The sequence below is a fragment of the Ruegeria sp. CDSA236 genome (assembly GCF_059611285.1).
Genome location: NZ_JBXWPG010000006.1, coordinates 1 through 54,980, shown reverse-complemented (window position 1 = coordinate 54,980; position 54,980 = coordinate 1). Strand labels below are relative to the sequence as shown.

Genomic DNA, 54,980 nt, shown 5'->3' with positions numbered 1-54,980 from the left:
CAGCTCGCTTTGTGCAATGATCTCGCGCATGGCCGATTCCGACACGGCGCGGATCGTCTGGCGCGGGTCGCGCAAATTGAACAGATACTTGGCCGGGTCATTGATGTTCCAGACCACCTGATAGTCGATATCGACAACATTTTCGTCGCCTGTCAGCATCAAGCCATCATCGCTACCACGGGCTCCGCCCATGTCTTCGTTCTGCTCGCGGGTCACAGGAATGACCTCGGCAGTTACAAACGGCCAAGGCGCAAAGTTCAGACCGGGATTTCCAACGTTTGAAAATTCACCCAAAAACAGCTCTACCGACTGTTCTTCCGGCTTTACCGTATAAAAGCTGGCCGCCCCCCAAAGGACTGCACCCACCACCAACCCAATGGCAATAGTCCCTTTGGTAAAGATGGGACCACCCCCGCCACCGCCCGAACCATTGCTACCACGGCCGCCACCGCCGCCGCCCATCAGGACGCGCAGCTGTTCCTGGCCTTTTTTCATCAGCTCGTCGATCTCGGGGATCTGCGGGCCCTCGTTTTCAGGGGGCTTGCGCCCGTCCCCGTTATCACCCCGATTTCCTCCGCCGCCAGAAGAGCCTCCGCCCCCCCAGGGGCCGCCGCTGTTGCCCGCCATTTTTATCTATTCCCTTGTGTTGAACCGTGTGATCACGGGTTCCCTTGTAACTTGTGTGCGCGCGGTTGCAAATCAAGCCGTACGCACAGGATGACGCATTGTTACCAGTTCTTCCGCCATGACCGGATGAACTGCAACGGTGCGGTCGAAATCTTCCTTGGTTGCGCCCATTTTGACGGCAATGCCAGCCAGTTGAATCATCTCGCCGGCGCCCGGCGCCACGATGTGACAGCCCAGCACCTTACGCGTGGCCTGAGAGACGATCAGTTTCATCAAAACCCGCTGCGTGCCACCTGCGAATGCCTTTTGCATCGGCTTGAACGAGGTTGCATAGATCTCGACCGGCTCTTGGGCTGCAGCGTCTTCTTCGCTCAACCCCACCGTGCCGAATTCCGGCTGCGTGAAAATCGCAGTTGGAATCAGGTCGTGATCCACAGGTGTCGGGTTGCCTTTGAATACGGTTTCGACAAAAGCCATCCCCTCGCGGATCGCTACCGGAGTCAGGTTTACCCGATCCGTCACGTCGCCAATCGCATAGATCGAGGGCACGCCGGTCTGGCTGTAATCATCCACGATGATCTCACCCTTGCGGCCGCGTTCAACGCCGATGGCCTCAAGCCCCAGATTGTCGGCATTGGGCGCGCGACCAGTGGCATACATGACCACGTCAAACAGCTGTTCCGTGCCATTGGTGGCCTTTACGCGAATCTTGTCGCCGTCCTTGGCCATCTCAAGCACATTGGTGCCCAGATGCAGATCGATGCCGTTCTGGCACATCTCATCACTGATCAATCCGCGCGCTTCTTCGTCAAAGCCGCGCAGGATTTGCGCACCGCGATAGAACTGAGTGGTTTTCACACCCATGCCGTTCATGATTCCGGCAAACTCGCTGGCGATATAGCCGCCGCCGACGATCAGGATGCTTTCGGGCAGTTTTTCCAGATGGAAAATCTCATTCGAGGTGATCGCCAGGTCCGAGCCCGGAAACTCGGGCACAACAGGGCGTCCGCCGGTGGCGACCAGAATATGCTTGGCCGTCTTGCGGGTGCCATCCGCCAGCTCAACCGTATGCGCATCCACCACATGCGCGCGCTGATCAAAGCTTTCGACGCCGTTGTTTTTCAGGATGTTACGATAGATGCCTTCCAGCCGGTCCAGCTCGGCATAGAGCTTGCCACGGAAGAAATCCCAGTCGAACGCACCGGGTTTGACGTCCCAGCCATAGGCCTGCGCATCTTCGACCATGCCAGAGAATTCGCTGGCAAAAACCATCAGCTTTTTGGGGACACATCCGCGGATCACGCAGGTCCCGCCATAGCGATCCTCTTCCGCCAACGCCACTTTGGCCCCGTTTTCGCCAGCCGCCACACGCGCCGCCCGGACCCCGCCCGAGCCGCCTCCGATGACGAAAAGATCATAGTCAAAGCTCATAGTAGGTCCCGTACCCTCTCTGATTGGGATGAATCTCCGCAACCTTCAAATATGGTTTACGTCAAGAGTTGCAATCTCTTGTTTGCGATCGGCAAGCTTCTCCTGCCATTGGCGGTCAATGTCCGGCCAGAAACGACGTAGCGATTTCACAAACGCCTCGAGATCGGACCGCCTCAAACCAGCAATTGGTAGAATAAAGTTCCGAACCCGACCTTTGTCGTCATTGTAGCTGATGTACAATGCGTCTTTGGGGTTCAACTTTCCATCCGAAGGGAAATCGAAATAGCGGATATCCTTCCACGCAACACCGGCCCATGCAGACTCTTGTTGAAAAATCCCGTGAACGACATATCCCAATCTGAAACCAATCGCTTTGTCGTCGAGCGTGATCAGTTTACGATCTGATCTCAGGACAAGAGATATGCTGATGATCGCGCCTATGAAAAAGATCATATAAGTCATCAGCACATAGTTCGACCGTTCATACCGCAGCACGGTAGGAAGCAATAAGATAAAAACGCCAAAGAAAAACCCGGCGAAAACCACTCTGTAAAACAGCCGCTTCTTCCAAGCTGTGGAACTTTCATAGAATTCTATCGCCGACACGCGCTAATCCGCCAAATCCGTGAACAGGTTGTCTTTGCCGCCATCGAACAACTCGTCCAGTTCCACCGTTCCCTCGTTGATGTCGCGCAGTTCGACCCGGCCATCTCCATAACCGATCACGACCTTGTCGCAAATGTCGATGAACAACCCGTTCTCGACCACGCCGGGTACCTGGTTCAGCACCAGCGCCATCTGCCTTGGGTTTCCGATCCGTTGCAAATGCAGGTCCAGCACGTGATTGCCTTCATCCGTGACAAACGGCGCTTCTCCGTTCATGCGAAGCGCCGAGCGGGTACCGAGAACATCCATGGTATCCAGCACCTCTTCGATCAGGGTGCGTGTGGTCTGCCAGCCAAAGGGGATCACCTCGACCGGCAATGGGAAGGCACCCAGAGTCTCGACCTCTTTGCCGGCATCGGCGATGACCACCATCTGGTCGCTGGCCGTGGCTACGATCTTTTCCTGCAGGTGCGCGCCGCCGCCGCCCTTGATCAGATTAAGCTCTCTGTCGAATTCGTCCGCACCGTCGATAGTGATGTCCAGCCATCCCGCCTGATCCAGGGAAACAACCTCAATGCCCAGTTCACGGGCCAGTTGGGCCGTCCGGGTCGATGTCGGAACACCCTTGATCGCCAGACCTTCTTCTCTGACCCGTTCCCCCAACCGACGCACCATCCATGCAGCGGTCGATCCGGTTCCCAGGCCGACTCGCATCCCATTCTGCACCATGTCAGCCGCACGGCGTGCTGCGACGTATTTTGCAGTGTCGATGGGCGACAGATCACCGGCCATTTCAGCATCCCCCTAATTTGCTGCGGAACTTATACGGAATGCCTACGACAACTGCGAGAGAGAATTGTCCGGATCGGTAGACCAACATGTCGCGAAACTACGCGTTTCCTATGGGAAACGTCGCAATCAGGTCTGTTGAAAACATAAGTGAGGTATACATAGTTCGCATGAACACGCCTTACCGCCTGCACTATGCCCCGGACAATGCTTCGCTGGTCATCCGGCTGGCGCTGGAAGAGATGTGCCTGCCCTATGAAACGGTTCTGGTAGACCGCCGCCAAAGCGCACAGGACAGCCCGGAATATCGCGCGCTGAACCCCAATGGGCTGATCCCGGTATTGGAAACACCACAGGGGCCGATCTTCGAAACCGCTGCTATCTTGTTGTGGCTGGCGGATACGCATGGTCGGCTGGCCCCTACTCCCATGGACAGCAACCGCGCAGCGTTTCTGAAGTGGCTGTTCTTTGCCTCCAATACGCTGCACGCTGATCTGCGTATTCTGTTTTATGCCGAAAAATATATAGACGCAGCGCAGGTCAATCCTTTGCGCGCCGGTATCCGCCCTCGTTTGCGCCAGCACTTGCGCCTGCTTGACGAAGTTGCGAAAAGCGCGCCGCCCTGGCTGAGCCCGGACATACCATCGGTCCTGAGCTATTATCTGGCCTGTCAGATGCGCTGGATGGCGCTCTATCCTGCGAAGGCTGATCGCAGCTGGTTTCAGATCGCTGACACGCCGCATCTGCAGCGAATGCTGATGCAATTGGAGACGCGCCCCGCCACACGCGCCGCAATCGCGGCCGAGGGTTTAGGGGTTACACCCTTTACCTCACCAACCTATGCTAACCCACCGGAAGGCTTTGCTACCTGATATGTTTCTGTCTGTCTTCGATATGTTCAAAGTGGGCATTGGCCCGTCCTCGTCCCATACGATGGGGCCAATGGTTGCTGCCGCGCGGTTTCTGGACATGATGCGCGCCTCTCCGTTCGAATTTTCAGGGCTGCGCGGGTCGCTGCACGGGTCGCTGGCCTTTACCGGTGTCGGCCACGCAACCGATCGCGCCACGATCCTGGGCCTGGCCGGATTTGTGCCCGACACATATGATCACGAACGGGCCGAGGCCGCACTGGCTGGCATAAGTGAGACCCACAGCGTGACCCCCGAAGGATTGCCCACGCTGCAGTTCGATCCCAAGGCCGATCTGGTTTTCGACTATGAAAACAATCTGCCGGGCCATGCTAACGGTATGGTCCTGATGGCCACGGACGCACAGGGCGACGTGATCCTGCGGCAGGTCTATTACTCGATCGGTGGCGGCTTTGTTCTGACCGAGGAAGAACTGGCCCAAGGCAAGGCAACAGATGAAGGCGCACCGGTGCCCTTTCCTTTCAAATCGGCGGTCGAGATGTTGGACATGGCCAAAACCAGCGGCAAAAGCATCGCCGAGATGAAGCGCGCCAACGAGATCGCGCGCGGCTGTGCAGACAGTTTTGCCAAAGGCACTGCGCGCCTCTGGCAGGTCATGAACGACTGTATCGAGCGCGGTCTGACCACCGACGGCATTCTGCCAGGCGGTTTGAACGTGCGTCGTCGCGCCAAAGGCATCTATGACGCGTTGATGGCCGAACGTGGCATGAACCTGAACGCGCCCCACACGATCAACGACTGGATGAGCGTTTACGCCATGGCCGTAAACGAAGAAAACGCAGCTGGCGGTCAGGTGGTAACCGCCCCCACCAATGGTGCTGCCGGGGTTCTTCCAGCGGTAATGCGCTATTATCTGGACCATGTACCCGGTGCTTCAGAGAACCACATCGAAGATTTCATGCTGACTGCGGCCGCTATTGGCGGGCTGGTCAAATACAACGCCTCGATCTCGGGCGCCGAGGCCGGGTGTCAGGCCGAAGTCGGCAGCGCCGCAGCCATGGCTGCAGCCGGGCTGTGCGCGGTTATGGGCGGCACGCCGGAACAGGTGGAAAATGCCGCTGAGATCGCGCTCGAGCATCATCTGGGCATGACCTGTGATCCTGTCGCCGGGCTGGTTCAAGTACCCTGTATCGAACGCAACGGGCTGGGTGCGATCAAGGCGGTGTCGGCAGCCTCTTTGGCCCTGCGCGGAGATGGTCACCATTTCGTACCGCTGGACGCTGTCATCGAAACCATGCGGCAGACCGGGCACGACATGCACGAAAAGTATAAGGAAACGTCTTTGGGCGGTTTGGCGGTGAACGTGCCGAATTGCTGAGGCAACGCGGGGAAGCGAAATGGAAGGCCATTGTCTTTGCGGTAAGGTTTCATTTCGGGTGGACTCGCCCGTTCTGTCCTGTGTGATCTGCCACTGCGACAGTTGCCGCAGACAATGCGCGGCCGCGATGACAGCTTATTTCGGGGTCCGCGACGGACAGTTGAAATGGACGGGCCAGGAACCAAAGACATTCGCATCCTCACCCGGCGTAGAACGCAGCTTTTGTCCTGATTGCGGCTCGCCGATCTCATTCCGGTCCGACACGATGTCCGGCGTGATGCATCTGTATGTGGCCCTTCTGGACGACCCTAACCAACTGCAGCCTACGCTGCATGTCGCGCATGAAGAGCAGCTGGGCTGGCTGAAACTGGATGACGGGCTGCCGATCTGCATCGGCCCGGACTACACCAAAGTACAACCGCTGCCCGACCCCTAGCTTTCGCCTTTCCCCGGTTCAATCAAATCGCTAGCGTCTCATCATGACACAGGACCGTCCCGTTTTTGGCATCGTGCTGATGCTTGGCTTTTGCGCGCTTGCACCCTTGGGGGATGCGGTCGCCAAATTACTGGGTGAAACCGTGCCGCTTGGAATGCTGGTCTTTGTCCGGTTTGCCATTCAAGCCATGTTGTTGGTTCCGCTGGTCGCCTGGACTGGCAGGCCCTGGCGCATGCAGGGGCGTATATTTCGCCTGGCTGTCATAAGAACCCTGCTGCACATCGTCGGCATCGCCGCGATGTTCTCTGCCCTGCAATACCTGCCGCTGGCCGACGCTGTGGCCATCGCCTTTGTTATGCCGTTTATCATGTTGCTTCTTGGCAAACTGGTACTAAAGGAAGAAGTCGGCAAGCGACGCCTGATTGCGTGCCTTGTGGGCTTTGGTGGTACATTGCTTGTCATTCAACCCAGCTTTGCCGAGGTCGGATATGCGGCTTTGCTTCCACTTGTCGTCGCGGTGGTGTTTGCCCTGTTCATGCTCGTGACCCGGCAAATTGCAAAAGCTACAGATCCCATTGCGCTTCAGGCCGTGTCAGGCGTCATAGCTTCTGTCATCCTACTGCCTGCCCTGTTGGTGGGAACACCCGCCGGAATCTGGGAGCTGTCCCTGATTGCTCCGAATTTGGGCGATATCTGGCTTTTGCTTGCAATCGGGCTTCTCGGCACAGTCGCACATCTGTTCATGACCTGGTCGCTGCGATATGCACCCTCTGCAACATTGGCCCCGATGCAGTATCTCGAAATCCCGGTCGCCACGGTGTTTGGCTGGCTGATCTTTCACGACCTGCCCGACGGTGTCGCCGCTTTGGGCATCTGCATCACCATCGCTGCCGGCCTCTATGTCATTCTGCGTGAGCGGGCCAGCGCCCGGACGGCACCGACAGAAGCGCCTGCATGACCTGATCCAGCATCGCCCTGGGAAACATTACCAAAAGGCCCGGCCCATCCATACGCAATTCAACCGAGCCCAATGCGCGGTTGGACGTTCCGACAGCGCCGTTCGGCTCCATCACCAAACCGTCGATTGGCCATTCAAGGCCGCGGCTTTGCCCTGATACACGCTGTAATGGAAACAATGAGACGACATCTCGAGGTGCCATAGAAACCGATATTTGGGGGGGTGCGTGAAAGATAATCTCACTTTCGCCAATCAGAATACAGGGCTGATCTTGCCTGCGAACCAAGACATTGAGTGCTGCTAACTGGTGATCCAGACGCCCCCCGAGAAAACCGACCCCAATCACCAACGGCGCCTCGACACTGCGCAGGGCCTTGTCGAAATCCGTGCTGTTTTGTTCGCTAATTGGAAACAGTCGATCCAGCGGAATCTGATCTTTGTGATCCGGATCGAGCGAATCAAAATCACCGATAACAGCGTCTGGAATGCGCCCAATTTCCAACAAACTTGCCGCCCCACCATCCGCGGCGACGGCCAACTTTGTGCGAATCAACGCCAAATCCAAATCTTCAGGGCCAATTTGACCGCTTCCAACCAGCGTGATTGACTCTTTCGAACGTACAATTCGCGTCTTTTTCATGAGATTGATCATTTTTTCCGGGTTTTGACACATTGAGACCACAAAATGATAGGTTCATGGACAAAGTTCTGAGCCAATAGCTCTGCCCACGACCGGGCTGATGGCTCGTGTAGTTTGTAGAGGACGTACGTCTGATGGTACAGAATAACAAGGTTTTGACAGTTTCCTACGGAACCTTCTCGTGCACTTTGGAAGGATTTGACGATTCTTTTGAAACGATGAAGTCGATTGCCGAATACTTCCGCGACCTTGCAGCGGATGACAGGTATTTTGGGTCCGAACCCCCGCAACCAGACGCCGAAATGCTGACCCGCATTGCTCAGCGAGATGCGACGCGTAAAGTCGAAGCCAGCCAGAGCGAAAACGGATTGCTTCTGCGGGCGCAAGACCGTGCCGCTTCACCGTCCCTTTCTACCGCGCCCATGACCCCGCCCAGTACCCCGAGTGCTCCGGCCTATACCGCTGCCCCCTCACAGTCCGCGCCCATCGCAGAGGCCGAGCCGGTAGAGGGTCGACCCGAACCAGCCGCCGATAGTATCGCCGCAAAGCTGCAACGGATCCGGGCGGTAGTCTCTCATAGCGAAGAAAACTCGGTGATCTACGCCGAGGATGAAGATTCCCCCCTGATGAAATCCGAAACCGGCCCAACTGATGCCGTATCGGCTGCCTTTCAGGCTGGAACTCTGACCCCCACAGATCTGGTCGAATCCCCCGCGGCCGATGCAGAGGTTGAAGCAGCTCAGGAATTTGAGCCCGAATCTCAGATTGACATGCCCCCACCCGCCGCGGAAGAGGCAGAGATCGAAGGCCCGGCCCAAGAGACCCCCGCCGTGCCAGAAATTGATGTCGCACCCATCGCCGACGATGTGACCACTGTCGAGGCAGAAGAGGTTTTGTTTTCGGATCTGAGTGCCGAGACGGACGAAGCCGAGAGCGACGAAATCGACAATATCCTGACAGAAGACATTTCGGCGGACGCAGACGAACCTGAAGAGGTTGCCGGCTATTTGACCGAAGAAGACGAGGAAACTCTGCTTGACGAAATTGCCAGCGTCGAAGCCGTGTTGTCCGCCCGTGCATCCGAGCCTCTGCCTGAGGAACCGAACCTGGACGAGGACGTTTCTCGCCTGATGGAAAAGGCGGTCGAACAGATGGATGATCCCGCGACTGCCACTCAGCGCGAGACATATTCCCGTCTGCGCAATGCAGTGGCCGCAACCAATGCTGATCGTGCAGATGCGCTGAACCGTAATCAGGCTCAGCAGATCAGCCCGCGCCGCCCCGAAAGCAATGTTACAACTGCCCGTCCCAAGGTAGAGCCTGCCGCTCCCCTCAAGCTGGTTGCTGAACAGCGCATCGACAATAAAGACGAGGATGAAATGGGGCCGATTTCTCCGCGCCGTGTAAAATCCAAACCGCTGGGTCTTCCGATCGAGGAAAGCGGCTTTGCGCACTATGCGCAGGAACAGGGCGCACAATCTCTGCCGGACCTGCTGGAAGCTGCGGCATCTTATCTGTCGTTCATCGAAGGACAGGAACAGTTCTCGCGCCCGCAACTGATGAACAAGATCCGTTCTCTCAAGCAGGGCGATTTTAATCGCGAGGAAAGCTTGCGCTCATTCGGGCAACTGCTGCGCGATGGCAAGATTGAGAAAGCTGGCGGAGGTCGGTTTGCGGCTTCGGACGAGATAGGGTTCCGCCCTGACGGAGATGAACGCGCCGCAGGCTGAATTCAAACCGAAAAGAAAGAAGGGCCGGAGACCAACTCCGGCCCTTTTTCATTGGGCGATCTTTTGTGGGCAGGCGTATGAACCCGCCGCAGGATGAGCCCGGAATAGGCCGCTCAGTCAGAGGATCCGTTTGGATCTTCTTTTCCGACACCTTTGAAGATGAATTTGAAAGGCAGAGCCCACAAAATGCCGAGCGCTACGTATACCAGAAGTTCCAACCAAATTGGTGGCCGGTCCAACCAGTTTATCACCGTCACCACCGCAACGATATAAGCCGGCAGGCCAATCAGCAGCAGCACCATCGACCAACGACGACGCGCTTTATAGCTCAGGCCATTTTTCTGTTCGCCCGCCATCAGTCAGCAAACGGGTCTGTCACCAAAATGGTGTCATCCCGCTCTGGGCTAGTGGACAGCAATGCAACCGGACATTCGATCAACTCTTCGACCCGACGCACATATTTGATGGCATTTGCAGGCAAGTCCGCCCAACTGCGCGCGCCTTCCGTGGATTCGCTCCAACCAGGCACTTCTTCGTAGATCGGAGTACATCGTGCCTGCTGATCGGCTGCAGTGGGAAGATAATCCAGACGCTTACCGTCAAGGTCATAGGCAACACAGATTTTCAGCGTCTCGAATCCGTCCAGCACGTCCAGCTTGGTCAGCGAAATACCGTTTACGCCGCTAGTGGCACAGGTTTGGCGCACCAGACAGGCATCAAACCAGCCGCAACGCCGCTTGCGCCCGGTGGTGGTACCGAACTCGTGCCCACGCTCACCCAGACGCTGGCCATCCGCATCATCCAATTCGGTTGGAAACGGCCCCTCACCCACACGGGTCGTGTAAGCCTTTACGATGCCAAGGACAAAATCAATCGAGCCGGGCCCGATGCCAACACCGGTCGCCGCCTGACCGGCGATCACGTTGGACGAGGTCACAAACGGATAGGTTCCAAAGTCGATGTCCAGAAGGGCACCCTGCGCGCCTTCAAACAGAATACGTTTACCAGCCTTGCGCTTTTCGTTCAGCACTTTCCAAACGGGTGCTGCGAAAGGCAGAATCTCGGACGCAATTTCCCTCAGCTGAGCAATCAGTGCATCGCGGTCCACGGGTTCGATCCCCAATCCCTTGCGCAGCGGGTCATGGTGCTGCAGCGCGCGATCTACGCGTGCCTCAAGGGTCGCTTCGTCTGCCAGGTCAGCAACCCGCACAGAACGCCGCCCAACCTTATCTTCATATGCGGGGCCGATTCCACGACCGGTGGTGCCGATCTTGGTTCCTTTGCTTGCCGCCTCTTCGCGTGCGCGGTCCAGTTCACCGTGGATGGGCAGGATCAGCGGAGTGTTCTCTGCGATCATCAGCGTTTCGGGCGATATCTCGACTCCCTGCGCCTGGATCGTTGCGATCTCTTTCAGCAGGTGCCAGGGGTCCAGAACAACGCCATTGCCGATGACACTCAGCTTGCCGCCACGTACCACACCGGATGGCAGAGCGTGCAACTTATAGACGGCACCGTCGATTACCAACGTATGACCGGCATTATGCCCGCCTTGAAAACGCGCGATCACATCGGCCCGTTCACTGAGCCAATCGACGATCTTGCCTTTTCCTTCGTCACCCCACTGGGCGCCGACAACAACCACATTGGCCATATCTGGTCCTTTTGCGCTGAGATATCAAACCCGGCTCGTATAGCGATGTGTCAGCGACAGGGAAACCGATAATTCGCCGCAGATCATAACCACGCTGTGCGTGGTGCCTCCGGCGGAGGTATTTTTGGCCAGATGAAGAGAGGATCCCTTGCTTCATCTGGCTCAAAATACCTCGGGGGAGTCGCGGCGGGGGCAGCGCCCCCTTTCTAGCCATTCGACAAATGAACGGGTTCACCATGTGGAGTCGTCAGATAGGCTTTCTCCCAATCCAACGAGACTGCGGCGACATCACTTGGGTTCGCGTCACCCATTTCGGCTAAATAGGCCTCGAGTGTTTCCAGCCAGGCATGGAAATAGTCGTTGCCACCATTCAGCTCTTTGCTCAGACCATGGCGTTTTAGCATCTTCGAAAATCGATCGGCCCATTCCGACCATTCGAATCGTCCCGCTTCATTCAGCGCGACCGTGACCGCAAAGGCCTGTGCATGCCAGGGCTCTGCGAATGCCGGCTCGGGTAATGGCTGTGCGTTACACTCACTCATCGGGCACCAGATAGCTTTGCCACAGATCTAATATGACCTCGTCATTTCGGTTCTCGGGATCGGCCCAAAGCTCCGAGGCCGGGAATGCAACCGCATATAATGGTTCAGGTGCCTCTCCCAGACCATGAGCATTGGAATCCGGCAAAACATGCGTCCCATGCAGGCGCAATATCCGACCGCGAGCGCCGGAAGCGTAAGATGGCAACCTGGTATGACCACCGATTTTCAGGCGGTTGGCAGCCGGTCGTACTGTACGCACCTTTTGGCCGGGATCAAACTGCACCGCGATATTCGAGGGTCGATCAGCCGGACCGCCTTTGGACAGTGTGCCCTCAACCGCCCCAGCTGTCAGCGCGCGGGAAGCCAAAGGATGTGAAGCATCCGTTCCTTGGCCCAGAAGGTCTTCCAAAGTCAGGACCCCCTGCTCTACCAACAGATCTGCAAGTGCTGACACCCATTTTTCGTAGTAAGAGAATCGTGCATAGTCTTTGGGCGACAGTCGTTCGCGTGCATGGCGCGAGATGTCGATATTCCATTGTCCCAGAAACCCGGCAGCCAATGTCAGTGCCAATGCGCGCCCGTGCCATTCTTCTGGGAAAATCGCTGCATCTTGGGATTCGGGGATCACCGGACCGTCGCCGAACCGTCCTCCCATATCGTGAACGCGGGTCATGACGGCACCTTTGGCAGGCCGGTTCCGATCATACTGTCACGGGTCACAAGCGCGGTCAGGTCGTCTTCGGTCATCCTATCGGTGCCATCGGGGCGCATGGGTAGAACAAGATAGCGTATCTCGGCCGTTGAATCCCAAACCCGCACGGCTGTCTCATCCGTCAGAAAAACTCCGAACTCTGACAAAATTTTACGCGGCTCACGCACGGCCCGCGCACGATAGGCATCCGATTTATACCACCCCGGTGGAATCCCCAACAAAGGCCATGGGTAGCAACTGCAAAGCGTGCAAACGACCATGTTGTGGAGATCAGGGGTATTTTCGACAACAACTATGTGCTCGCCTTGCCGACCGTAAAAGCCAAGCTTTGCCACCTCGGGCGTTGCATCCTTAAGCAGTGCTGCCTTAAAGGCCGGATCAGTCCAGGCTTTGGCAACAACCCGGGCACCGTTCTGCGGGCCAATCTTGTTTTGGTAAGTGTCGATGATCTCATCCAAAGCGGCCGGGTCGATCAAACCCTTGCGGGTCAGAATCGTTTCCAGCGCCTTGACGCGAAGGGCGGGTTCAGGCGGCAATATGGCGTGCGGATGGTCGGGATCGTCATGTGGCATGGGTCGCAGCCTGCTTTACCATCCCCTTGCCTGTCCAGTCTCTTTGCTGTGATCCCGAAGATCACTTGGCGTGATGGTAACTCGTGACTTGCCCCCGGAACCAAACTTGCATAAGTACCTCGCGATACACGCCACGCTGTACAGGACCACCATGGAAAACGTCGTTCTCATTATCCATCTTCTTCTGGCTTTGGGCCTGATCGCCGTCGTCCTGATGCAGCGGTCCGAAGGCGGCGGCCTTGGCATGGGTGGCGGCGGAGGCGGTGCCATGGCTGGCCGGTCGGCTGCAACAGCATTGGGCAAGGTGACCTGGATTTTAGCCGCGTGCTTTATCGTCACTTCGATCACGCTGACCATTCTGGCGGCACAAAAATCCTCGGGCAGCTCTGTGCTTGACCGGATTGGGACACAGGCACCGGCCGCGACCGAAGAAAGCACACCGGCAATTCCGTCGGCGGATGACCTGTTGCCTCCGGCACAGGGTGACAACGCGCCTTTGATCCCGCAGGCCAACTGACACACAAAACCTAGAAACCGAAAAGAGAACTGCAACAGCATCTTGCGGTTCTCTTGCGCTATTGGCGCGAATCCTTTATACGTGAAGTCCCGTGATGCAGCGGTTTTTCTTGAACCGCCGGGCAGCTGATATTGACGTCTCACGGGGAGCAGCCGAAAAACATGGCGCGTTTTATTTTCATCACTGGTGGTGTGGTTTCATCCTTGGGCAAAGGATTGGCTTCGGCGGCTTTGGGCGCGCTGTTGCAAGCCCGAGGGTATTCGGTGCGTCTGCGTAAGCTGGACCCCTATCTGAATGTCGATCCGGGCACCATGTCGCCTTTTGAACATGGCGAAGTGTTCGTTACAGATGACGGGGCAGAAACCGATCTGGACCTTGGCCATTACGAACGTTTTACCGGCGTAGCCGCGCGCAAAACCGACTCGGTCAGTTCCGGGCGGATTTATTCCAACGTGTTGGAAAAAGAACGCCGCGGCGATTACCTGGGCAAAACCATTCAGGTGATCCCGCACGTCACCAATGAGATCAAGGATTTCATCGCCATAGGCGAGGATGAAGTCGATTTCATGCTGTGCGAGATCGGCGGCACCGTGGGCGATATCGAAGGCCTGCCCTTCTTTGAGGCCATCCGCCAATTCAGCCAGGACAAACCACGCGGCCAATGCCTGTTCATGCACTTGACCCTGCTGCCCTACATCAAAGCCTCGGGCGAATTGAAAACCAAGCCGACCCAGCACTCGGTAAAAGAGCTGCGTTCGATCGGTCTCGCCCCCGACATTCTGGTCTGCCGGTCCGAAGGCCCGATCCCGACCAAGGAACGTGAAAAACTGGCTTTGTTCTGTAACGTCCGCCCCGATAGCGTGATTGCTGCGCAGGACCTCAGCACCATCTACGATGCTCCGCTCGCCTATCACCGCGAGGGACTGGATCAGGCAGTTCTGGATGCCTTCCAGATCAGCCCTGCCCCCAAGCCCGATCTGACCAAATGGGAAGACGTCAGTGATCGCATCCACAATGCCGAGGGCGAAGTGAAGGTCGCCATCGTCGGTAAGTACACCCAGTTGGAGGACGCCTATAAGTCGATAGCCGAGGCGCTGACCCATGGCGGGATGGCCAACCGTGTCCGCGTCAAGGTCGAATGGGTCGATGCCGAGGTATTCGATACCGAAGAGGCCGCCCCGCATCTGGAAGGCTTCCACGCGATCCTCGTGCCCGGCGGATTCGGTGAGCGCGGTACCGAAGGCAAAATCAAGGCTGCGCAATATGCCCGCGAACATAAGGTGCCCTACCTGGGCATCTGCCTGGGCATGCAGATGGCCGTAATTGAGGCCGCGCGAAATGCCGCTGGCATCAAAGAGGCCGGGTCCGAGGAATTCGACCATGAATCCGGTAAAAAGCGGTTCGAACCGGTGGTCTATCACCTGAAAGAATGGGTGCAGGGCAATCACAAGGTCGAACGCAAAGTCGGTGATGACAAGGGCGGCACCATGCGCCTGGGCGCCTATGACGCGGTTCTGGCCGAAGGGTCAAAAGTGGCCGAAGTCTATGGCGGTACCGCCATCGAGGAGCGCCACCGCCACCGCTATGAAGTGGACATCAAATACCGCGACAAGCTGGAAAATGCCGGTCTCAATTTCTCAGGCATGTCCCCCGACGGGCGGTTGCCAGAAATCGTCGAGTGGTCGGATCATCCGTGGTTCATTGGGGTCCAGTACCACCCCGAGCTGAAATCAAAGCCGTTCGACCCGCATCCTTTGTTCCGCGACTTTGTGCGCGCTGCCAAGGACACCTCGCGTCTGGTCTGACACCAGGCACGAAAGCAGATTGTATCGGTCAGCGCGAAAAGACTGTACGCGCTGACCCTTTGCACGGTTAACTGTCCGCAACTCAGAGATAGGAGACCGGCCATGACCGATCAGATCACCAAAGCACTGACATTCGCGGCTCTGCACAAAAAGGGCGAACCGGTTATCCTGTACAATATCTGGGATGCTGGCAGTGCCGGTGCCGTGCGTGACGCTGGCGCCCAAGCCATTGCCACCGGAAGCGCTCCTGTTGCGATGGCACAAGGGTTCAGCGACGGCCAAAACATCCCGATGCAGGTCGCGCTGGACAATGCTCGCCGGATTGTCGAATCCGTTGATCTACCGGTTACTCTGGATTTCGAAGGTGCGTATGCGGCTGATGCTCAGGGTATCTCTGCCAATATCAGGCTGGCCCTTGAATCCGGCGTTGTCGGCTTCAACTTCGAAGACCAGATCATCGGATCAAATGAGTTGTACGATATTGAAACTCAGGCCGCCCGTGTCAGCGCGATGCGCGAAGGTTGCGATGCGGCGGGCGTTCCTGCGTTTATCAACGCGCGGACCGACATTTTCCTGAAGGCGCAGCCCGAAACCCATGATGATGCGATGCTGGAAGAGGCAATGGTCCGAGCACAAGCCTATTCAGATGCAGGGGCCAGCGGATTCTTTGCCCCCGGCCTACGGGATCAGGCCATGATTGCCCGGTTGGTAGAGTCAATCGACTTGCCGCTAAATATCATAGCATTACCCGGCACACCGGACACCGCCACTTTGGCTGGGCTGGGAGTCGCGCGTATAAGCTATGGCCCTGTACCCTATCGGAAAATGCTGGCCTGGCTGCAAGACGAAGCGCGAAAGGTACTCTGACCCAGCGCGCTATCCGGCTCTAGCAGGCGGTCTTTTGATCATTCTGAGCCTTGCGCGATAGTCCGTGCTTGGCGGGTTATCAAATATGGAATAATCTCTGACCATGTTGAAAAAACTCTTTCAGGCTTTCCGCCCGCCACAACACGACAATCTGCCCGACCCAGACGCTGAACTTGCACTCGGGGCGCTTATGGTGCGCGTTGCACAAGCGGACAGGGATTATAAGCTGGAAGAGATCAGCCTGATCGACCGTATCCTCGCCCGACTTTATCAACATAACGCGATCGAAGCCGCAAAGGTCCGCGCCACCTGCGAGAAACTGCACGCAGCCGCACCGGAAACGGACACGTTCGGTAAGCTGATCCGGGAAACCACGGACCTGCACGAGCGCTTGGCCGCTTTGGATGCCCTCTGGGAGGTGGTTCTGGCCGACGGGAATACAGATGAGGGCGAGATGAAAATCGTCGAAGAAGCCCGCATCGCCATGGGTCTGAGCTTTAACGACAGCAAGACCGCCAGAAAGCGTGTGCAAAGACGCTTGGAAGAGGCGTAAGGCCTCTCTATACCTGTCTCATGTTTAGTGATTTTCTGTCTCGACTGACCCAGCCTCAGCCCGCCCCTTTCACCGATGACGATGCTCGACTGGCCTTGACGGCCCTGCTGGTGCGCGTTGCCCGATCTGACAACGACTATGCCGACAGTGAAATGGCGCGAATCGACCGGATTTCGGTTGAACGCTATGACCTATCCCCGTTCGAAGCCGCCGGCCTGCGCGCCCGCGCCGAAGATCTCGAGGCCGAAGCACCGGACACCGTACGGTTCACTCGCGCAATCAAAGAGGCCGTTGCCTATGACGACCGCCTGGCAGTCGTTCAGGCCTTGTGGTCGGTCGCTCTGGCGGATGGGCACCGCACGGGTGAAGAGGATTCCTTACTGCGACTGGTCGTCAGCCTGCTGGGCATCAGTGATGTCGACTCTGCAATGGCCCGTCAAAAGGCTGCCAAATCTTGATAGCCATGCTGGGCATGTACGACATGCCTGCGCTGCGCCCTGCGAATGATCGGTTTTGGGCATCGATTCGGGATTACCTTGGCTATGGCCCCGCAAACCTAAACCGAGACCGGGATGTCTGGGATGTCTGGTTGGACCCGGATCTGGTTTTTGCCCAGACCTGCGGCATGCCCTTTCGCACCCGGCTGCATGGCAAGGTGCAGTTGGTTGGAACGCCGGATTACGCGTTGCCTGGCTGCCCACCTGGCCATTACCGGTCGGTTTTTGTAGCCCGCCGCCACGACCCCCGCGATCTTGATGAATTGGCCGATGGTGTTTTTGCCTATAATGAACCGCTGTCGCAATCCGGATGGGCCGCCCCAATGGTTCACCTTGAACGATACCACCGAACACCATCGTCGGTTCTGCAATCCGGTGGTCATGCGCTGTCTGCTCAAGCCATTTCCGAGGGCCGTGCCGATTATGCCGCGCTGGATGTGCTGACATGGGAGATACTGAAGGTCCATTCCGACCTTCCAGAAGCTCTGCGTGAGGTCGCCGAAACAACCCCAACCCCCGCGCTACCTTATATCACAGCGAAGGATCAGGACGCCGCTCAGATCGCACGCGCTGCTCGCAACGCGATTCTAACCATGTCACCGCAAGATCGGAACCTTCTGCACCTGCATGACCTGATCTCAATTCCTGCCAAAGATTATCTGCGCGTCCCAAATCCGTCGAAATTGTAAACTGCGATGGATAATTCATGATCAAATTGACCAGAACGCTTCGTCAAATTGACGGATTCACCCGCTTACTCTGTCATTTGCGCATTGCATTGATCTGATTTTTAAGCCCTAGTACCGCACCAACACCAATAACACTTGGACCAACCGTGACAGATTCAACTCCCGTCATTGAGATCAAGAACCTACACAAGAGTTTCGGCAATCTGGAAGTGCTGAAGGGCGTGGATATCACTGCCAGACGGGGCGATGTCGTATCTTTGATTGGGTCCTCGGGGTCTGGGAAATCCACTTTATTGCGGTGCTGCAACCTGTTGGAAGACAGCCAGCAGGGCGAAATCCTTTTCAAGGGTGAACCTGTTCGTTGGTCCGGTAACAGCCACACGCGCCGGCCTGCAGATGCGAAACAGGTTCTGCGCATTCGCACAAACCTGTCGATGGTTTTCCAACAGTTCAACCTGTGGGCTCATTTGACCATCCTGCAGAACGTGATGGAAGCACCTGTAACGGTATTGGGCCGTGACAAAAAAGAAGTTGAAGACAGCGCACGCAAATACCTTGAAAAAGTTGGTATTGGCGACAAGTGCGACGCCTACCCCGCACAGTTGTCTGGTGGCCAGCAACAGCGTGCCGCGATCGCGCGGGGGCTGTGCATGGAGCCCGAGGCGCTTTTGTTTGACGAGCCCACGTCGGCGCTGGACCCCGAATTGGAACAAGAAGTGATCAAGGTGATCAAAGACCTGGCTGCAGAAGGCCGCACCATGATCATTGTGACCCACGACATGAAAATGGCCGCTGATATCTCTAGCCATGTCGTTTTCCTTCACCAGGGCCTCATCGAAGAAGAAGGCCTGCCTGAAGATCTCTTTACTACCCCTGAATCTCCACGGCTTCAGGGCTTTCTTTCCGCCACTCAGGCGGCATAACTTCAGATCAGAACCAAAACTGGGGAGTATCCAATGAAAAAACTGATCCTGACCACTGCGGCCCTTGCGCTGAGCGCAGGCATGGCTATGGCAGACACCATCCGGATGGGGACCGAGGGCGCCTATGCACCTTGGAACTTCGTCAATGACGCAGGTGAGATCGACGGCTTTGAGCGCGAGCTGGGCGACGAGCTGTGCAAACGCGCAGACCTGACCTGCGAGTGGGTCAAGAACGACTGGGATTCGATCATTCCGAACCTGGTCTCGGGCAACTACGACGTGATCATCGCTGGTATGTCGATCACCGACGAGCGTGACGAGGTCATCGACTTTACCCAGAACTACACACCGCCGGATCCCTCCGCCTATGTAGCAATGTCGGATGACGCCGATGTTGCAGGTGGTGTGGTCGCCGCACAGACCGGCACCATTCAGGCTGGCTATATCGCCGAATCCGGCGCGACCCTGGTCGAGTTCGCCAGCCCCGAGGAAACCATCGCTGCCGTACGCAACGGTGAGGCCGATGCGGTTCTGGCCGACAAATCCTTCCTTGCCCCGATCGTCGACGAAGACGCAGATCTGCGCTTTGTGGCCGATGAGGTTCCGCTGGGTGGTGGCGTCGGCATTGGCGTCCGTGAATCCGACGGTGAGCTGAAAGAAAAGCTCAACGCAGCCATCCAATCCATGAAGGATGACGGCAGCCTGAACGAGCTGATCACCAAATGGGAAGTGTCTTCGACCTTCTAATTCTGATCCGGCGGCGTGCCCCAGTCTACGGGCGCGCCGCCCTAGCGCCTTTACCACCTGAAGAGGCCCGCCATTTTTTCGTTCTGCACTGATCCCGACACGCTGGGAACCTTTCGTTGGTTCTCGTGCTATCTGACCAATGGTGTGCATTGGTCCTTTTACCTGTCCTTCCTCAAGGTACTGGCCCTGCTTGCCGTGACGGCGCCCGTAGCGCTGGGTTTCGGGTTCGTCGGGGCCATGGCTGCCCGTTCGCACGTTCTGCCGGTCAGTTGGCTGGGTAAGGGTTATATCGCCATCGTGCGCGGCGTGCCGGATATCGCCTTTTTCATGTTCTTCGTGATTGCTTTGGATCAGGCATTCGAATGGACGCGGCATCAAATTCTCTGCCCGGACTGGACGGATTCGATCCGACAGGGCAACGACTTTATCGTCTGCCAATCTGCCAAACTGCCACTGGGCACCTCGCCGGAATGGGTGCACGAAACCTATGGGTTCTTTCTGGCTGTCATCACTTTCTCTATTGTTTTCGGTGCTTTCGCCGCCAATGTTCTGTTCGGCGGCATGCGGGCCGTACCCTATACACAGCTGGAAACCGCCGAAGCCTATGGGATGTCCCGTCGCCAGACATTCTGGAAAATCCTTGTGCCTCAGATGTGGGTTTATGCCCTGCCCGGTCTCAGCAATCTCTGGATGGTTCTGATCAAGGCCACGCCGTTGCTGTTCCTTCTGGGCATCGAAGATATCGTGTACTGGGCCCGCGAACTGGGCAGCACCAAGACTCCGAAGTTTACGCAATACCCACACGGTGACTGGCGCATGTGGTATTTCCTGTTCCTGCTGGTTTTCTACCTTGGCTTCACCCGTATGTCCGAGATCGGGCTTGAACGCCTGATGCGCCGGCTCTCGCACGGACAGGCCACCGCCGCCGGAGAATTGCTGCGCAAGGAGACCACCGCATGAGCTGCTTGCAGACCATTCAGGACTACGGCCTGCGATCTCTTGGATATGGCGAGCGCCTGCTGCCAAAATCCGACTTTACCTTATGTGAGCACTTTACCCTGATCGGGTCTGGTATGATCTGGAATATCTATTTCGGAATCATGGCGCTTGCGACCGGATTTTTCCTGGCCACAGCACTGGCGCTTGGCAAAGCTTCACCCAGTTTCTGGCTGCGCAAACCTTCGGAATGGTTCATTTTCATCTTTCGAGGTTCGCCGCTGTTCATTCAGTTTTTCTTTGCCTATTTCTTCTTCCTGTCGCTGAAGAAATCCTATCCGATGTTCGATTCTCTGACGTCGGCCTGGATAGGGGCTCTGATCGTTCTGTTTCTGAACACAGCCGCCTATTCAGCCGAAATTTTCTTTGGCGCGCTCCGATCCATTCCCAAGGGCGATACCGAGGCTGCAGATGCTTATGGCATGTCCGGCTGGTCTCGCTTCCGGCGGATCGTCTGGCCCACCATGCTGCGGCTTGCCTGGCCCGCCTACACGAATGAGGCGATCTTTCTGTTCCATGCCACCACGCTGGTGTTCTTCTCGGCCTTCCCCGCCTGGCAGCAACGAGGCGATGCGCTGTATTACGCAAGCTATTTCGCGGACAAGACGTTCAACCCCTTTGTCGCCTATCCAATCCTTGCCTTCTATTTCATCTTACTGACGCTTGTGATCGTTGGGGGGTTCGGCCTGGTGAACAAGCATCTGAACCGTCATTTACCTGCGGAACGGAAAACAAAGATGCGCTTTCGCCTGAATCTGGCACGCTAAGAACCTACCGGGGATGCAGCCGCTGCAATCCCCGGAAAAGACAATTTCTCAAATAATAATCGGTACCGTTTTGAGTGAAGGCAGCCCTTCGATTTGCGCGGCGGCTTAGAGGCCGAACTAGCTTGGGAATTTTCTGGCAATCGGTGAGATGGTACCGCCTCCCTGGCTTGAACAGGGGACCTCTGGATCCACAATCCAGCGCTCTAACCAACTGAGCTAAGGCGGCACTTGTGAAGGGCGATGTACCGAACGCGTTCACGGAATGCAAGAGGATTAAAGCTGAATTTTCCAGCTTTGTTCGACCAGATCAACCCCGAAGGAATGGACCGGTTTGCTATCCATCAACTGCCACCCAGTGGACCCATAAAGCGCACAGGCAGCCTTGTGGCTTTCATGCGTCCACAGCCTCATTTCAGTGTAACCGGCGCCGCGAGCAAAGCCCATGCAGCTCTCCAGCATCCGCTTTCCCAGGCCCATCCCACGCGCTTCGGGCAACAGCAAGAACAAGCGCAGTTTTGCGGTCGTTTCACTCAGGGCAACGCAGAAAATACTGCCCAAAGGTTTACCGTCACATTCGGCTATCCAGCCACGCTCGCGCTTGGCATCATGGTCCGAGATGAAATCGTCGAGGATTTCTTTCACCAACACGGCAAAAGAGTCGTCAAAACCCTCGTCTCGTGAATACAAAAGATCATGCACAGCCACCAACCACGGCGCGTCCAAAGCTTCAAAGGGTCTGATCTGAATAGAGTGCATCCCCTATTTGAACGCAAAGGTAACTTGATTCTCAAGCCTTTGCGCGCTAGCACGAACTCTCATCCCCGGAGGCACACATGAGCATCAATACCGAAAGTGACATTCAGGCGAATTTGCAGATCGGACCAACAGATCAGGGGATGGTGCGCCTATTCATCGAAGCGGAAAACCTTGAAATTCCAATGGATTTCGATCCGGAAGAAGCCGAAGAGATTGCCGATGAACTCCGTGCTGCTGCGCATGCCGCACGGGCGGTAAAAAGCTGAGCTATCAGATTCTGGGATCTCTCAGGGACTGCAAGCGCCGGGCTGCATCTGTGGCAAATTTCTGGATCATCTTCTTCCGCCGGGCCGGAGCTATCTTGTCCTCTGGTGCCATACGCACGATCTCGGCGTCATAAGCATCGGCAATGATCAACCCGGTCTCGGCAGGCAACAGCTCGGTCGGAAACTCCGTATCCACTGCCCAGAAGAATCGATCACACCACTCCAAATAACCATGCCATTTGGAATCCGACTGGAAATCAGCGCGGCTTGATTTACATTCGATCACCCAAAGCTCACCCTTAGGACCCAGCCCCATCACATCAACCCGCAGTCCGCGTATAGGCACGAATTCCTCAACGGATACAAAGCCATGCGCCGTCAGGTGACGGGCGACGCCACGTGCAAGTCTTTGTCCGGGTTGCAGGTCCAATGTCATATCCCAAATGTGAACAATTAGTGAACAAATGTAAAGTGAGCCCATACGACTTGACATAATACCATTTGGTATCGCATTAATGTGAAACCAAATGGTATCTCTTTAGGTTACATATGGAAAATCAAACTCAAAACGCGTTCCGCGCTCTGGCTGACCCTACCCGCAGGGACATTGTGCAGATGCTGGCACTGCAGGACATGACGATTGCTCAGTTGACTGATCGCTTCGACATGACCCGCGCGGCTGTAAAGAAACACCTGACCGTGCTCTCGGATGGTGGCCTGATCGCCGTCGAAGCTCGTGGCCGGGAACGCATAAACCGACTTGAACCAAAAGGTATGGCCCCTGTTCTGGATTGGCTCAGCTACTTTGATCAATTTTGGGATGAACGCCTTAACTCTCTTAAAGAAGCTGTTGAAAGGAAATCAAAATGACTGATGCCGTTCTAAGGAAGTCCATCTTCCTGAGGGCCGAGCCCGAGACCGTCTGGGCCTATCTGACCGAACCCGACCGGTTGGCGGAATGGTTTCACAAACCCGAACGCCCCCTGGCGCAGGGCCAAAAGCTTGAGATGTTCGGAACAACCAGTGGCGACCTGCTGATCTGGGGAGAGGTCCGCGAGGCGCGCCCGCCGTCATATCTGGAGTATTCGTTTACGGTTAAGCCAATGGGCGACGCGGTAAGCATCGTGAAATGGACGCTGGAACCGGTTGCGGGCGGTACACGCCTGGACCTGCTGCACGAAGGTCTGCCGCAAGGTGCCGATGCCCTTGGCCTGATCCTGGCGCTGGACAATGGCTGGGACGAGCATTTTGGCAAGATGCGCGTGGCCTTGCACGAAACTGTTGACGCCTGACCCCTTGTGCGAACCCGCCGGACGCCCTACTTAGGCCCGTGGCGGGTTCTGCCCTTCTTGTGACAGGTAGCATTCTGGTGGCCTTAAGCAATTCCGAGGGGGCTGGCTCTGTTCAGGTCCTGGCCTGATTACCTGGCGCCCACCTGTACATACAGGTCCTCGGGAATCAAACCGCACGGTTGACTGGTGGTCCCGCCACACTCGATCCAAACTCCGGCAGGAAATAGCCGGATTTACGAGCTCTGGGTTCTGACCTGCGGGCCAGATCGCGCTAATCATACCTGGAGCAGACAGGCATCAAGAAATGCTTTTACGGGTTCGGGTTGCCGAATGGCGCGGGGCTGCACAATCACAACATTAAAATACCCGATATCCTGTGCCAGCGGACGCGCGACGACCGCATCGCCTTCTATCGTGCGGCTCGCCTCTGGCGGAAAACCAACCAGCGTGAACCCAAGCCCTTTGCCAACATAGGCATGCACCAACTCTCGTGATTGCGAGGTCAGCGGCACTTCTGGATCAAGCCCGGCGGCCTGCAACAGGTCAAGATAGCTTGGACCCGGACCGGAACGCGACACTGCAATGTAGGGCAAGCCTGTCAGCTGCTCAAGCTGTACGCTGTCGGCATGCGCCATAGGGTGGGAGGCCGGAAGTAAAACCAGAGGCGCCAGTTCTTTAAGTACTTCAACGTGATGACGTTGGGGATCAAACCCTTGATCAAACACCACAAGCGCGTCCAACTCGCCCGCATCCAGCGCAGCAACCAGGTTCGGGAAATCATCCTCAACAACCTCGATGCGGATACCGGGATGGCTTTGGCGAAAAGCCAGAACAGCTGGTAGAATGATCTTCTGCGCAATTGCATAGTGTGTCCCGATCACAATAGACCCTGTTTTACCCTCAGCCATCACAGCGGCCCGATTGCCGAGCGCGCCTGCTTGCATCAGCAACGCTTCGGAATCCGTCAAAAAGGCTGCGCCAACGCGGGTCAACCTCATCCCGCGTGCGGGAAAGCGATCAAACAACGTCAAACCAGTGACATCTTCGAGTTTGTCGATTGCCGATGAAATAGCGGCGGCCGAAACATTCAGGTTCCTGGCTGCCTGCGCGATACCGCCACATCGCGCCGTCTCGGCGAAGAACGACAACTGGCGCAAAGTGAAACGTATCATCAATAAAATCTTCTCTTTACAAATTTTAAATCAGTTTTTTCGACCTTTAGCAATGCGCTACCCTGCGTTTGAAACTCAGGGAGAAAGCAGATGGACATCAGACCACTTACCGGCGGTGTGGGCGCAGAGATCATCGGCGCCGATATCCGAGACGGCAGCCTGTTCGACGCCATTCATACGGCCTTTGCTCAGCACTCTGTCATCGTACTCAGAGCGCAGGATGTCGGCCCGGATGAGCATCTGGCGTTTGCCCAACGCTTTGGCGCGATCAACATCAACCGCTTCTTCAGGCCGGTCGAGGGGCATCCAGAAATCGCTATGGTGCTGAAGGAAAAGGATCAGAAAGAGGCCATCGGAGAGGGCTGGCATACCGATCATTCCTACGACCAAATCCCGGCGATGGGGTCTATCCTGCATGCTTTGGAAACCCCGCCCTTTGGAGGCGACACGCTGTTCGTCTCGATGGGTGCGGCTTATGAGGCGCTGTCACCTACCATGCGGAGCTTTCTGGATGGGCTATGGGCGGTTCATTCCTCTCGGCACGTTTTTGGAACAAGCACACAGGACAGTGAAGCGGCGCAAAGTGGTCGGCTAAGCAATGCACAGGCAGCCACCCAAGACGCGCGACATCCTGTGATCATAAAACACCCCCTCAGCGGGCGGCGCGGTATTTATGTGAATCCAGTGTTCACAACCCATATCGAAGGCCTGAGCGCTGATGAATCAGCAGCCATCCTTGCAATGCTATATGACCATTGCCAGCAACCCGAGTTCCAATGCCGCATTCGTTGGCAAACAGGCGACATGACCATCTGGGACAACCGGGCCACATGGCACAAAGCGGTCAATGACTATCATGGATTTCGACGATTGATGCACAGGGTTACCGTGGAGGGTGTCGCCTTGTCTGCCGAATGACCCGAACCCTGTCAGACAAAAGTCACAACGCAGTCAGACTAAAACTGACGCCCTGACCTACCAATTACGGCGGGCAAGCTCTGCGTCCACCTCAGCCGGCGTGTCACCTGTCTTAACGCCCAGTACGTGCCTCTTGTTTGATCAAGGCAGGCTTTAGCCTGACAGAAACCGGCGTTCCACCGCGCGGACCGCCGGGTTTTTCGGCCATGCTCATAATGGCATAGGCAAACTGTACACCGGCAAAGACGATCCCGTTCATGAACCAGATCATCGCCAGAGCAACCAGACCGATATCAGAACCAGTAATCAGATGACGCAGGTTGGCGACATTCAGGGCCAGAAGCACCCCGACAAAAATTGCCGAGATGGCAAAGCCCCAGGCCACTTGCGTGATATACAAACGGATCAGTTTGGGCATGGCGGACCTCATTGCGCTGTAATATTCAGTTTAACGCATACTTGATCCGTGTAAACGCGTCAGAACGCCTCGGGCTTGGCCTCGTGCGCCATGTGATCCAGCACTGCGTTGACAAATTTGGTCTCTTTACCTTCGGGGAAGAAGGCCCGCGCCACATCGACGAATTCAGTGATGACCACCTTGGGCGGTGTGTCGTTCTGTGTCAGCTCTGCTCCGGCGGCCCGGAAGGCCGCACGCAGGGTCGGGTCGATCCGGGCAATCGGCCATTTGGCAACCAAAGCACGATCGGTCATCTGATCGATCGGCGCCTGATAATTGACCGCATCTTCAACCAGCTTGCGGAACAGGCGAATATCGCCGTCCAGCATTTCCTCGCCCTCATAGACGGCGCCAAAGCGGTGATCCAGAAACTCGGTCACAACCTGATCGGTTGTCTGACCTGATTGCTCCATCTGGAACAGCGCCTGCACGGCATAGAGCCGAGCGGCGGATTTCATCAGGCGTTTCTGGTTGGCCGGTTTTGGCGTGTCTGTCTTGGTCATGCTGTCGTGGATCCGTTGCTGTCGCCCGCCATTAGGATGGACTCGGACGGCGGCTTGAACCCGACGCCCTTTTTGGAAGAGCCCCACTTACGGCTGAGCGCGATCAGATGCAAGGCCGCAGCGGCAGCCCCGCCCCCTTTATTCATTTTTTCCGGATTGGCGCGCACTTCGGCCTGATCGTCATTCTCGACTGTCAGTATACCGTTGCCGATGCACAGCCCCTGCAGACCCATCAGTTGGATGGCACGGCTGGAGTCGTTGCAGACGGTTTCGTAATGCGTGGTCTCTCCGCGAATGACACAGCCCAGCGCGACATAGCCGTCAAAATTGCACTGACGGTCCGCCATGGCGATTGCCGTCGGGATTTCCAAGGCGCCGGGCACTTCGACCACATCACAGGTGCCGCCTGCCCCTTCGATCTCGGCCTTTGCGCCAGCCACCAAATTGTCAGCGATGGCGCGATAGAACGGGGCCACAACGATCAACAGCTTGACTGGTTTGTCGAAACTCGGTGTCGGCAACACGCCGTGTTTGTCTTGTTCAGCCACAATCAGTCCTCCCTGAGGATTGAACGGGTCCCGACAATGGACAGGCCAAAAGCGTCGAGCCCGAGATAAACGGTTTCCGGCGAGTCGGTCAGCAGCACAAGTTCCTGGATCCCCATCTTGGACAGGATCTGCGCCCCCAGACCGGTTTGTTTGATGGTGCGTGGGCCCTCATCTTCAGCCGCATAGAGCGAGTTGCGCGGTTGGCGGAACAGACAGACCACACCGCGCCCTTCATCCGCAATCTTTTCCATCGCGCGCGGCAGCTCACGTGAGGATTTCGGGCCAAGACCCAGAATGTCGGGCGCCTCGTGCAGCGCATGGGTCCGGGTCAAAACCGGCTCGGGCGTGGTGATGTCACCCTTGACCATCACGACATGTTCGATGCCATGAGTCTGATCGGTGAAAATCCGCATTTCCCAATCGCCGCCATATTCGGATGTGACGGTTTCCCGAGATGTCTCAACCACCAGATTGTCATTGCGCGACCGGTAGGCGATCAAGTCGCTGATCGTGCCGATCTTCAACCCGTGTTCCTTGGCGAATTCGACCAGGTCAGGCAGCCGCGCCATGGTTCCGTCAGGGTTCATGATCTCGCAGATCACACCCGAAGGGTTCAGCCCGGCCAGGCGTGAGATATCAACGGCGGCCTCGGTATGGCCCGCGCGCACCAGCACCCCGCCCCGCTTGGCCCGCAAGGGGAAGACGTGACCCGGCGTGGCGATATGGGCCATCGTGTTTTGCTCGTTGATCGCAGTCGCCACAGTCAGCGCCCGGTCACCAGCGGAAATGCCAGTCGACACTCCCTCGCGCGCTTCAATCGACACGGTGAACGCGGTCTCATGACGTGACGAGTTGTTCACCGCCATCATAGGCAGACCCAACGTGTCAATCCGTTCCGCCGTCATTGGCAGGCAGATCAGGCCGCGACCATGGGTGGCCATGAAATTAATTGCCTCAGCATCAGCGAACTCGGCGGCAATCACCAGATCGCCCTCATTCTCGCGATCTTCGTGATCAACCAGGATATACATCCGGCCTTTACGCGCCTCGTCGATGATCTCTTTGATCGGGCTGATTGCCGCGCGCAGCTGGGCCTCGACCGGTCCGGGAGTTTCAAAGCTCATGGGGCAGCCTTTCACATGCCAAGTTTGACCGGGTGGATAGACCACCGCGCGGTCAAAGACCAGACCGCATGCGGCACCGTTCCGGTCAGACGCGACGTTGAGTTGTGGACTAGGACATTTCAGCGAGGCGCGCGACATAGCGAGCCAGCGTGTCGATCTCAAGATTGACCCGGTCGCCGATGCCGACATCCCCCCAGGTCGTCACCTCTTTGGTGTGCGGAATGAAGTTGATACCAAAATCGCACCCGTCCACATCGTTTACGGTCAAAGAAGTACCGTTCAGCGCAACTGATCCCTTGGGCGCAATGAAGCGGGCCAGATCTTTGGGTGCGCGCAAGGTTACCCGCGTGCTGTCGCCCTCGTCCAGAACGGCGACCACTTCTGCGACGCCATCAACATGACCAGACACGATATGACCGCCCAACTCGTCTCCGACCTTCAGCGCCCGCTCTAGATTGACACGTTTACCGACGGTCCAGCGATCCAGATTGGTTTTCGAAACGGTTTCCGCGCTGATTTGCACATCATACCAGTCTTCGCCTAATGCGATGACTGTCAGGCAAACGCCGTCGCTGGCAATGGATGCACCAATATCAATCCCCGGGGTATTGTAGGCGGTTTTGATCCGCGCCCGCAGATCGCCTTGCTGCTCCAGTTCGGTGATGGTGCCGATATCTGTGACGATCCCCGTAAACATTGCGTTAATCCTCTGTTTCTAACCTGATGCCAGCGCTCACCGTCGAGGTAAGCGTAAGCGCGCCTACGGGCAAGCCCCAGGTTGCCGCAAATACGACAAACAGGCATAATTCCTCATCTAACGACAAGAGCAGCAGAAATGTTACCACTCAACGGCGCTGCGCAAAAACGCGTATTTCTTTTCCTGCAAGGACCGCACGGGCCGTTTTTTGGCGCGCTTGGTAAGATCCTGCGCGCAGCGGGTTCCGAGGTGTGGCGCGTGGGTTTTAACGCCGGGGATCAGGCCTTCTGGTCTGATAAGGCCAGCTTTATTCCCTATGCTGGCAAACCCGAGAACTGGCCGGTAAAATTTGTTGACCTGGTTGTCGGCCGCGAGGTGACAGACATAGTCCTGTATGGCGATACGCGTCCAATCCACGCCCAAGCCATCCGCATCGCCCGCGCCCACGGGATCACTGTTCATGTTTTCGAAGAAGGGTATCTGAGGCCCTGGTGGGTCACCTACGAACGCACAGGTACGAATGGCAATTCGCATCTGATGAATCTGGAAGTTACCCAGATGCAGCGAGCGCTGGAGCGTACTGATGCGCCGATGCCGCCCCCTCCGACGCATTGGGGTGATATGCGACAGCATATTTTCTATGGCGCGCTGTATCATTGGTTTGTTCTGTTCCTGAACGGCAAGTATCGCAATTTTCGAACCCACCGTGACCTACCGGTTTCGAAAGAGTTCAGGCTGTATTTCAAACGGCTGGCAATGATGCCGTTTCACAGAATCCGGAGGCGAATGGCGACGGAGCGGGTCCGGCGGGGCGGGTTTCCCTATCACTTGGCATTGCTGCAACTGGGACATGACAGTTCGGTTCAGTCACACTCGGACTTTGACTGCATGTCCGAGTTTCTTGAGCAGGTACTGCACGGTTTTGCAAATGGCGCACCAACGCACCATCATCTGGTCATCAAAGAACACCCGCTGGAAAATCATCGGGAACCATTGCGCCAGGTGGCACGCAAACTGGCCAAAACACTGGGTATCGCTGATCGGGTCCATTATGTACCCGGGGGCAAACTGGCCACATTGCTCAACGAAGCGAGCTCGGCCGTGACGATCAATTCAACTGCGGGTCAGCAGGTATTGTGGCGCGGCATTCCTCTGCGCGCCTTTGGCAAATCGGTCTATGACAAGCCCGAATTCGTTTCCAGCCAACCGATCACTGATTTCTTTTCCAATCCAGATATCCCCGATACCGAAGCCTATCAAAGCTATAGGCGTTTTCTGCTTGAAACCAGTCAGGTCCCCGGCGGGTTTTATTCACGCCGTGGGCGGCGACAGTTGCTTAGGCGAGCCGTGGATATGATGCTAAGGGCGAAAGATCCCTACCAATCCGTGCTGACCGACAAAGAGGCGCGGACGCCACAGTTGAGGATCGTTGAGTAAATCACCCCTCTTGATGCTGGCGATTGCAGTTGGAAACAAGTACGCTGCTGGAAACAAAAGACCAAAACCAAGACGTTCGAGGATATTCGGCAGTGCAGCGCTTTCCAATCCGATGGGGACGGGGTGTAACCCTTGTGGCCGCTCTTGGCCTGCTGGCCGCGTGCCAACTACCTAAAACTGGCCCAAACAAATCCGAAATCCTTGCCGGTTCGACCACGAAAGGTGGAAACGCCTATGTTGTTGAGGTTGACGACCGGGTGGCGCAGGTCACGTCCGCAGTGCCTCAATACGGGTTCTCGCAAACCTTCCGTAGCGCTCAGAACCTGACCGCCGACACGGTTCGTCCGGGTGATGTACTGGGCCTGACAATCTGGGAAAACGTGGATGACGGGCTGTTATCCGGAGAGACCGGAGCTTCAACATCCCTGGAAGAGGTACAGGTCGACAGCGAGGGCTTCATCTTTGTTCCCTATGCCGGGCGCCTGCGCGCAGCCGGAAACACGCCGGAACAGCTTCGCATGTTGATCACGGAAAAGCTCCAGGACCAGACCCCTGATCCTCAGGTCGAAGTGCGCCGTATCGCCGGGGACGGATCAACCGTTTCGCTGTCGGGCACCCTGTCCGCGCCCGGGATCTATCCGATCGAACGACCAACCCGCACACTGGCCGGAATGCTGACACGGGCTGGCGGCGTGATCGAAGGGTCCGATATCGCCCTGGTGACACTGATCCGAGGCAATCAAAAAGGGACGGTCTGGTACAATGACTTGTTCCGCAACCCGGAATTTGACGTTGCCCTGCGGGGTGGCGACCGCATTCTAGTCGAAGCCGACAACCGATCCTATGTCGCCTTGGGGGCGACGGGCGGTCAGTCGCGCGTGGCATTCGACAGTCAGGATCTGTCCGCGCTGGAAGCGCTGGCACAGGTTGGTGGCTTACAGCCCCTGTCTTCGGACCCGACCGGCATTTTCGTTCTACGAAAGGAACGACAGGACATTGTCCGGTCAGTCATGGGAAAACCGGACCTGCAGGGAGAGCAGCGCATGATCTACGTGCTGAACCTGACAGCACCCAATGGCCTTTTCATCGCCCGCGACTTTGTCATCCGCGATGATGACACAATTTACGTCACCGAAGCACCTTACGCGCAATGGAGCAAATCCATCTCGTTGATCGCCGGTGGCCTGACCCCGCTTGCCAATGTCACGACCCTGACAGGCGGATGATGCCCTCCGTTCCACAAGGAACGCATGCCAAGGCCGAACGCAGTCGTCTTTTGGTCTATAATGGCGGATTTCTGACAGCCGCGCGCGTGCGGAGAATTCTGTCACTGACCGGATATGATATCGGCATCGGCACGCCCAAAGGGTCGGATCTGGTGGGTATCTGGGGCAATAGCCCGACGGCACATCGTGGACTGCGTATAGCGACCAAATACAATGCTCCGATCTTGCGCGTAGAGGATGCATTCCTGCGATCTCTGCACTCAGGACGCAGTGGCGAGGCTCCGCTGGGTCTGCTGCTTGATCGCAGCGGTGTGCATTTTGATCCAACACAGCCTTCGGATCTGGAAACACTTCTTGCGACCGACCCGTTGGATAATACGGCCCTGCTGAACCGGGCACGTGGCGGGATGGCGCGGCTGCGCGAACTACATCTGAGTAAGTATTCCGCCTATGATCCCGCGACCCCTGCGCCGGACCCAGGGTATGTCCTGGTTGTCGATCAAGCACGCGACGATGCTTCTGTAAGGGCAAGCGGTGGCGATGAGGCCCGGTTCCGCGAGATGCTGGTTATGGCGCAAGAGGAGAACCCCGGCGCGACCGTTCTGATCAAATCCCACCCCGACACGATCGCAGGGCACCGGCCCGGATATTACTCTGCCGATGATCTGACCGACCGCGTATCCTTTCAGCACAGCGCCATCAGCCCCTGGACCTTGTTAGAGGGCGCTGTGGGCGTCTACACCCTGTCCTCGCAACTTGGGTTCGAGGCCATATTGGCCGGTCACAAACCCCGCGTCTTCGGCCAACCGTTTTACGCCGGATGGGGTCTTACCCAAGACGAAGCCCATTTCCCAAGACGCCAACGAAACCTGACGCGCGCGCAACTCTTCGCCGCCACCATGGTTCTTTATCCCAAGTGGTACGATCCCTATCGGGATCAGCTGTGCGAATTCGAATCCGTGCTGGACACGCTTGAAGGTCTGACCCGCGCCTGGCGACAAGATCACAAGGGCTGGACGGCATCCGGGATGCGGCTTTGGAAACGCAGGCACCTGCAGCACATGTTTGGGTGCGAGAAAAAGGTAAAATTCACGCCTGACGTTCCCGAAATCCCAGATCGTCCCCACATGGTTTGGGCGCGGCACGGCCGTGATATGGAAAACGTCACACGGGTCGAGGATGGCTTCGTTCGGTCCCGTGGGTTGGGGGCCAGCCTTGTGCCGCCTCTGTCGCTGTCGCTGGATGACCTTGGGATCTATTACGACCCGACCAAACCCAGCAGGTTGGAAGAGATGATCGCCAAGCGGGAGACCCTGCGGCCGGATCAGGAATTGCGGGCCGAGCGGTTGGTGACACAGATTATCGCCGGAGCGGTCAGCAAATATAACACCGGCGGCCCGGTTCCGGACTTGCCAAAAGGTCACCGCATTCTGGTGCCCGGACAGGTCGAGGACGATGCCTCGATCCTGTTTGGAACCAGCACCGTTCGCACCAATACTGAACTTCTGCGCACGGCCCGAGAGATGAACCCGACCGCCGTTCTGATCTATAAACCGCATCCCGATGTCGAAGCTGGCCTGCGTGAAGGTGAGGCCGAGGCTGAGGGGCTAGCAGACCTGATCGTCACGAACACCGATCCCGCCGCATTGTTGGGTGAGGTTCAGGAGGTCTGGACCATGACCTCTCTGCTAGGGTTCGAGGCGCTGATGCGCGGATTGCCGGTCACAACGCTCGGTGCACCCTTTTATGCTGGTTGGGGTTTGACCCAGGATTTGGGGTCCGTCCCCGCCCGTCGTGGTGCACGGCCCTCCCTGCTGGGATTGATCCATGCCGCACTGATCGATTACCCGAGGTATCTGGACCCTGTCACCGGCATGCCCTGCCCTCCGGAAGTGGTATTGGAAAGGCTGACAGACGGCTACCAGAGCCGATCTGGCCCCGGCCTTAGACTGCTCTCGAAACTACAGGGCGTTTTCGCAACACAGGCGCATCTCTGGCGCCGTTAGCGCAATGCCCGCGCCCAGCGATGCATCACGTCTTGACCGATGATGCGGGTCTCCAGCAGCTCAAACCGTGGTGCCTCATCCAGACGATCCATACCAAGCGCCCCGATGGCAGGCAAACCTTCGGCACCAATCGCAAGCCCGGCACTGAAGCCGATCAACTCATCAACCAGTTCATCCACCAAAAGCGACGCAGCCAGGGACGATCCGCCCTCGCAAAAGACGCGGGTCAAACCCTCCTGCCCCAACTGCAGCAACAGGTCAGCGGCGTCAATGTGATGATCGCGTAACGCGCAGGGGATAAGCCTTGCGCCCAGTCCTTCCCACGCTTTTGCACGTTCGGCATCCGGTGACGGACCATGGCACAACCACACCGGAATTTTCGAGGCGGTGCGTGCCAGTTGACCCATCAACGGGATATCCAGATGGCGCGAAACGACGACGCGCACAGGCTGACGTTCAATCCCAAGATCCCGAACTGTCAGAGAGGGGTCGTCTACGCGCGCCGTACCTGCCCCAACCATAACAGCATCATGCGTTGCCCGCATGGCATGAACAGCCCGCCGCGAGGTCTGACCCGTAATCCACTGACTATGGCCGCTTTCGGTCGCAATGCGCCCGTCAAAACTGCTGGCCAGTTTAAGCGTGACAAATGGCCGGCCCTGTTCGGTCTTTAGAAAGAAACCGGCGTGGTCGCGGGCCGCCTGATCCGCAAGAACACCGGTTGTCACGTCAATCCCAGCCTCGCGCAGCATGGCAAAGCCCTGCCCGGCAACACGCGGATCACTGTCTTCGATGGCTGAAACAACACGCGCCACACCGGCCTCAATCAAGGCCTGAGCGCAAGGCGGGGTCTGTCCGTGATGGGCGCAGGGTTCAAGCGAGACATAAGCAGTCGCGCCACGCGCCTGCGATCCCGCCTGTCTTAACGCTTCGGTTTCCGCATGTGGCCGACCACCAGGTTGCGTCCAACCACGCCCAACAATCCGCCCGTCCTGTACGAGTACGCAGCCAACGGATGGGTTGGGCCAGCACGTCCCCTGTCCGCGCCGCCCCAAGGCAAGGGCCAGCGCCATATATCGCTTATCTGTTTCGCTCACTCGTCCGTCGAAGGCTGCGGCGGGCGCAGTTCGTGGACAAACTCCTCGAAATCATCGGCCGCCTGGAAATTCTTATACACGCTTGCAAACCGAACATAGGCAACGGTGTCGATCCGCGCCAGAGCTTCCATAACAATTTCACCGATCTTGCTGGACGGAATGTCGGTATCGCCCATGCTTTCCAGCCGTCGCACAATACCCGAGATCATCTGATCAATGCGTTCCGGATCAATCGGGCGTTTCTGCATCGAGATACGGATCGACCGTTCCAGCTTGTCTCGATCGAAATCCTCGCGTTTTCCATTGGTTTTGATCACAACCAGATCGCGTAACTGAACGCGTTCATAGGTGGTGAACCGTCCGCCGCAAGCCGGGCAGAAACGGCGCCTGCGGATCGCGACATGATCCTCTGCCGGGCGTGAATCTTTGACCTGAGTGTCGATATTTCCGCAAAACGGGCAGCGCATCCGCCGTCTCCTCGTCTCTTGTTCCGCCTCTTTTAGTAAGCGCTGTGGCCCACTTATCCACAACTATAGGGCAGCCTCTAGGATTTGGGTAGTCGGAAATTTTTACCGCTAAATAAAGGGGTCACGCGAAATGCGCAGCGACGCGTCGGTTGTGTGATTGGGTCCGGTGTTCAAACAGATAAACGCCCTGCCATGTCCCCAGCATGGGCACCCCTGCGGCGACAGGAATGCCCAAGGACACAGGCAGCAACGCAGCTTTGATATGTGCTGGCATATCGTCTGGCCCCTCATAGGTGTGCCTTAAATACGCCATCGACGGATCATCCGCCGGTGGCACTAGACGTTCGAAAAAGGCCTGCAAATCCGTCCGCACCTCGGGGTCCGCATTTTCCTGAATGGCCAGAGAACACGAGGTATGGCGCACAAACAGGGTCAACAATCCGTCGCGACCGCTTGGGGCAAGCCAGTCTCGTATACCCGAGGTGAACTCATACAGCCCCGGCCCCTGCGTTGAAATTATAAACTCGGTCTGCAAAACGCGGGTCTTACCTTCTTTAATCAAAAATTGGCTGCCGGAAACACAGGCCATTCGCGTTCTGGACGGACCTGCTCTGCCCCGGCTGGAAACCAATGGAAACAAAGCTTGTGCTCTGCTCGACATTTGCTGGAGGGGTCAACGAGAATTGGACCGCCGTGCGGCGACCGGTGGCTTCGCTTGGGCCATATCCACGCACAACATAGATATTCTGCTGCCACCCTGCCCCCAAGCTGCGACGAGCAAAATCTGCAGCAGCGCACCAATAGCCATCCACATCCCTACGCGCGCGCGGGATCACCTCAAACACTTTGTCGTTTACTGCAACAGTCTGAAAACCGTTTGGTGCTGCTGTCACCGCCCCCGGTTCAAACAACGTGGCGGCGGCCAGAACCGCAGATGTGATCACTTTTTTCATAATGCTACTCTCTCATGTTTCTTGATAAATATTAAAGTAGATTGCAGGAGGCCATGGCAAAGCCACCTCACGTTCAATTCAGGCATTGTTCCTATTTACGTGAACCGGCATCAGCCAGCCCCGATATCTGATCAGTTGACCCAACATCGGCATTTCTGCCGAAACATCGAACCGAAACCGGCCTTGATCATCCTGCCATTCCACCGTCGCCGAACGCGGTAAAAGAAAGTTTGGGCATGGCACCCACAATAGAGTGAGGCGCAGGATGTTCAAATGCAGCTTTTGACCTCGAACCTGTGGGCGCATCCAGATGGTCAGCCCTCCGATCCTCTCTTTCACGCACCGCCTGTCTGCGTCGTAGACCAGATGAGACAGCGTCTCATGCCCGCCAAAATCCCTGAGCCATTCCCATTCCTGGCCATTGAGTTTGGTTCGAATGCGGACCGTCTGAATATCTGCAGCGGGGGGAAACCCACCCAACCACAATGACAAAGAGGTCAACCACCCGGTTCCTCTTTGGATGCTGCATAGTCCTGTAAACTCTGCCGTTTCACTGTGGAATTTTCGAACCGCATCCGGCACCTCAGAATTGGCTGGAAGGGCCTGCAGAAATGGGTCCGGCCTCACGCATACCCTCCGGGGAAGAACCGCGCTTTCAGGGATGAATCCGGAACCAAGCACGTTTCGAACCGTCCAAAGAATGCAAATCGGTGGCGCGCGATGAAATGATAAAGCGGATCCTTCAAAAACCGCGGAAGAAATCGACAGGCCGACAGAACAGGCCACAAAGCGGGTAAGCTGCGCATTGCAGCAGCAAAAGCATCCAAGCGCTGATGCACAACACCGTCAACGATCACAAGATTGGTTTCAAACTCGTCGGTGGGCAGGCCGAGTTGCCGGTAAAGGCTTTGTCCTATGGGGGACTGGGCAATTACAAACTTGAACCGTTTCTTTGTGTCAGCCCACAGCATGAACCTGAAAAACCGAGAACACAGCACGCATTCTCCATCAAAAACGATGAGGTTCTGCTCGGTTCCCACATCTGAGATCGCCCGGTCTTGCATTGGATACCAGATCAATTTCGCCACAACCGGACCGTGCCATTGAAGGGTAAAATCCGCAATGCGACACGTAGGTTTTCAGATGAAACGTGCCGGGGAGCCACCGATCGCTAGTCTGAGACGACCGGAGCTCTACCCTCATCCCCACAAGGTGCTGACCCGACAACACGAGGTAACTATGCCTTTGCGTTGCTATATCCTTGCTGAAAAGTGCCAGAAACTTGTGAAAACCTGCCAGATGGGTTTGCCTGCACCCGTGCAAACTGGGTTCAAATTTTTCGCGAAAGCATTAAGAATTGGATATGGAGCTTGATATTGCCAGAATTCAACACCTGACCCGAACGGTAGATGAGCGTTCGGGCGGCCCAGAGTTAGCAGACCAGCTTTTGGAAGGCAGCGGTCTAAGCCGAGCGGCAATCGCTCCCCCCACTACAGTCTACAGTGCGCAAACTGAGGCGATGTTCATCAGATATGCCTGCGACGCTATGCGCGACATAACTTTTGCCGCCTATGCGGGTTCGAAAGTCAGTTCGGCCTCTAGTATTACGGCCTATATCAGCAAGTACTCTCGTGACCTCCGACAGGTGTTTGAAAACACAACCCGCTTCTCTCGCATCATAGATCCCACAATCACCTTCAGTCTGCGCCATGCCGGGAACTTTGTGTCCTTCGAGGCGGAATGGGAAGACGCAAGTTTTGCCCGGTATCATAGACGCACAGAGTTTTTGATGTTTGGGACGCTGGCGCGAATGCGGAACCTGACGCAGTCAGACTTCCACCCCATAGCAATTCGCTTTCAACACGAGGTTGGAGAGAAAAGAAATCTATTTCAAAAGCTTGCAGGATTTTCGGTAGAATTTGGAGCAGAAAACCTAGAGATTGTTCTGTCGCCTTCATCTCTGGATCTTCCCGTGCCCACATATGACCCGATGCTTCGAGAGCATCTGATTGAGTACGGGGAACGCGTCCTGGCAGAACGGGCTTCGCCTAAGCAAAAATTGCGGGCGCAGGTCGAGGGTCTGATTACACGTTCGATGCCGGGGAATTTTCCGCAATCCGATGACATAGCCGCCAATCTCGGCATGAGCCCGCGAACATTTGCGCGTCGGCTAAAAGATGAAGGGTCAAGCTATCGAGAGATCGCAGACGATCTGCGCTGTGATCTGGCCCAAACTTTCATCACCAACGGTATGCAGCTATCTGAAATTGCATTCTCACTTGGCTACGCAGACCAACCCGCCTTTTCCACCGCTTTCAAACGGTGGACGGGTCGCGCGCCCAGCGCTTTTCGCAGCCGCCTGGATCCTTGATCGTAACTTTGAGGTAGCCGGGGGTCGTCAGCCTTGCAGCCTCGCCCCGGCCCGTCCCATGAGTGGACATTGCGGATATAGGAAGACGCGCAGCGGGATTCTTGTGAGTTCTCGCCAAATTGATGTTTCTACAAGCCACCGTGAACATTGGTTTCAAACGAAAAAGGCGCCTCGGTCGAGGCGCCTTTTCTAGGTTACTGATCCAGGAACGACCGCAACTTTCGCGACCTGCTGGGGTGTTTCAGTTTTCGCAGCGCCTTCGCCTCGATCTGGCGGATACGTTCGCGAGTCACGCTGAACTGTTGGCCGACCTCTTCCAGGGTGTGGTCCGTGTTCATACCGATGCCAAACCGCATCCGCAGAACCCGTTCTTCCCGCGGGGTAAGTGAGGCCAGAACACGCGTGGTCGTTTCCTTGAGGTTTTCCTGAATAGCACTGTCCAGCGGCAGCACAGCATTCTTGTCCTCGATGAAATCGCCAAGCTGGCTGTCTTCTTCGTCGCCAATCGGCGTTTCCAGGCTGATCGGTTCCTTGGCGATCTTCATCACCTTGCGGACCTTCTCCAGCGGCATCTGCAGCTTTTCGGCCAGTTCTTCCGGCGTCGGCTCGCGGCCGATTTCATGCAGCATCTGACGTCCCGTCCGAACCAACTTGTTGATCGTCTCGATCATATGGACTGGGATACGGATCGTGCGTGCCTGATCCGCGATGGACCGGGTGATCGCCTGACGGATCCACCAGGTGGCGTAGGTCGAGAACTTATACCCGCGGCGGTATTCGAACTTGTCTACGGCCTTCATCAGGCCAATGTTACCTTCCTGAATAAGATCAAGGAATTGCAGACCACGGTTCGTGTATTTTTTGGCGATCGAGATCACCAGACGCAGGTTGGCTTCGACCATTTCTTTCTTGGCCTGGCGCGCCTCTTTCTCGCCTTTCTGGACCTGCTGTACGATGCGGCGGAATTCGCTGATGTCCAGGCCAACATATTGCCCGACCTGAGCCATATCGTTGCGCAGTTCCTCGACCTTGGAGGTCGAGCGTTCGATGAACATCTGCCAGCCCCGGCCCGGCTTTTCAGCCATCTCGGCCAGCCAGTTCGGGTCCAGTTCACGCCCACGATAGGCGTCAACAAATTCGCGACGGTTGATGCGGGCCTGATCCGCCAGCTTCACCATCGAGCTGTCCAGCGACATGATCCGACGATTGATGCCATAGAGCTGGTCGATCAAAGCATCGATCCGGTTGTTGTGCAGATGAAGGCCGTTCACCAGCTCGACAATCTCGGCGCGCAGCTTCTGATAGGTCGCTTCGTCCGTGTCGCTGAATGTGCCGTCTTCGTTCAGGGTTGCCGAAATCCGGCTGTCCTGCATTTCGCTCAGCATCGCAAAATCAGTCGAAATACGCTCGAGCGTAGTCAGAACCTGATCTTTCAGAGCAGCTTCCATAGCAGCCAGCGACATGTTCGCCTGCTCGTCTTCGTCATCGTCATCATCGGTCGCAATCGGGTTGCCATCGGCATCCAGCTCGGGGCCTTCTTCTTTGGCGGGCTTTGCGGCCTGCACGGTCGAAGTGTCGACGACCGGCTCTTCGACATCGCCGTCTTCGTCCATCTGATTGCCGAAAGTGGCCTCCAGATCAATGACGTCGCGCAGCAGAATGTCTTCGGACAGCAATTCATCATGCCAGATCGTAATCGCCTGGAAGGTCAGTGGGCTTTCACAAAGCCCTAGGATCATCGTATTACGACCAGCCTCGATCCGCTTGGCGATAGCAATCTCGCCCTCACGGCTGAGCAGTTCGACCGAACCCATTTCGCGCAGATACATGCGCACCGGGTCATCGGTACGATCAAGCTTTTCGGCGGCGGCACCGGCCAGCGTGACCTCACGGTTGCTTTCCGTTGTGATCAGGTCGGTCGAGCCTTTATTCTCTTCCTCTTCCGCCTCTTCATCTTCGATGATGTTGATCCCCATCTCGGACAGCATCGACATAACGTCTTCGATCTGTTCCGAGCTGACCTGATCAGGCGGCAGGACCTGATTGAGCTGGTCGTAGGTGATGTAGCCTTTCTCACGAGCCTCGGCGATCATCTTCTTGACCTGAGTCTGGCTCATGTCCAGCGAGATTTCCTGTTCCTGCTCGTCGGATTTGCTGTCTTCGTTTGTATCCTTGGCGGCCATTCAATGCTCCTGCAGGGATGGGTGATTCGATTGAACCGAATCATTAGCGCGTTGAAGTGATTCGGCCACCCGTTTACCTGTTTTTCTTTTCCAGTGCCTTACGAAAACACCACATTACCGGCGTTTTCGCTCGAAATTGATACCTGACATGATTGCCTTAAACGCATCCTTCTCGTCGCGGTTGATTCGCGCACCATTGTCAGCGATGTCGAAAACGGCCCTGTCTTCATTCTGGCTTCGGCTTGTTCTGTTGCGCTCTTCGGCGGCTTGCGCCAAGCGATAGGTCAACGCTTCATCGTCCAGATCAGACAGCTCCTCTGCGGCTTCGGCAATCTCTGCGTCCAGACCCCTGAGAGCTTTGATTTTGGCGAGTTCCTCAGCCAATGTCATTTCGGCCTTTTCAACGTCGCCCGGTTTATTCACGCAGGGGATAACTGCGACATGGCGAAGGGCCAGCAGGTTTTCAAGGGCGTGATGTCCCAAAGTTTCCGCAATATGTTGTTTGAGGTTCTCAGGATCATCTATCGCGTGCCGCAGAATGGCATCGCGCAGGCCAGCGTGATCTTGGTCACGGCACTCCATTTCTTCCAGTTGGTGTTCAAACTGCACCACGACTTGGGGATTCAATGCGGCGATGGCCAGAATGGCGGCTTCGCGCATCTGGATATCGGCATTGTCGGATGATGCCAGGAATGACGCCCGCGCGCCCGGTGTGGCCGGTTGCGGCTGGGGCTTCCATTTCCCGCGTGTTTGCCAAGTACGGTTTTGTGGCTGCCTTTGAGGGCGAAACAGCTGCCAGCGCAGGTCTTTGATCTCTTGCCCGTAATGCGACCGGATCGACGGGTCACGGATCAGCTTGATCTTGTCGCGCAAGACCTTGTCCAAAGCTGCTTTGCGTTCGGGGCTGTCGAACACCTTGCCTTCGGTTTCGCGCTGCCACAGCAGCCTGACCATTGGCATGGCCTCTTCCAATACCGTCTGCACTGCCGTTGGACCATCGGCCCGCAACAGATCATCGGGGTCTTTGCCCTCGGGCATCAGCGCAAAGCGCAAGGACTTTCCTGCCTCAAGCAGCGGCAGGGCCAGATCGACCGCCCGCATCGCAGCACGCAAACCCGCCGTGTCGCCATCCAGCGCAATGATCGGCTCGTCCGAGATACGCCACAGCAGTTGCAACTGATGCTCGGTGATTGCGGTACCCAATGGGGCCACCGATGCGCCAAAACCGGCCTCGGCAAGCGCGATCACATCCATATATCCTTCGGCCACGATCAATGGCTGCCCTTTGCCCGCAGCCTGCCGCGCGGGGCCTTGGTTATAGAGGCTGCGCCCCTTGTCGAACAGTTCAGTTTCGGGCGAGTTCAGATATTTCGCATTGTCATTGGGGTCCATCGCTCGGCCACCGAACGCAATGCAACGCCCGCGCGGATCCCGGATCGGATACATGATCCGGTTCCGAAACGTGTCATAGGGCTTTTTACCTTTGTTCGAGGGTTTCGCCAGACCCGCACCAAGGATCAGATCTTCGGCAACGTTCTTGCCGCGTAGGTGATCCCAAAGCGCCTGCCAACCGTCGGGAGCAAAGCCGATTTCCCACCGATCCAGCGTCTGCACTTTCAAGCCGCGCCGCGCCAGATAATCGCGCGCCTCCCCACCTGCCCCTGTTTTCAGCTGCAACCGAAAGAACTGCACCGCCTGTTCCATCACCTCGGCCAGTTGCGTGCGACGATCCTGTTTCTCTTGCGCCTTGGGGTCACGTTCGGGCATCGGCATTCCGGCTTCACGCGCGAGAATTTCGACCGCTTCGATGAACGAGACATTCTCGGTCTCTTTCACGAAGCTGATCGCATCCCCTTTGGCATGGCAGCCAAAGCAGTAATAGAAACCCTTTTGGTCATCGACGTGGAACGATGCTGTCTTCTCGTGATGGAACGGGCACGGAGCCCACATGTCGCCCTTGCCCTGATTGGACTTGCGCGCGTCCCACATGACTTTGCGCCCGACGACCTGAGACAAGCTCAGCCGGGTGCGCAACTCATCCAGAAAACCGGGTGGTAATGACATGGGTTAAACCTGACAGAAACAGCAACGCGCGCCAAGGGGAAGGCGCGCGTTTGTCCGCAAAGAAATCGCAAGGTTTGGATTACTGCTGCAGGCACAGCTCCATCCACGTGGCGCCGAGATCCTTTTTGCGCACATCGCGCATCTTCTGCTCATAGACCCAAGGGGTGATCAGCGGGATCGCGGCATTATAGTTCGCGGGCCAAGTCGGACCTGTATCGGCCACGGCTTGCGGCACGTCGCGCTCTTTCACGCGGTCAAGTCGCGCCTGCTGGATCGCCGCCACGACATCCGCCTGATGCTGGCAGCTTTGTTCTTTTGTTTCCTGAGCAGCCAGAGGTGTGGCCAGTAAAATAGCCGCAACGGCAATACGCAACATGGTGGTCTCCGGGATTCGTTCTCGTCGCTGAAGTCTACTGCCGGGCGCGGATGCGCGCCATCGTCGAATTGCATCTTGCGCAGCCCTGTTGCGCCTTGGTCCTGCGGGCGAGGGATCAGATGCCAACCGCCCGCAGAGAGTATTGTCAAAGCCCCTTAGCGCGGTAGCTTTTCGAGACACGGTCAATGGCCACGATGTAGGCCGCGGTCCTCAGATCCTCGACATCGTCGCGACTGTGCCAGACTTCACGCATCGACTGGTAAGCAATCCGCATGGTGTCATCGAGCCCCGAACGAACCAGCTCAAGCTCATCCGCACCTTTCAGGTATTTCGCCTTGAAGTTCGGAGACATGGACCAGGCATCGCCCAGATAGCGGTCCAGCCGTTCCAGTTCACTGACGATCAGCTCGTGCCGCGACTCTTCCTGACGACGCTGCATGCGGCCAAACCGGATATGGCTTAGGTTCTTAACCCATTCGAAATACGAAACGGTCACACCGCCAGCATTTGCGTACATATCAGGAATGATCACGACGCCCCTATCGCGCAGAACTTCGTCTGCACCAGCTGTTACCGGGCCGTTTGCAGCTTCGATGATCAACGGGGCCTTGATGCGATCGGCATTATCTAGGTTGATCACACCTTCCAGCGCCGCCGGGATCAGGATGTCGCACTCTTCTTCCAGCACGGCCCCGCCCTCGGCGGAATGGGTGGCGTCGGGATAATCGCTGACACCGCCATGCTTGATGATCCATTGGCGAACCGACTCGACGTCGATCCCGTCGGGATTATACAGCGCACCATCCCATTCAATGATGCCCACGATACGAGAGCCATCTTCCTCGCTTAGGAACTTGGCAGCGTGGTATCCCACATTCCCCAAGCCCTGAACAATAATGCGCTTGCCGTCCAACTTGCCCGACAGCCCTGCCTTTTGAATGTCCTCAGGATGGCGGAAAAACTCGCGCAGCGCATATTGAATGCCGCGGCCCGTGGCCTCGACCCGTCCGGCAATACCGCCAGCATTCAGCGGCTTGCCTGTCACACAGGCGCGCGCGTTGATGTCAGTTGTATTCATCCGGGCGTATTGGTCCGCCATCCACGCCATTTCACGCTCACCCGTCCCCATATCCGGGGCTGGCACGTTCTGTGACGGGTTGATCAGGTCGCGCTTGGCCAACTCATAGGCGAACCGGCGGGTGATCTGTTCAAGCTCATGCTCTTCGTATTGGCGTGGGTCGATACACAACCCACCCTTTGATCCGCCAAACGGCGTTTCGACCAGAGCACATTTATAGGTCATCAGCGCCGCCAGCGCTTCGACTTCGTCCTGGTTCACTGCCAAAGCATAGCGAATGCCGCCTTTCACCGGCTCCATATGTTCGGAATGCACCGACCGATATCCAGTGAACGTGTGTATGTCACCGCGCAGCCGGACGCCGAAGCGTACAGTGTAGGTGGCGTTGCAGACCCTTATCTTTTCTTCAAGGCCCGGAGGCAGATCCATCAGGGACGCTGCCCTGTTGAACATTAGATCTACACTCTCTCGAAAGCTGGGTTCTTTTGTGGCCGTCATTTAAACCTCCGTGCCGGCGAACGACTTGCGTTCTGACGTTTTGTCGCACCCCTTTGCTAAACGATCAATGTTTAAGCAGAAATAAAATCTCAAGTTACGGGGAAATATTCGAACTCTGGCTGAGTCGCCAAACCCAGACATTATCCGCCGAATTGTTCACGCATCGAATACAGCCCCGCGCGACAGTCGGGAATTATCCCTCAATTTCCCTCAAACCAGCCAAAACTGGGCCCTTTTCGCCCAATTCCCGCCACGTTTCGCAGTTAATTTCCATACGTTAACTTTTCCTTAGCAGCTTTGGATGTCTGCTCAGCGAGGTCTGCAAGATGAAAATGCCCAAGTTTCTACGCGAAAGCAAAAGCGGCACTAAATCCGCGCTAAGCGCGCGCCGGTTCGCAAAAAGCGAAGACGGTACATTCACAATCTTTGTATTGTTGGGTTTCCTGGTGATCATCGCCTCGACTGGGGCTGGCGTTGACCTAATGAATTTCGAACGCGACCGCGCCAATCTGCAATCAACATTGGACCGCGCCGTTCTTGCGGCCGCTGACCTTGATCAGAAAAAGCCCGCACGCGAAATTGTCGATGCCTATTTCGAGAAGGCCGGGCTGGGCGGCAAAATCACTTCTGTCGTGGTGGAAGAAGGCTTTGGATCACGTAAAGTATCAGCCACCGCCGAGGCGACCATCAAAACCCACTTTATGCATTTCTCTGGCGTCAACAGCTTGACCGCTAACGCGGCCAGCACGGCCGTCGAAAGCATTGGTGCTGTTGAAATCTCGCTGGTTCTCGACATCTCAGGCTCAATGAACAACTATTCGAGTTCTGGCGGGAAGAGCAAAATTGCGCTTCTGCAGGATGCGGCCACAGAATTTGTCACGCTGATGCTGGATTCAGATGATCCGAACCGCACGGGCATTTCGATCTCGATCGTGCCTTACGCGACTCAGGTCAACGCGGGTGAACCCATCCTGAGCAAATTCACCAACGTTACAGCAGAGCACAACTACTCTCATTGTGTGAACTTTATCCCGGAACAGTATAGCGACGCGGACCTAGAGCGTGATGACACGCTGGAACGCACCGCGCATTTTGACCCCTTCACCTATTCCGAAGGCTCGATCAGAACACCGGTTTGCCCGGTCCGCGATGGCAGTGCGATTACGCCTGTTACCGATAATCTGGAGGCATTGACCAAACAGATCAAGGCGTTGACTGCAACCGGGAACACCTCGATAGATGTCGGCATGAAATGGGGCGTGGCCTTCCTGGACCCAAGCGTTCGTGGCATTGTGAGCGACCTGGCTGACGACAACATCGTTCCAAATCACTTCCGGACCCGCCCGTCAGACTATAACTCGGACATCTTGAAAATTGTAATCGTAATGACCGACGGTCAGAACACGGACCAGTATATGCTGAACCCGTCCCTTCGGGAGGGCTTGTCGGATGTCTGGTACAATGCTGAGGCCTCCGAATACACAGTCTACCATTCGCAGGGTCGGCCTAACTTTTTCTGGCCACAGCAGAACACATGGGCGGACCATCCGTTCGGCAATCCTGATCCAGAGACACCAGCCAACGAAGAATTGGGTACGGCTGTTCGCCTGACCTATCCAGAACTCTTCAACCGTGTGTCTTTGGCCTGGAATGCAAGATATAACTATTACTGGCAGTCAAGTGCATGGGCCGAGTGGTACTCGAAAGCGTATGCCAAAGTTGAAACTTCGGCCAAGAACCAGCGCACCAAGCATATTTGTGACGCAGCCAAAGATGAGGGCGTCATTGTCTATGGCATCGCCTTCGAAGCACCCAGAGCCGGGTACAAAACCATCAAGGACTGTGCCAGCTCGGACAGCCATGTATACAATGTGAACGGTTTGGACCTGGAAGACGCATTTGCTTCTATCGCGTCGTCGATCAGAAAACTGCGGTTGACCCAATGATCGGAGCCCTTGTTTCAAAGCTGCGAAGCCTGAAACGCAGGGAAGATGGGGCGGTCACCGTCGAGTTTGTGATCATCTTCCCGGCTTTCATGTTCTTCATCCTGAGTGCGATGGAGTATTCGGTGGTCACCTTGCAGCAGGCGATGTTAGAGCGGGCTGTGGACCAGACAGTTCGCGACATTCGCCTCGGCACGGGCACCAACCCAACGCATGATCAGATCAAAGATACGATCTGTGATCGCGTCGTAGTGATCAAACGCTGTACCACCAACTTGCAGCTGGAGATGCTGCAACAAAGCGCGTTTGTCGGGTTGAACCTTCCGCCTGTTCCGGATTGCACTGACAATTCTGAAGAAGTGAACCCAGTTCGCGCTTTCGAAAATGGCCTTTCGAACGAGTTGATGATCCTTCGGGCCTGCGCAAAGGTCGATCCGATTTTCCCTACATCGGCGATGGGGCGTATTTTGTCGGATGAATCAGGCCAGATCGAACTTACCGCGACGACTGCCTTCGTACAGGAGCCTCTGTAAGCCTATGTTTTTCATTTCAAAGCTCCGGAATCTTCTGAAATCCAAGACGAAAGACGAGAGTGGGGTACTCACGGTTGAGGCTTTGCTTGTCTTTCCGATGCTGGTGTGGACGATCACAGGCGCTTTCACGTATTTCGACGGCTTCCGCCAAAGCGCATCTAACCTGAAAGCGGCGTATACCGTTGGCGATTTGATCTCTCGCGAGACCGGCACGATCACGGACACTTATATCACCTCATTGCATTCGCTGCTGGTGGCGATGGTCAACAACCGATCACAGATGAATCTGCGCGTGTCGCTGGTTGTGTTCGACGAACAGGATGATCGTCATTACGTCAGATGGTCAACCGCGCGCGGTTACGACAGCATCTGGACCGACGACAATATCGACCGCATGCGTGATAACCTGCCGCCTATGCCGAACCAGGACACACTGATCATTGTTGAAACGGCGAATGCTTACATTCCGGTCTTTGACTCGATCTATGGGGTAGATTTCCTCAAAGGCGAACATGTCTTTGAAAATTTCGTCTTTACACGCCCACGCTTTACCAATGAGGTTGCGGCAAATGTGTCGGGCGTTGTTGAAATTGAGGAAAATCCCGACGGGTCTGGCGAGATCGGTGAAATCGAGGACCCTGGCACAGGGGATTCCGGTGCGAGTGCGGAAAGCGCAACGAACTAGGACAGGGTGGGTTGGCATCTTAGTGCCTTCCACCCCGCCTTCGAATAACGAGGTGGCGCTGAAGGTCTGACCTAGCCGCGTTCTGCCACCATCGCAGACAAAATCTCGGACATGAATTTGGTTTCGGCGGCGGATGTCATGCCGCCTATGCCAACGCGGCGTCCCAAGCGCCACCACAGCCCCGGCGCCCATCTATTTGCACCTGATTGCCGGGTTGTTACCAGAAAGCCATTCGACGGCTTGAAGGCAAACGCACCTCTTTCGACGGTTTCAATGTCTTCTATTGCGGCGATCGGCTGCCCTGCCCCGGTTCTCAGCTCGGTCTCAGTCAGCTCGATCCAATCCGAGGTTGCCTGCCACATGCGATAGGCCAGCCAAAAGGACGCCGCGCCTACCACAAACAGGAATGCCTGCCAGGATGGCTCCGGCGGCGCGGCAAGCGCGACGAAAACAACCAGAAAGCCCACGGTCGACAACATTCCGACACCCATCCACCGCCTGGGTGATGAGGCTTTGACCACGGCCAGAACTTCTTGTTGCATTTGCTGCTCTCCCACTTTGCAGTTGGGTTTAGCCACTTTCCCAGCCAAACAACAGAGGCGAACGCACCTGCTGAATTTCGCACAGGTTGCGTGTTTCAGCGCAAATTGACCCGCCATGGCGGTGCGGTACATCTTCCCCATAGCAACAGGAGCGCAGCAATGTCCCTCAGACCGACTTTGGAAACCCGAAAGGCCATACCGACGATGGAGGGGGCAGGCGTTAAACTGCACCGCGCTTTCGGCTTTCAGGACCCGTCAGAACTGGATCCTTTTTTGCTGTTCGACGACTTTCGCAATGAACGCCCGCAGGACTATCAGGCTGGATTTCCATGGCATCCGCATCGCGGGATCGAGACAATCACCTATGTCCTGTCCGGCTCGGTTGAGCATTCGGATTCACTTGGCAATAACGGAACACTTGGCGCGGGTGATGTGCAGTGGATGACGGCAGGGTCCGGAATCCTGCATCAGGAAATGCCCAAGGGAAGCCGAACCGGCCAAATGCACGGGTTTCAGCTGTGGGGCAATCTACCCGCGGCCCAAAAGATGACAACACCGCGATATCAGGACGTGCCGCGCAAAGAGATCCCTGAAATCATGGACGATGACGGAACCGTTGTCCGCGTGATCGTGGGGACGTTTTGGGGCAAGACAGGCCCAGTCGACGGCATCGCCGCCGACCCTCAGTATCTGGACATCCAAATTCAGGCAGGTGTGAAGAAGACCTTCCCCATAGACACCTACCGTCGCGCATTTGCATATGTATTCGAAGGCGCGGGCGCCTTTGCTGATTCCTCGCGGCCTGCGGGGGTCCTTTTGGAAAAAGAAGTTGGCGGCCAAGAGGTGAACATTCGTGACATGTCGGGAGACCGAACACTGGTTCGCTTTGGGAGTGGTGACGAAGTGACCGTTCAGGCAGGTCCGGAAGGTGTCCGGTTCCTGCTGATTTCCGGCGCACCGATCAATGAGCCGGTCGCGTGGCACGGCCCCATCGTCATGAACACCCGGACCGAGCTGGAACAGGCTTTTCGCGAATTGCGCAACGGGACGTTTATTCGGCCGGCACATTGACTGCCCCTTAAGCAGTCATCGCCTTTCGGACCATGTCCCAATAGACGGCTTCAACCTCGTCCAGCGAAAGCCGCCCACCGGCGCGATACCACGTCATGACGCCGTTCAGCATGGCGATGACCGCCAATGTCGCAATCTTCGTATCCGCGACCGCAAAGATACCCGCCCGCTGACCTTCGCGCAAAATGGCCTCAAGCCCGTCTTCATACTTGCGGCGCAGATCCTCTATTTCGGCGAAGTTTTCGGGCGTGAGGTTCCGAAGTTCCATATAGGCGATGAATACCTCGTCAGGGCGCTGCAGGTGGAACCGGATGTGAAATCCGACAAACCGACGCAAAGCATCCTGCGGATCGCCAGTTTGCTTTTGCTCGCCATAGGCGGACAACAAATCCTGCATATGGTCGCGCATCAAACGGAACAGAAGGCTCTGCTTATCCGGGGTGTAATTGTACAATGCCCCGGCCTGCACCCCAACCTCGCCCGCAATTTTCCGCATGGAAACAGCAGCATACCCATGGCGCGCGAAAAGCCGAAGCGCTGCCTGCCGGATACGCGGGCCGGTAATGTCCGAGTGTGAGCCTTGTGTACGTGCCATGTATCCACCATATCTGAACGGATGTTCAGATAGAAGCCCGCTTGAAACGACCGGACAAAAAGTGCATCACGGATGCCAGTTGCCACAATAAGGTTTCATCATGAAGCCCCTTCTTCTTCTGCCCCTAGTTTTGCTCTGCCTGGGATGCACCAATTTTCCCGAGCTGAAAGACCGCGAAGGGCCAAATGTGCAATCGGCCCCCTACCCCAAGTTAACCCCACTGGCAGATGTTTTCGCTGTGCCTGTTGACCCGCTGTACGAAGCGGCAGAGGTCGAAAGTGAGCTGACCGACCGCAGCAAGGCGTTGAAGAAAAAGGCAACGGCATTGCAAAACGCTCAGACCAATTAACCCTCAGGTTTTCTGTCGCCGGGCATGGGTGACGCGGATTGCGCCTCGGCGCCGAACCCGCTAAGGCAGCGGGAACGGGGAAACACCCCAGATTAGGATTATCGAGCGGAAAGGAACCCACAGGATGACACAGGCGCTGCGGCTTGGAATTGCGGGCTTGGGAACTGTTGGTGTGGGTGTCGTCAGGATCGTGCGCCGCCATGCCGACCTGCTGCAGGCACGAACGGGTCGTCCCATCCAGATCACAGCGGTTTCCGCGCGTGACGCTGGCAAGGATCGCGGTGTGAACCTGTCGGATTATGCCTGGGAAACTGACCCTGTCGCTTTGGCGCAGCGCGACGATATTGATGTTTTTGTTGAACTGATGGGCGGGGAAAACGGACCTGCCAAAGCCTCGGTCGAAGCGGCGCTAGCCAGTGGTAAGGATGTCGTCACCGCCAACAAGGCCCTGTTGGCCATTCACGGTCAGGAACTGGCTGAAATGGCCGAAGCCGCGGGCCGTGTGATCCGCTTCGAAGCGGCCGTGGCTGGCGGCATTCCAGTGATCAAATCCCTGACCGAAGGACTTGCGGGCAACGAAATCACCCGCGTCATGGGAGTGATGAACGGCACCTGCAACTATATCCTGACCCGGATGCAATCGCAGCGGCAGGGATATAACGCCCTGTTCGACGAATGCGCGCAGCTGGGTTACCTTGAAGCCGATCCAAATCTGGATGTGGGCGGGATAGACGCCGCCCATAAACTGGCGCTGCTTGCCTCAATCGCATTCGGCACCAAACCGAATTTCGACGGGATCGAGATCGAAGGCATTCAGCAGATCAGTCTGGATGACATCGACCAGGCCCATGACATGGGATACCGGATCAAACTGTTGGGCGTGGCTCAGCGCACGGCACGGGGGCTTGAACAGCGGATGCAGCCGTGTCTGGTGCCCAGTGACTCGCCCCTGGGCCAGCTTGAAGGCGGCACCAATATGGTGGTGATCGAAGGCGACGCGGTCGAGCAGGTTGTTCTGCGTGGCCCCGGAGCTGGCGAAGGGCCAACGGCCAGCGCGGTGATGGGCGATGTCTGCGATCTGGCACGTGGGCTTCAGATTCCGACCTTCGGCCGCCCTGCCAGTTCGTTGCAGGACGCAGTGCCAGCGCTGACTGGTCGCCCTGCCCCCTATTATTTGCGTCTGGGTCTGCTGGACAAACCCGGCGCCTTGGCCAAAGTTGCGGCCATTCTGGGCGATGCCGGGGTCTCGATTGATCGCATGCGCCAATACGCCCATGCGGAAAGCACCGCGCCGGTTCTGATAGTTACCCACAAAACCACCCGTGCCACGCTGGATGTCGCCTTGCTGGGCCTGCACGAGACCGATGTTGTTTCGGGCACACCGGTTGCTTTGCGGATTGAAGAGGTTTGACACTTGCGGCCTGCACGATACGCAGGCTATGCCGGACAAGACGCCGATACTGACCTGAGGATAGTGAAAATGAGTGCTGCCAAGATCGATTTCAATGACCGCCTGTTGTCTCTGGGCCTGGCGCGGGTTGCGGAACAGGCTGCGCTTGCTTCGGCGTCGCTGGTTGGACGGGGCGATGAAAAGGCCGCTGACCAGGCTGCTGTGAATGCCATGCGCGAACAGTTGAACCTGCTGGATATCGCCGGTGTTGTCGTGATCGGTGAAGGCGAGCGCGACGAAGCGCCGATGCTGTACATTGGCGAAGAGGTCGGGTCCGGCAATGGTCCCGGCGTCGACATCGCGTTGGACCCGCTGGAAGGCACCACGCTGACCGCCAAGGACATGCCCAACGCGTTAACTGTGATAGCAATGGGCCCGCGCGGATCAATGCTGCATGCACCGGACGTTTATATGGACAAACTGGCCGTTGGCCCGGGTTTCCCTGAAGGCGTTGTCAGCCTGGACATGAGCCCGCGCGAACGTGTGGAAGCGCTGGCCAAGGCCAAGGATTGCGAGCCTGCCGACATTACCGTCTGCATCCTGGAACGCCCTCGGCATGAGGCAATGATTGCCGAAGTTCGCGAAACCGGTGCATCTATCCGCCTGATCACCGATGGTGATGTTGCTGGCGTCATGCACTGCGCCGAAAGCGAAGTCACCGGGATCGACATGTATATGGGCCAAGGCGGCGCCCCCGAAGGTGTTCTGGCCGCTGCAGCGCTGAAATGCATGGGCGGGCAGATCTTTGGCCGCCTGCTGTTCCGCAATGATGACGAACGCGGCCGCGCCGCCAAAGCGGGCATCACCGATCTGGACCGCATCTATTCGCGCGATGAGATGGTAACCGCCGATGTGATCTTTGCCGCAACCGGCGTCACCGGCGGCTCTTTGCTGCCGCGCATCAAGCGCGAGCCGGGTTGGGTTGAAACCACCACCCTGTTGATGCGGTCGAAAACCGGGTCGGTTCGACGCATGTCCTACCGCACGCCGACGTGGTCGCATAGCGACGGCTAAGTTCTTGCGCCTGACCATCGTGCAGGGCTATCCATAGAAATGATAAGGCCGGGTCCGCGAGGGTCCGGCCTTGGCACATCAGGGGCAGGACATGAGCTTTCTTGGGGTTGAACATTCACTGTCAGCACGTCGCTGGGTCGGCCCCTCGGCGGATGTAGAGCGCGCGACCGAGGTGCTGGTACAACAAGCCGGATTGCCCCGGGCCGTCTGTCAGGTTCTGGCCCGGCGCGGTGTTCCGGCAATGGAAGCTCCGGGATTTCTAGAACCCAAACTGAAAGAGCTGTTGCCCGATCCGCGCGCGATGAAAGACATGGAAACCGCTGCAACCCGTTTTCTGACTGCGGTCCGTCTAAAGCAGCGCATTGCGATCTTTGCCGATTATGACGTCGACGGAGGCAGTTCGGCTGCTCTGCTACTCACGTGGTTGCGTCAGATGGGCCTGCAGGCGACGCTCTATGTGCCTGACCGGATTGATGAGGGCTATGGCCCCAACGTCCCGGCGATGCAGGAACTGGCCGCCGCGCATGATCTGATTATCTGCGTCGATTGCGGAACCCTCAGCCATGAACCCATCGCCGCCGCAAAGGGGGCCGATGTCATCGTCCTGGACCACCACCTTGGTGGCGAAACTTTGCCCGATTGCGTGGCCGTGGTGAACCCGAACAGACAGGACGAAAGCGGCGATCTTGGCTATTTTTGTGCCGCCGCCGTCGTGTTCCTGATGCTGGTCGAGGCCGGACGGCAACTGCGCGAAGCGGGTGCAAAAGGGCCTGACCTGATTGCAATGCTAGACCTTGTGGCGCTGGCCACGGTGGCGGATGTGGCCCCGTTGATCGGTGCAAACCGCGCGCTTGTGCGTCAGGGGCTGAAGGTCATGGCGCAACGACAAAGACCGGGGTTGGTGGCGCTGTCGGATGTGGCGCGGATGGATTCCGCGCCCAACAGCTATCATCTGGGGTTCATGCTGGGCCCGCGCGTCAACGCAGGGGGCCGGATCGGCCAGGCCGATCTGGGTGCCCGGCTGCTCAGCACCGATTCAACCCATGAAGCAGAGGCTCTGTCCCAACGGCTGGACGAGTTGAACACCGAGCGGCGCGATATTGAAAATGCGGTTCGGGCAGCCGCCATGGAACAGGCCGAAGAACGGGGCCTTGATGCGCCCTTGGTCTGGGCGGCCGGGGAAGGCTGGCATCCGGGCGTTGTCGGCATCGTCGCGTCGCGCCTCAAAGAAACCGCCAACCGCCCGGCCATCGTCATCGGTCTGGACGGGGATGAGGGCAAAGGATCGGGCCGATCAGTGACCGGTGTCGATCTGGGTGCCTCGATTCAGCGGCTGGCGGCGGAAGGTCTGCTGGTCAAGGGCGGCGGCCACAAGATGGCGGCTGGCCTGACGGTCATGCGTGATCAGCTGGAACCGGCGATGGAACGGCTCAGCGAATTGCTGGCAAAACAAGGGGCAGGTCAAACCGGCCCTGCTGACCTGAAACTGGAAGGCACACTTATGCCCGGCGCGGCCACTGTCGATCTGATTGAACAGATTGAAAAAGCAGGGCCTTTCGGCGCCAGTGCTCCGGCTCCGCGGTATGCCTTTCCGGACTTACAGGTGCGCTTTGCCAAGCGGGTCGGCGACTCCCATCTGAAGCTGTCGCTATCGGACGGGGTGGGTGCCGGGTTGGATGCCATTGCGTTTGGCGCCTTTGACGGACCAATGGGGGAACGGCTGACCAATCACGGCGGCGCGCGCTTTCATTTCGCCGGACGACTTGAGGTAAACACATGGGGTGGACGGCAAACCGTACAACTCAGATTGGAAGATGCCGCCGAGGCGATCTAAGGCCGCATTCGCCACCGCCAAAAAACTTTCACAACCCTGCGTTTTTCGGCTTGCGGGGGTCAGAGTGAAACCGTAAAAGGCCCCCCACAAGCTAGCGTGGCCCGTTCGTCTATCGGTTAGGACGCCAGGTTTTCAACCTGGAAAGAGGGGTTCGATTCCCCTACGGGCTACCA

61 protein-coding genes and 2 tRNA genes (1 of these 63 running past the window's edge) are annotated in these 54,980 nt (G+C 56.9%); 32 read left to right on the top strand and 31 right to left on the bottom strand.

The window, feature by feature from the left end; all coding sequences use genetic code 11:
- From hflK to rpiA, 4 genes are all read right to left on the bottom strand, one after another.
- Positions 1–627, bottom strand: the 5' portion of a protein-coding gene (gene hflK / locus AC2FLB_RS11365) for an FtsH protease activity modulator HflK (RefSeq protein WP_496709282.1). Its footprint begins 516 nt before the window's first position; only the first 627 of its 1,143 coding nucleotides appear in the window; its start codon is at positions 625–627; the stop codon falls past the left edge of the window.
- Between the two features lie 72 nt (positions 628–699).
- A complete protein-coding gene (gor, locus tag AC2FLB_RS11360) occupies positions 700–2,058 on the bottom strand; it encodes a glutathione-disulfide reductase (RefSeq protein WP_496709281.1) in 1,359 nt (452 codons plus the stop codon).
- A 45-nt stretch (positions 2,059–2,103) separates the two neighbouring features.
- Positions 2,104–2,553 (bottom strand): hypothetical protein, encoded by a 450-nt coding sequence (locus AC2FLB_RS11355; protein WP_271946348.1) that lies wholly within the window; start codon positions 2,551–2,553, stop codon positions 2,104–2,106.
- A gap of 114 nt (positions 2,554–2,667) precedes the next feature.
- Positions 2,668–3,456 carry a ribose-5-phosphate isomerase RpiA gene (gene rpiA / locus AC2FLB_RS11350; RefSeq protein ID WP_271946345.1) on the bottom strand — a complete coding sequence of 263 codons (789 nt, stop codon included), beginning with the start codon at positions 3,454–3,456 and terminating at the stop codon, positions 2,668–2,670.
- A 167-nt stretch (positions 3,457–3,623) separates the two neighbouring features.
- Here rpiA and AC2FLB_RS11345 point away from each other — a divergent pair, with 167 nt between their 5' ends.
- Genes AC2FLB_RS11345 through AC2FLB_RS11330 form a run of 4 tightly spaced genes read left to right on the top strand, consistent with a single transcriptional unit; the run spans position 3,624 to position 7,094 of the window.
- Positions 3,624–4,325 carry a glutathione S-transferase family protein gene (locus AC2FLB_RS11345; RefSeq protein ID WP_496690778.1) on the top strand — a complete coding sequence of 234 codons (702 nt, stop codon included), beginning with the start codon at positions 3,624–3,626 and terminating at the stop codon, positions 4,323–4,325.
- A 1-nt stretch (position 4,326) separates the two neighbouring features.
- Positions 4,327–5,700 (top strand): L-serine ammonia-lyase, encoded by a 1,374-nt coding sequence (locus AC2FLB_RS11340; protein ID WP_142634582.1) that lies wholly within the window; start codon positions 4,327–4,329, stop codon positions 5,698–5,700.
- Between the two features lie 19 nt (positions 5,701–5,719).
- Positions 5,720–6,136 carry a GFA family protein gene (locus tag AC2FLB_RS11335; protein WP_496709280.1) on the top strand — a complete coding sequence of 139 codons (417 nt, stop codon included), beginning with the start codon at positions 5,720–5,722 and terminating at the stop codon, positions 6,134–6,136.
- A gap of 43 nt (positions 6,137–6,179) precedes the next feature.
- Positions 6,180–7,094, top strand: a complete 915-nt coding sequence (locus tag AC2FLB_RS11330; protein WP_496709279.1) for a DMT family transporter — start codon at positions 6,180–6,182, stop codon at positions 7,092–7,094.
- On the opposite strand, the gene AC2FLB_RS11325 is transcribed toward AC2FLB_RS11330, so the two are convergent.
- Positions 7,039–7,734 carry a thiamine diphosphokinase gene (locus AC2FLB_RS11325; protein WP_496709278.1) on the bottom strand — a complete coding sequence of 232 codons (696 nt, stop codon included), beginning with the start codon at positions 7,732–7,734 and terminating at the stop codon, positions 7,039–7,041. The two genes, AC2FLB_RS11330 and AC2FLB_RS11325, sit on opposite strands and share 56 nt — an antisense overlap.
- 134 nt (positions 7,735–7,868) lie before the next feature.
- Here AC2FLB_RS11325 and AC2FLB_RS11320 point away from each other — a divergent pair, with 134 nt between their 5' ends.
- A complete protein-coding gene (locus AC2FLB_RS11320; RefSeq protein WP_496709277.1) occupies positions 7,869–9,464 on the top strand; it encodes a hypothetical protein in 1,596 nt (531 codons plus the stop codon).
- Between the two features lie 113 nt (positions 9,465–9,577).
- On the opposite strand, the gene AC2FLB_RS11315 is transcribed toward AC2FLB_RS11320, so the two are convergent.
- The 5 genes from AC2FLB_RS11315 to nthA all read right to left on the bottom strand — a co-directional run bounded on the left by AC2FLB_RS11315 (position 9,578) and on the right by nthA (position 12,941).
- Positions 9,578–9,820, bottom strand: coding sequence for a DUF2842 domain-containing protein (locus tag AC2FLB_RS11315; protein WP_142634590.1), 243 nt, complete (start codon positions 9,818–9,820; stop codon positions 9,578–9,580).
- On the bottom strand, positions 9,820–11,115 hold the full coding sequence (locus AC2FLB_RS11310) for an adenylosuccinate synthase (RefSeq protein ID WP_142634592.1): 1,296 nt from the start codon (positions 11,113–11,115) through the stop codon (positions 9,820–9,822). Before AC2FLB_RS11310 ends, AC2FLB_RS11315 begins: the two co-directional genes overlap by 1 nt.
- Positions 11,116–11,321: 206 nt before the next feature.
- Entirely contained in the window at positions 11,322–11,657 is a 336-nt protein-coding gene (locus AC2FLB_RS11305) for a nitrile hydratase accessory protein (protein ID WP_496709276.1), read from the bottom strand.
- On the bottom strand, positions 11,650–12,330 hold the full coding sequence (gene nthB / locus AC2FLB_RS11300) for a nitrile hydratase subunit beta (protein WP_496709275.1): 681 nt from the start codon (positions 12,328–12,330) through the stop codon (positions 11,650–11,652). Before nthB ends, AC2FLB_RS11305 begins: the two co-directional genes overlap by 8 nt.
- Positions 12,327–12,941 carry a nitrile hydratase subunit alpha gene (gene nthA / locus AC2FLB_RS11295; protein WP_496709274.1) on the bottom strand — a complete coding sequence of 205 codons (615 nt, stop codon included), beginning with the start codon at positions 12,939–12,941 and terminating at the stop codon, positions 12,327–12,329. Before nthA ends, nthB begins: the two co-directional genes overlap by 4 nt.
- 151 nt (positions 12,942–13,092) lie before the next feature.
- On the opposite strand from nthA, the gene secG reads away from it, so the two are divergent.
- From secG to AC2FLB_RS11245, 10 genes are all read left to right on the top strand, one after another.
- Positions 13,093–13,458, top strand: a complete 366-nt coding sequence (gene secG, locus AC2FLB_RS11290) for a preprotein translocase subunit SecG (RefSeq protein ID WP_142634600.1) — start codon at positions 13,093–13,095, stop codon at positions 13,456–13,458.
- Positions 13,459–13,619: 161 nt separating this feature from the next.
- Positions 13,620–15,263, top strand: coding sequence for a CTP synthase (pyrG, locus tag AC2FLB_RS11285; protein WP_496709273.1), 1,644 nt, complete (start codon positions 13,620–13,622; stop codon positions 15,261–15,263).
- A gap of 102 nt (positions 15,264–15,365) precedes the next feature.
- Positions 15,366–16,130, top strand: coding sequence for an isocitrate lyase/PEP mutase family protein (locus tag AC2FLB_RS11280; protein ID WP_496709272.1), 765 nt, complete (start codon positions 15,366–15,368; stop codon positions 16,128–16,130).
- A gap of 103 nt (positions 16,131–16,233) precedes the next feature.
- The gene (locus AC2FLB_RS11275) at positions 16,234–16,683 is read left to right on the top strand and encodes a tellurite resistance TerB family protein (RefSeq protein WP_142634606.1); all 450 of its coding nucleotides are present in this window, start codon (positions 16,234–16,236) and stop codon (positions 16,681–16,683) included.
- A gap of 20 nt (positions 16,684–16,703) precedes the next feature.
- The gene (locus tag AC2FLB_RS11270) at positions 16,704–17,141 is read left to right on the top strand and encodes a tellurite resistance TerB family protein (protein WP_142634608.1); all 438 of its coding nucleotides are present in this window, start codon (positions 16,704–16,706) and stop codon (positions 17,139–17,141) included.
- A gap of 5 nt (positions 17,142–17,146) precedes the next feature.
- Entirely contained in the window at positions 17,147–17,869 is a 723-nt protein-coding gene (locus AC2FLB_RS11265) for a phosphate/phosphite/phosphonate ABC transporter substrate-binding protein (RefSeq protein ID WP_496709271.1), read from the top strand.
- A gap of 146 nt (positions 17,870–18,015) precedes the next feature.
- A complete protein-coding gene (locus tag AC2FLB_RS11260; RefSeq protein WP_496709270.1) occupies positions 18,016–18,792 on the top strand; it encodes an ABC transporter ATP-binding protein in 777 nt (258 codons plus the stop codon).
- A 33-nt stretch (positions 18,793–18,825) separates the two neighbouring features.
- Entirely contained in the window at positions 18,826–19,539 is a 714-nt protein-coding gene (locus AC2FLB_RS11255) for a transporter substrate-binding domain-containing protein (protein WP_271946303.1), read from the top strand.
- Between the two features lie 72 nt (positions 19,540–19,611).
- The gene (locus tag AC2FLB_RS11250) at positions 19,612–20,499 is read left to right on the top strand and encodes an ABC transporter permease (protein WP_142635158.1); all 888 of its coding nucleotides are present in this window, start codon (positions 19,612–19,614) and stop codon (positions 20,497–20,499) included.
- Positions 20,496–21,302, top strand: a complete 807-nt coding sequence (locus AC2FLB_RS11245) for an ABC transporter permease (RefSeq protein WP_496709269.1) — start codon at positions 20,496–20,498, stop codon at positions 21,300–21,302. Before AC2FLB_RS11250 ends, AC2FLB_RS11245 begins: the two co-directional genes overlap by 4 nt.
- Before the next feature lie 149 nt (positions 21,303–21,451).
- Here the strand turns inward: AC2FLB_RS11245 and AC2FLB_RS11240 are convergent.
- Positions 21,452–21,528, bottom strand: a tRNA-His gene (locus AC2FLB_RS11240).
- Between the two features lie 47 nt (positions 21,529–21,575).
- Entirely contained in the window at positions 21,576–22,058 is a 483-nt protein-coding gene (locus AC2FLB_RS11235; RefSeq protein ID WP_496690787.1) for a GNAT family N-acetyltransferase, read from the bottom strand.
- 77 nt (positions 22,059–22,135) lie between these two features.
- Between AC2FLB_RS11235 and AC2FLB_RS11230 the strand changes: the two genes are divergently transcribed.
- Entirely contained in the window at positions 22,136–22,324 is a 189-nt protein-coding gene (locus AC2FLB_RS11230) for a DUF6324 family protein (RefSeq protein WP_142634620.1), read from the top strand.
- A gap of 4 nt (positions 22,325–22,328) precedes the next feature.
- Here AC2FLB_RS11230 and AC2FLB_RS11225 read toward each other — a convergent pair whose 3' ends face one another.
- Positions 22,329–22,760: an MmcB family DNA repair protein gene (locus AC2FLB_RS11225; protein WP_496690788.1), complete on the bottom strand. Its 432-nt coding sequence runs from the start codon at positions 22,758–22,760 to the stop codon at positions 22,329–22,331.
- 113 nt (positions 22,761–22,873) lie between these two features.
- Between AC2FLB_RS11225 and AC2FLB_RS11220 the strand changes: the two genes are divergently transcribed.
- A complete protein-coding gene (locus tag AC2FLB_RS11220) occupies positions 22,874–23,194 on the top strand; it encodes an ArsR/SmtB family transcription factor (protein WP_271946295.1) in 321 nt (106 codons plus the stop codon).
- The gene (locus AC2FLB_RS11215) at positions 23,191–23,616 is read left to right on the top strand and encodes an SRPBCC family protein (protein ID WP_496709268.1); all 426 of its coding nucleotides are present in this window, start codon (positions 23,191–23,193) and stop codon (positions 23,614–23,616) included. The genes AC2FLB_RS11220 and AC2FLB_RS11215 overlap by 4 nt, the downstream gene beginning before the upstream one ends.
- 275 nt (positions 23,617–23,891) lie before the next feature.
- Here the strand turns inward: AC2FLB_RS11215 and AC2FLB_RS11210 are convergent, their stop codons facing one another.
- A complete protein-coding gene (locus AC2FLB_RS11210; RefSeq protein ID WP_496700013.1) occupies positions 23,892–24,788 on the bottom strand; it encodes a LysR family transcriptional regulator in 897 nt (298 codons plus the stop codon).
- A gap of 90 nt (positions 24,789–24,878) precedes the next feature.
- Here AC2FLB_RS11210 and AC2FLB_RS11205 point away from each other — a divergent pair, with 90 nt between their 5' ends.
- A complete protein-coding gene (locus tag AC2FLB_RS11205; RefSeq protein ID WP_496690790.1) occupies positions 24,879–25,706 on the top strand; it encodes a TauD/TfdA dioxygenase family protein in 828 nt (275 codons plus the stop codon).
- Between the two features lie 112 nt (positions 25,707–25,818).
- Here AC2FLB_RS11205 and AC2FLB_RS11200 read toward each other — a convergent pair whose 3' ends face one another.
- The 5 genes from AC2FLB_RS11200 to AC2FLB_RS11180 form a co-directional block, all read right to left on the bottom strand.
- Entirely contained in the window at positions 25,819–26,124 is a 306-nt protein-coding gene (locus AC2FLB_RS11200) for a hypothetical protein (protein WP_142634632.1), read from the bottom strand.
- Positions 26,125–26,183: 59 nt separating this feature from the next.
- Complete coding sequence (nusB, locus tag AC2FLB_RS11195) at positions 26,184–26,666, bottom strand: transcription antitermination factor NusB (protein ID WP_496709267.1); 483 nt, start codon at positions 26,664–26,666, stop codon at positions 26,184–26,186.
- Entirely contained in the window at positions 26,663–27,214 is a 552-nt protein-coding gene (locus AC2FLB_RS11190; protein ID WP_496709266.1) for a 6,7-dimethyl-8-ribityllumazine synthase, read from the bottom strand. Before AC2FLB_RS11190 ends, nusB begins: the two co-directional genes overlap by 4 nt.
- Positions 27,215–27,216: 2 nt before the next feature.
- Positions 27,217–28,338, bottom strand: coding sequence for a 3,4-dihydroxy-2-butanone-4-phosphate synthase (gene ribB, locus AC2FLB_RS11185; protein ID WP_496690792.1), 1,122 nt, complete (start codon positions 28,336–28,338; stop codon positions 27,217–27,219).
- A gap of 109 nt (positions 28,339–28,447) precedes the next feature.
- Positions 28,448–29,035 carry a riboflavin synthase gene (locus tag AC2FLB_RS11180; protein WP_142634640.1) on the bottom strand — a complete coding sequence of 196 codons (588 nt, stop codon included), beginning with the start codon at positions 29,033–29,035 and terminating at the stop codon, positions 28,448–28,450.
- Between the two features lie 138 nt (positions 29,036–29,173).
- Here AC2FLB_RS11180 and AC2FLB_RS11175 point away from each other — a divergent pair, with 138 nt between their 5' ends.
- The 3 genes from AC2FLB_RS11175 to AC2FLB_RS11165 all read left to right on the top strand — a co-directional run bounded on the left by AC2FLB_RS11175 (position 29,174) and on the right by AC2FLB_RS11165 (position 33,704).
- Positions 29,174–30,472: a capsule polysaccharide biogenesis protein gene (locus tag AC2FLB_RS11175; RefSeq protein ID WP_496709265.1), complete on the top strand. Its 1,299-nt coding sequence runs from the start codon at positions 29,174–29,176 to the stop codon at positions 30,470–30,472.
- Positions 30,473–30,564: 92 nt separating this feature from the next.
- Entirely contained in the window at positions 30,565–31,698 is a 1,134-nt protein-coding gene (locus AC2FLB_RS11170) for a polysaccharide biosynthesis/export family protein (RefSeq protein ID WP_142634645.1), read from the top strand.
- Complete coding sequence (locus AC2FLB_RS11165) at positions 31,698–33,704, top strand: capsule polysaccharide biogenesis protein (RefSeq protein WP_496690795.1); 2,007 nt, start codon at positions 31,698–31,700, stop codon at positions 33,702–33,704. Before AC2FLB_RS11170 ends, AC2FLB_RS11165 begins: the two co-directional genes overlap by 1 nt.
- On the opposite strand, the gene ribD is transcribed toward AC2FLB_RS11165, so the two are convergent.
- The 6 genes from ribD to AC2FLB_RS11135 all read right to left on the bottom strand — a co-directional run bounded on the left by ribD (position 33,701) and on the right by AC2FLB_RS11135 (position 37,309).
- Positions 33,701–34,801: a bifunctional diaminohydroxyphosphoribosylaminopyrimidine deaminase/5-amino-6-(5-phosphoribosylamino)uracil reductase RibD gene (gene ribD / locus AC2FLB_RS11160; RefSeq protein ID WP_496700006.1), complete on the bottom strand. Its 1,101-nt coding sequence runs from the start codon at positions 34,799–34,801 to the stop codon at positions 33,701–33,703. The genes AC2FLB_RS11165 and ribD overlap by 4 nt on opposite strands.
- Positions 34,798–35,268 carry a transcriptional regulator NrdR gene (gene nrdR / locus AC2FLB_RS11155; RefSeq protein ID WP_142634651.1) on the bottom strand — a complete coding sequence of 157 codons (471 nt, stop codon included), beginning with the start codon at positions 35,266–35,268 and terminating at the stop codon, positions 34,798–34,800. Before nrdR ends, ribD begins: the two co-directional genes overlap by 4 nt.
- Positions 35,269–35,389: 121 nt before the next feature.
- Positions 35,390–35,803 (bottom strand): secondary thiamine-phosphate synthase enzyme YjbQ, encoded by a 414-nt coding sequence (locus tag AC2FLB_RS11150; RefSeq protein WP_142635160.1) that lies wholly within the window; start codon positions 35,801–35,803, stop codon positions 35,390–35,392.
- A gap of 19 nt (positions 35,804–35,822) precedes the next feature.
- The gene (locus tag AC2FLB_RS11145; RefSeq protein WP_142634653.1) at positions 35,823–36,221 is read right to left on the bottom strand and encodes a hypothetical protein; all 399 of its coding nucleotides are present in this window, start codon (positions 36,219–36,221) and stop codon (positions 35,823–35,825) included.
- Between the two features lie 78 nt (positions 36,222–36,299).
- Complete coding sequence (locus AC2FLB_RS11140; RefSeq protein ID WP_496709353.1) at positions 36,300–36,803, bottom strand: DUF4166 domain-containing protein; 504 nt, start codon at positions 36,801–36,803, stop codon at positions 36,300–36,302.
- 41 nt (positions 36,804–36,844) lie between these two features.
- Positions 36,845–37,309, bottom strand: coding sequence for a thiol-disulfide oxidoreductase DCC family protein (locus tag AC2FLB_RS11135; protein ID WP_496700002.1), 465 nt, complete (start codon positions 37,307–37,309; stop codon positions 36,845–36,847).
- Between the two features lie 275 nt (positions 37,310–37,584).
- Here AC2FLB_RS11135 and AC2FLB_RS11130 point away from each other — a divergent pair, with 275 nt between their 5' ends.
- Positions 37,585–38,592 (top strand): helix-turn-helix domain-containing protein, encoded by a 1,008-nt coding sequence (locus AC2FLB_RS11130; RefSeq protein ID WP_496690799.1) that lies wholly within the window; start codon positions 37,585–37,587, stop codon positions 38,590–38,592.
- A 194-nt stretch (positions 38,593–38,786) separates the two neighbouring features.
- Here AC2FLB_RS11130 and rpoD read toward each other — a convergent pair whose 3' ends face one another.
- From rpoD to AC2FLB_RS11110, 4 genes are all read right to left on the bottom strand, one after another.
- The gene (gene rpoD, locus AC2FLB_RS11125) at positions 38,787–40,775 is read right to left on the bottom strand and encodes an RNA polymerase sigma factor RpoD (RefSeq protein ID WP_142634659.1); all 1,989 of its coding nucleotides are present in this window, start codon (positions 40,773–40,775) and stop codon (positions 38,787–38,789) included.
- A 114-nt stretch (positions 40,776–40,889) separates the two neighbouring features.
- A complete protein-coding gene (gene dnaG, locus AC2FLB_RS11120; protein WP_496709264.1) occupies positions 40,890–42,839 on the bottom strand; it encodes a DNA primase in 1,950 nt (649 codons plus the stop codon).
- 79 nt (positions 42,840–42,918) lie between these two features.
- The gene (locus AC2FLB_RS11115; protein WP_142634663.1) at positions 42,919–43,215 is read right to left on the bottom strand and encodes a hypothetical protein; all 297 of its coding nucleotides are present in this window, start codon (positions 43,213–43,215) and stop codon (positions 42,919–42,921) included.
- Positions 43,216–43,360: 145 nt separating this feature from the next.
- Positions 43,361–44,791 (bottom strand): Glu/Leu/Phe/Val family dehydrogenase, encoded by a 1,431-nt coding sequence (locus AC2FLB_RS11110; protein WP_496709263.1) that lies wholly within the window; start codon positions 44,789–44,791, stop codon positions 43,361–43,363.
- Between the two features lie 332 nt (positions 44,792–45,123).
- Between AC2FLB_RS11110 and AC2FLB_RS11105 the strand changes: the two genes are divergently transcribed.
- The 3 genes from AC2FLB_RS11105 (at position 45,124) to AC2FLB_RS11095 (ending at position 47,952) form a co-directional block, all read left to right on the top strand.
- The gene (locus tag AC2FLB_RS11105; RefSeq protein ID WP_496709262.1) at positions 45,124–46,737 is read left to right on the top strand and encodes a TadE/TadG family type IV pilus assembly protein; all 1,614 of its coding nucleotides are present in this window, start codon (positions 45,124–45,126) and stop codon (positions 46,735–46,737) included.
- Complete coding sequence (locus AC2FLB_RS11100) at positions 46,734–47,267, top strand: TadE/TadG family type IV pilus assembly protein (protein WP_496690802.1); 534 nt, start codon at positions 46,734–46,736, stop codon at positions 47,265–47,267. The genes AC2FLB_RS11105 and AC2FLB_RS11100 overlap by 4 nt, the downstream gene beginning before the upstream one ends.
- Positions 47,268–47,364: 97 nt before the next feature.
- Entirely contained in the window at positions 47,365–47,952 is a 588-nt protein-coding gene (locus AC2FLB_RS11095) for a TadE/TadG family type IV pilus assembly protein (protein ID WP_496699992.1), read from the top strand.
- A gap of 71 nt (positions 47,953–48,023) precedes the next feature.
- On the opposite strand, the gene AC2FLB_RS11090 is transcribed toward AC2FLB_RS11095, so the two are convergent.
- Positions 48,024–48,494, bottom strand: a complete 471-nt coding sequence (locus tag AC2FLB_RS11090; protein ID WP_496690803.1) for a hypothetical protein — start codon at positions 48,492–48,494, stop codon at positions 48,024–48,026.
- A 159-nt stretch (positions 48,495–48,653) separates the two neighbouring features.
- Here AC2FLB_RS11090 and AC2FLB_RS11085 point away from each other — a divergent pair, with 159 nt between their 5' ends.
- Positions 48,654–49,565, top strand: a complete 912-nt coding sequence (locus AC2FLB_RS11085; RefSeq protein WP_496709261.1) for a pirin family protein — start codon at positions 48,654–48,656, stop codon at positions 49,563–49,565.
- 7 nt (positions 49,566–49,572) lie between these two features.
- Here AC2FLB_RS11085 and AC2FLB_RS11080 read toward each other — a convergent pair whose 3' ends face one another.
- A complete protein-coding gene (locus tag AC2FLB_RS11080) occupies positions 49,573–50,160 on the bottom strand; it encodes a TetR/AcrR family transcriptional regulator (RefSeq protein WP_142634678.1) in 588 nt (195 codons plus the stop codon).
- Positions 50,161–50,260: 100 nt separating this feature from the next.
- Between AC2FLB_RS11080 and AC2FLB_RS11075 the strand changes: the two genes are divergently transcribed.
- The 5 genes from AC2FLB_RS11075 to AC2FLB_RS11055 all read left to right on the top strand — a co-directional run bounded on the left by AC2FLB_RS11075 (position 50,261) and on the right by AC2FLB_RS11055 (position 54,980).
- On the top strand, positions 50,261–50,509 hold the full coding sequence (locus AC2FLB_RS11075; protein ID WP_142634680.1) for a hypothetical protein: 249 nt from the start codon (positions 50,261–50,263) through the stop codon (positions 50,507–50,509).
- A gap of 124 nt (positions 50,510–50,633) precedes the next feature.
- Positions 50,634–51,920: a homoserine dehydrogenase gene (locus AC2FLB_RS11070; protein WP_142634682.1), complete on the top strand. Its 1,287-nt coding sequence runs from the start codon at positions 50,634–50,636 to the stop codon at positions 51,918–51,920.
- Between the two features lie 69 nt (positions 51,921–51,989).
- Complete coding sequence (gene glpX / locus AC2FLB_RS11065; RefSeq protein ID WP_271946243.1) at positions 51,990–52,973, top strand: class II fructose-bisphosphatase; 984 nt, start codon at positions 51,990–51,992, stop codon at positions 52,971–52,973.
- Between the two features lie 91 nt (positions 52,974–53,064).
- A complete protein-coding gene (gene recJ, locus AC2FLB_RS11060) occupies positions 53,065–54,807 on the top strand; it encodes a single-stranded-DNA-specific exonuclease RecJ (protein WP_142634686.1) in 1,743 nt (580 codons plus the stop codon).
- Positions 54,808–54,905: 98 nt separating this feature from the next.
- Positions 54,906–54,980, top strand: a tRNA-Glu gene (locus tag AC2FLB_RS11055).

Bases quoted from the DNA above. Each gene is read 5' to 3' on its own strand.
- gor (WP_496709281.1), bottom strand. From the start codon at position 2,058: ATGAGCTTTGACTATGATCTTTTCGTCATCGGAGGCGGCTCGGGCGGG.
- rpiA (WP_271946345.1), bottom strand. From the start codon at position 3,456: ATGGCCGGTGATCTGTCGCCCATCGACACTGCAAAATACGTCGCAGCA.
- AC2FLB_RS11345 (WP_496690778.1), top strand. From the start codon at position 3,624: ATGAACACGCCTTACCGCCTGCACTATGCCCCGGACAATGCTTCGCTG.
- AC2FLB_RS11340 (WP_142634582.1), top strand. From the start codon at position 4,327: ATGTTTCTGTCTGTCTTCGATATGTTCAAAGTGGGCATTGGCCCGTCC.
- AC2FLB_RS11335 (WP_496709280.1), top strand. From the start codon at position 5,720: ATGGAAGGCCATTGTCTTTGCGGTAAGGTTTCATTTCGGGTGGACTCG.
- AC2FLB_RS11330 (WP_496709279.1), top strand. From the start codon at position 6,180: ATGACACAGGACCGTCCCGTTTTTGGCATCGTGCTGATGCTTGGCTTT.
- AC2FLB_RS11325 (WP_496709278.1), bottom strand. From the start codon at position 7,734: ATGAAAAAGACGCGAATTGTACGTTCGAAAGAGTCAATCACGCTGGTT.
- AC2FLB_RS11320 (WP_496709277.1), top strand. From the start codon at position 7,869: ATGGTACAGAATAACAAGGTTTTGACAGTTTCCTACGGAACCTTCTCG.
- AC2FLB_RS11315 (WP_142634590.1), bottom strand. From the start codon at position 9,820: ATGGCGGGCGAACAGAAAAATGGCCTGAGCTATAAAGCGCGTCGTCGT.
- AC2FLB_RS11310 (WP_142634592.1), bottom strand. From the start codon at position 11,115: ATGGCCAATGTGGTTGTTGTCGGCGCCCAGTGGGGTGACGAAGGAAAA.
- AC2FLB_RS11305 (WP_496709276.1), bottom strand. From the start codon at position 11,657: ATGAGTGAGTGTAACGCACAGCCATTACCCGAGCCGGCATTCGCAGAG.
- nthB (WP_496709275.1), bottom strand. From the start codon at position 12,330: ATGACCCGCGTTCACGATATGGGAGGACGGTTCGGCGACGGTCCGGTG.
- nthA (WP_496709274.1), bottom strand. From the start codon at position 12,941: ATGCCACATGACGATCCCGACCATCCGCACGCCATATTGCCGCCTGAA.
- secG (WP_142634600.1), top strand. From the start codon at position 13,093: ATGGAAAACGTCGTTCTCATTATCCATCTTCTTCTGGCTTTGGGCCTG.
- pyrG (WP_496709273.1), top strand. From the start codon at position 13,620: ATGGCGCGTTTTATTTTCATCACTGGTGGTGTGGTTTCATCCTTGGGC.
- AC2FLB_RS11280 (WP_496709272.1), top strand. From the start codon at position 15,366: ATGACCGATCAGATCACCAAAGCACTGACATTCGCGGCTCTGCACAAA.
- AC2FLB_RS11275 (WP_142634606.1), top strand. From the start codon at position 16,234: ATGTTGAAAAAACTCTTTCAGGCTTTCCGCCCGCCACAACACGACAAT.
- AC2FLB_RS11270 (WP_142634608.1), top strand. From the start codon at position 16,704: ATGTTTAGTGATTTTCTGTCTCGACTGACCCAGCCTCAGCCCGCCCCT.
- AC2FLB_RS11265 (WP_496709271.1), top strand. From the start codon at position 17,147: ATGCTGGGCATGTACGACATGCCTGCGCTGCGCCCTGCGAATGATCGG.
- AC2FLB_RS11255 (WP_271946303.1), top strand. From the start codon at position 18,826: ATGAAAAAACTGATCCTGACCACTGCGGCCCTTGCGCTGAGCGCAGGC.
- AC2FLB_RS11245 (WP_496709269.1), top strand. From the start codon at position 20,496: ATGAGCTGCTTGCAGACCATTCAGGACTACGGCCTGCGATCTCTTGGA.
- AC2FLB_RS11235 (WP_496690787.1), bottom strand. From the start codon at position 22,058: ATGCACTCTATTCAGATCAGACCCTTTGAAGCTTTGGACGCGCCGTGG.
- AC2FLB_RS11230 (WP_142634620.1), top strand. From the start codon at position 22,136: ATGAGCATCAATACCGAAAGTGACATTCAGGCGAATTTGCAGATCGGA.
- AC2FLB_RS11225 (WP_496690788.1), bottom strand. From the start codon at position 22,760: ATGACATTGGACCTGCAACCCGGACAAAGACTTGCACGTGGCGTCGCC.
- AC2FLB_RS11220 (WP_271946295.1), top strand. From the start codon at position 22,874: ATGGAAAATCAAACTCAAAACGCGTTCCGCGCTCTGGCTGACCCTACC.
- AC2FLB_RS11215 (WP_496709268.1), top strand. From the start codon at position 23,191: ATGACTGATGCCGTTCTAAGGAAGTCCATCTTCCTGAGGGCCGAGCCC.
- AC2FLB_RS11210 (WP_496700013.1), bottom strand. From the start codon at position 24,788: ATGATACGTTTCACTTTGCGCCAGTTGTCGTTCTTCGCCGAGACGGCG.
- AC2FLB_RS11205 (WP_496690790.1), top strand. From the start codon at position 24,879: ATGGACATCAGACCACTTACCGGCGGTGTGGGCGCAGAGATCATCGGC.
- AC2FLB_RS11200 (WP_142634632.1), bottom strand. From the start codon at position 26,124: ATGCCCAAACTGATCCGTTTGTATATCACGCAAGTGGCCTGGGGCTTT.
- nusB (WP_496709267.1), bottom strand. From the start codon at position 26,666: ATGACCAAGACAGACACGCCAAAACCGGCCAACCAGAAACGCCTGATG.
- ribB (WP_496690792.1), bottom strand. From the start codon at position 28,338: ATGAGCTTTGAAACTCCCGGACCGGTCGAGGCCCAGCTGCGCGCGGCA.
- AC2FLB_RS11180 (WP_142634640.1), bottom strand. From the start codon at position 29,035: ATGTTTACGGGGATCGTCACAGATATCGGCACCATCACCGAACTGGAG.
- AC2FLB_RS11175 (WP_496709265.1), top strand. From the start codon at position 29,174: ATGTTACCACTCAACGGCGCTGCGCAAAAACGCGTATTTCTTTTCCTG.
- AC2FLB_RS11165 (WP_496690795.1), top strand. From the start codon at position 31,698: ATGCCCTCCGTTCCACAAGGAACGCATGCCAAGGCCGAACGCAGTCGT.
- nrdR (WP_142634651.1), bottom strand. From the start codon at position 35,268: ATGCGCTGCCCGTTTTGCGGAAATATCGACACTCAGGTCAAAGATTCA.
- AC2FLB_RS11145 (WP_142634653.1), bottom strand. From the start codon at position 36,221: ATGAAAAAAGTGATCACATCTGCGGTTCTGGCCGCCGCCACGTTGTTT.
- AC2FLB_RS11130 (WP_496690799.1), top strand. From the start codon at position 37,585: ATGGAGCTTGATATTGCCAGAATTCAACACCTGACCCGAACGGTAGAT.
- rpoD (WP_142634659.1), bottom strand. From the start codon at position 40,775: ATGGCCGCCAAGGATACAAACGAAGACAGCAAATCCGACGAGCAGGAA.
- dnaG (WP_496709264.1), bottom strand. From the start codon at position 42,839: ATGTCATTACCACCCGGTTTTCTGGATGAGTTGCGCACCCGGCTGAGC.
- AC2FLB_RS11115 (WP_142634663.1), bottom strand. From the start codon at position 43,215: ATGTTGCGTATTGCCGTTGCGGCTATTTTACTGGCCACACCTCTGGCT.
- AC2FLB_RS11110 (WP_496709263.1), bottom strand. From the start codon at position 44,791: ATGACGGCCACAAAAGAACCCAGCTTTCGAGAGAGTGTAGATCTAATG.
- AC2FLB_RS11105 (WP_496709262.1), top strand. From the start codon at position 45,124: ATGCCCAAGTTTCTACGCGAAAGCAAAAGCGGCACTAAATCCGCGCTA.
- AC2FLB_RS11100 (WP_496690802.1), top strand. From the start codon at position 46,734: ATGATCGGAGCCCTTGTTTCAAAGCTGCGAAGCCTGAAACGCAGGGAA.
- AC2FLB_RS11095 (WP_496699992.1), top strand. From the start codon at position 47,365: ATGCTGGTGTGGACGATCACAGGCGCTTTCACGTATTTCGACGGCTTC.
- AC2FLB_RS11090 (WP_496690803.1), bottom strand. From the start codon at position 48,494: ATGCAACAAGAAGTTCTGGCCGTGGTCAAAGCCTCATCACCCAGGCGG.
- AC2FLB_RS11085 (WP_496709261.1), top strand. From the start codon at position 48,654: ATGTCCCTCAGACCGACTTTGGAAACCCGAAAGGCCATACCGACGATG.
- AC2FLB_RS11080 (WP_142634678.1), bottom strand. From the start codon at position 50,160: ATGGCACGTACACAAGGCTCACACTCGGACATTACCGGCCCGCGTATC.
- AC2FLB_RS11075 (WP_142634680.1), top strand. From the start codon at position 50,261: ATGAAGCCCCTTCTTCTTCTGCCCCTAGTTTTGCTCTGCCTGGGATGC.
- AC2FLB_RS11070 (WP_142634682.1), top strand. From the start codon at position 50,634: ATGACACAGGCGCTGCGGCTTGGAATTGCGGGCTTGGGAACTGTTGGT.
- glpX (WP_271946243.1), top strand. From the start codon at position 51,990: ATGAGTGCTGCCAAGATCGATTTCAATGACCGCCTGTTGTCTCTGGGC.
- recJ (WP_142634686.1), top strand. From the start codon at position 53,065: ATGAGCTTTCTTGGGGTTGAACATTCACTGTCAGCACGTCGCTGGGTC.